Consider the following 51,776-nt stretch of genomic DNA (forward strand, 5'->3'; position numbering starts at 1 on the left):
CAATCTCTATTGATGCCGCAAAGTATTTTACCTGACCAATAACATTGCCATCTAAAGTAACAATCCACCTATCAGAAATTCCTACTTCATTCATGTTTGTTCCTACTGGCAATTGAGACCATTGTGAACTAATAACAATATTTCCATCTAATACTATTTTGTTTCTTCCTTCTCCGAATGTATCTGCAACTCCTTCTATATCAATATAAAATCCTCCAACATTGTACAAAATTTGCACTTTTGGCTCAGATAAACTATGGACATCTTCACTTATCTCTGATATAGCATAAATAGATTCTTCAGGTAAAAGAACTTTTGCAATTGTATCAACCATGATGGGATTATGAGTTGAGCATCGTATCCTGCCTATGCCTTCCTGTTTAAGACTATATTTAGCAAGCCAATTTATAATACTGAATCCTGCCTTTCTACCTGTTGCACCAGAAATATCCAAGCTTTCTACTGATACTAAGTTTTCAGAATATCTATAATCCCAAGATATATCCCCTGCGTTATTACCATCTATATAAATATTAAAAGTATAAGAGTACATCGTGGGCACATCTGAACGTCTAAGCTCAATCCATTCTCCTGTTTCTATATTACGTATTCTTACATTTACCAGCGCATCTTCGGCAGGTAAAGAGCCGTCATAAAGGTATTCTTCGATAAGATTGCCTCCTGAATCTCGAACAGAAGTTATTCGCCTGAAACCTTGATCAAATTCATAATAGGTAGCTGCTCCATATGAATCATATTCAATATCTGTAGTCTTTATTCTTCTTGCCTGAGCAGGATAAGATATGATTAAAGCAACACTTGCTATAAATAGAACAACTTCTCTAAAATGCTTTATCTTCATATTTCTACAGCCAACACCCCTTTCTATAAATATGCCACATCTTTAGATGCGTTACAAATAGAAGGACAAATGAGATATGCCAATCTATCCTTTAAAACAAAAGACCTCTGGAAATACGATCCAGTCGGGCTATAAGCTGTTCAACCTCACTGACAAACGGCGAAACCAAAATAAGACTGCCTTCTGAAGGCACCTCCCTACCTACAACAGATTCCATATCTATAATTATTTCCGATGCAATATCCCAGCTAATATGATGCTCATCTAAAAAACCATTTATTATCTTTAATATTTCTAACCCTTCGGAATAAGAATTACCATAGCACCTATTAGAAAAAACAAACGACAGACCCAGAGCTGTTCTATCTATGACCACTTGATTATCTACATGGTCAAGAAGGGGTATTAAAGCATTCAACACCTCAATTGCATATCTATACCGTTCAACAATATGCTCAGAATCATAATCTGCATCGTGAGGAATATTGTCTTCATTAAACAGAACTTCTTCAATTAGTTTATCTGCGACTATCTTCGCTGATTTAAAAGACAGGTTTTCTGATAGCTTAACAATGCGTTCAATAATATTTAGATTTGCCGAACTATGAATTATGGTTTTACATAACCACAAAACACCATTTTCGATTGTTACATTAGATACACTATGAGATCTTCTCAGCGTATAAGATTGAGAATCAAACAAACAAGGTTTGGCTAAAAAAAACATCATCAAAACAACCAAACTTAGTGCTTTAAACTTCATCTTTATATTTCTACAACCAACACCTCTTTTTATAAATATACCACATATTTAAACGTTACAAATAAAAAACAAGATTGCATATTAGAAAAAGCATAAGGCGGCTATTATATACCTATAAACTGCAACTCAACAGATCTCTGACGAGACCTATTATCACACTCTACAAATATGATCTGCTGCCAGATCCCAAGGGTTAATTTTCCCTCTCTAAACGGTATAGAGAGGGATGGGCCTATGAGAGAGGCCCTAAGGTGGGAGAACCCGTTTCCATCGCCCCAAGTGGCATTATGGGCGTATTTTCCCTTTTTTGGGACCAATTTCTCAAGTAATTGAGGTAAGTCATGGATTAAGCCCGATTCATACTCTATAACAGTCAAAAAAGCGGTAGAACCGGGTATAAAGCAGGTTACGACGCCTTTTTTCATCTTTAGTTTAGATAAGACTGATTGAATATCTGAAGTTATATCAATTATATCCCCATCTCCTGCTGTAGAGAGACTTAACTGCTCTCCTTCAATCCTAATACTGCTATCTGCCATCACTACTCAACCTCTTCCCTTTTTTAACTATCTTTTTAGAGATACTCTTCTTCTTACCTTTAAAATTTAATTGCGCTACCTTGTTCTGTCTGTTATCCATCTTTCTCATAGAATCAACCTAGAGGACAAGAGAACTTCCTGCCACCTAATAGGTGTAAGTGAATATGGAATACTTCCTGGCCTGCATCTTTATTGTTGTTAAAAACAAGCCTAAATCCTGATTCAGCTACACCTTCGCTCTGAGCAAGCTCTTTAGCAATAAAAACCATCTTACCAATTAAGCCTGAGTCTTCTTTGCTAATATCAGATATTCTATCAATATGCCTTTTTGGTATAATCAATATATGCGTTGGAGCCTTAGGGTGAATATCACGAAACGCTACTATCTCATCATCTTGATAGACTAACTCGGCAGGAATCTCACTATTAACTATCTTACAAAATATACACTCCATAAAACCCCCCTAAATACCTTTTATCTCTACTCCAAGAGTATCTGTATCTAAAATCGCAACGGTAGAATCTCCTGTTAACCAACCTGCTGCTTCACCAGGGTTGATAAACAACGCAGCCTCCCCCCTTCTTACCTCTACATTATGAGTATGACCAAAGAGCACTATATCTGCCTCCTCACCCTTATAACTTTGAATATTATGGACCACAATAATCGTCTTATTACCAAGAGTTAGCACTAAAGGCGCCTCTTTTATTTTGTCTCCTGATATTTTCTTAAGACCAACTTTTTCTCCGTCACAGTTTCCAAATACCCCAGTCCAATCACAGTTAAGGCCAGAGAATGAAATTAAACTAAAAGGTGCAATATAATCACCGCAATGAATAACAAAACCAACTTCTTCTTTATTAAATAGATTGACTGCGGCCTTTACCTTGGCTATATTATCATGAGTATCTGATATTATACCTATCTTCATAACATGTTTAATTTTAACAGAATTGATCCTATTTGCAATTTATAATTATTTATGATAAAAAGTTAAGGCAATGGATAAAATAAATGAACTCTGGAATATAGTTAAACGACTAAGAGGCGAGAAAGGATGCCCTTGGGATAAAGAGCAGAATGAAAAGACTCTCCTACCCTACTTGATAGAAGAAGTATATGAAGTAGCTAAAGCAGTTGAAGAAGATGATAAAAAAGGGCTGCTTGAAGAGTTAGGAGACCTCTTGTTTACAGTATTATCTTATCTTCATATCGCAGAAGAGAAAAAATATTTCTTGAAAGATGAAGTCATAGATAGAATCTCTAAAAAGATGATTGAACGTCATCCCCATGTCTTCTCAAATAAAGACCTTAAAACATCTGATGATGTTTTAGCTCATTGGTATGACCTAAAGAATAAAGAGGCTAAGAAAAAAGATAAATCTATCCTTGATAATGTTCCTAAAAACATATCTTCTCTTGTAAGAGCAAAACTTATTCAAGCGAGAGCATCAAGGGTAGGCTTTGATTGGAAAGAACCAAAAGAAGCATTCAAAAAAGTAAAAGAAGAGATACTTGAAGTCGAGGAGCACCTCGATAAAGAGAATGAAAAAGATAGATTATCTGAAGAGTTTGGAGATCTCTTTTTTGCCCTTGTCAATGTCTGTAGAATCTTAAAAATAGATCCTGAAATAAAGCTACGTGATGCAATAGATAAATTCACTAAGCGCTTTAACTATATTGAAGAGAAGATGAAAGAGAGAGACAAATCTCTTTATGATGCTACTTTAGCTGAGATGGAAGAGCTCTGGATAGAGAGCAAGAGCAAAGCTTAACCATCAAGCAATCTTAGGATAGCTCGAAATTAAAACTTCCACTCATCCCCTTTTAAAAAATCATTACCTTGATTAAAGAGCTTGTTTAGCATATCAAGCATATTGCGCTTCATCTTTCTTTTAAATTTAGACATCTCCTCAGGATGATTAGACTGGATATGTCCAAGAACATTATTCTGTATATTGCTTAATAAATCGACTAAGTCATCTGCTTTAACTATGATCTTCTGACCGCAATGACACTCGATTGCAATTTTATATCTTTTTAATCCCTCCCGCATCTCATTCTCCTTAAGTTGTATTAAGTATACCCGATTAAAACCTAAATCACAAATTTCTAATCAAAAATAAAATAAAAATAAAGACCAATATCCCGGCAACTATCTTTAGCCAGCTTGCCCTCTTACCTACCGACACACTGCTTCCACAATAAAGACAGAGGAAAGAGTCTTTAGGTATCATATTTCTGCAGTGGGGGCACTCTATCGGATCATCAAAATCTAAATCTTCAGCTACCTCTTCATGTTCAACAAAGTCTAAATATTCATCATCCATCTTTAGTTCCTGCTAAAACAGCCTTTTTAACAGCCTCCTCAACAGTTTCACAATGAATCAGCTCGCCTCTCTTCCTCTCGCCCTCACCTTGAGCTATATGCCAGCTCTTTACTGCAAAGAGAGGCTTCTTTGATATTAAAGCATGACTTATCTCATTCAATGTTCCATATGAGCCATCTATTGCAATGACACTATCAGCATTCATGATAACAAGAGCATTTCTTATCTCGCCTAACCCTGTAAGTATTGCAAAATCTATATATTTATTAGCTCTATCCTTATCTCTTCCAGGTAATACCCCTACTGTTAAACCGCCAGCTTCTTTAGCGCCCATAGAAGCTGCCTCCATAACACCGCCTAAACCACCTGTTACCAAAATCGCATTATTCTTAGCAATTAAACGCCCACACTCTTTAGCCATCTCCAAAATCTCAGCAGTCGCTTTGGAGCCACCGATAACAGCTATTCTCTGTCTATTCTTTATATCACTATCTACCATAACCAACTCTCTTTAAAGCAAGACTATCTTTTCTCCATTTATCATTGATCTTAACCTTTAATTCGAGATAGACCCTTTTACTTAAAAAGGCTTCAATCTCTTCTCTGGCATCAATCCCTACCTCTTTAAGCATACTTCCCTTCTTACCTATTAATATAGCCTTCTGCCCGCTCTTCTCAACATATATAGCCACCTCTATAACAACTAAATCTTCTTTCTTCTCTAAGAACTCTTCTACCGATACCGCAATAGAAAAAGGTAGCTCCTGATAAGTACGAGAGAGAATCTTTTCCCTTATAATCTCTGCAACATGAAACCTGGTTGATTTATCGCTAAGCTGATCCTTAGGATAATGGAATGGGCCTTCAGATATATTCTTAGTTATTAATTCTAAGAGCCTATCTGTATTAATACTTTTGGTTGCGCTAATAGGCACATACTCATCAAACTTATTCCATTTTGATAACTCATCTATCATAAATAGTATATCCGGCTTCTTAACCAGATCAACCTTATTTAAAACAACAAACTTTGGCTTCTTTATAGGTCTTATCATCTCAAATATACGCTCATCCTCTTTATCTATACCCTTCTTGGCGTCTATCATAACAACTATAATATCTGCATCATCTAATGATGATTCAGCCTCTCTAATCATATATTTATCCAATAAAAACTTCGACTTATGCATACCAGGGGTATCTAAAAAGATTATTTGAAAATTATCTCTTGTTAAAATAGCTGCTATCTTGTCTCTTGTAGTCTTGGGGGTCGATGAAACAATCGACACCTTCTCCCCCATAAACATATTTATCAAGGTAGATTTACCAACATTAGGCCTGCCTATAACAGCAACAAAACCTGAATATGTAGTTTTATTATCAGCTGATCTTTGCTCCATCTTCAACTTTCCTCTCTGTAGTTAATATAGTTATACCATCTGAGTCTCTAGCTGCAAGAAGCATACCGCAAGACTCAACCCCTCTTATCAGAGCCGGTTCAATGTTCAAAATGACAACTACCTGCTTACCTATTAAAACATCTTTTTCATAATAAGGCTTAATTCCAGCAACAATCTGCCTCTCTCCGTCTCCTAAAGAGACTTTTAAAACATAGAGCCTATCTGCATCGGGATGATCCTGAACATCTTTAATAGTCCCAGCACCTAATTCCATATCTTTAAACTGATTAAAACTGATCACCTCAAACTCCTCCTTCTAACTATCCATCTAAATATCTATCTGAAACAACTTCAATCCCTTCTCTTTTAAAAAGGGCTACCGTAACCCCGTCTCCATTTTTTAAGGTATCTGAAAAACTTCCGTCATAGATCAAACCTACTCCGCAAGAAGGGCTATGAGACTTCATTATCGCATATTTAACATTATTATTCTTTGCTATTTTTAGAGCCTCTCTAGCTCCTTCAATAAATAGATCTGTCAGATCATGCCCCTCTAGGTCTATAACCTTAGATGCTCCATTTAGAACAGCACCTCCATCTCCATCTGAAGCTATCTCTGAGGCAACTCTTGGAATACCAAGACCAGCTAAAACCTCAGGGCAAACATCTATTACTCTACAACCCCGACAAAGACCTTTTGCAGTATGATTTAACCTGCTCTTTCCATCATAGCAGCATTTTTTACCGACAAGGCAGGAGCTTACTAATATAACATCAATTCCAAGAAGGATCGGACTTTTTCTTCTTTTTGACATATGTTGCTATCTTAGAACGGTCTGATTTTTTAAGATTGCTAAAAAATATGGCTACACTATAGTTGTCAATATCATCGGCTGGATATTCCGGTTCTGTTCTCACTATTATACCATCACAGGTAATTTTATGAGATTTCTTTTTACCCATCATGGGAATAAACATAACAATCTTGAGCTTTGTCATAACAGGAATAAACTTGTCAATCTGACAGTATGCCCCACCGCTACTGACATTGATCGTCTCTGTTATAAAGTCAGCATCAGTATAAAAAAGCTTGAGCGGTAATACCGCATCCAAACGATAATGTTTCCGTCTATCTTCCTGCATGTTCATATAATATCAAATTTTGACCTTAAACACAATACTACTCTATCTTAATAAATCTTGCCCCCTGGAAGAGTTGAACTCCCATTCCAGGCTTCGGAGGCCTGTGCTTTGTCCTCTTAAGCTAAGGGGGCATAAAAAGACTAACTTAGAACTTTAAGCTCTATATCTTTACTAAGGTTCTTTTTAAAAATATTCAAATCTTGCTCTGAGCCAACTATATCTCCATAATGCATTGGAATAACTGTCTTAGCCTTAACTCTCTCTGCAGCGCAAGCCGCCTCTCTTCCATCCATAGTATATGTGCCTCCTATAGGAAGAAGAGCTATATCTACATTTAGATCATCCATCTCAGGTATTAAATCTGTATCTCCTGCATGGTATATTAAAAGGCCGCCTATCTCTATCAAATAACCTAACCAAGAGCTTGATTTAGGATGGTTCTCTTTATCTACATTATATGCAGGAATCGCTCTAATCTTAAATCCAGCAACATCCTTATAGTCATAAGGAGCCATTGTAATAATATTGGCATCCTCAAAAGAAGAGCTCTTAATATTTTTTGGCAATACTACAGAAGTACCATTCTTGATTAGCTTCAAGATATCCTCTTCTGAGAAATGATCAAAGTGGGGATGGGTTATGAGTACCAGGTCTGCAGGCTTTAGATCCTTAACACGCCAAGGATCTATATAAATAACCTTACCTTCATACTCTATCCTAAAACTTGCATGAGAAAGCCACTCAATAGCATCTAAGACTTCGTTCATTCCTCTTTTTTATCTTGAACCTCTGAATCAGATACTACCTCTTCCTCTTCTTGAACCTCAACAGCTTCCTCTTTAACCTCTTCTACCTCTTCTTTCTTAGGTTCTTCTATTGTCTCAACAGTCTCTTCTTTAACAATGTCAGATTTAGGCTCTTCTTCTATCTCTACCTTTTCAGGCTCAGGCTTAGATTCCTCAACAACCTCTTCTTTTTTCTCTTTCTCTTTAACCTCTTTGGTTTCTTCTTTTACTTCAATCACCTCTGCCTCTACCTCTTCTTTAGCTTCATCTATTTCAATTGCAGCCTCATCACCAGCTACTTCATTGAGACCTTCAGATTTAACCTCAACCTCTTCTACTTTAGAGACTACCTCTTCAGCAGCTTTCTGAGCCTCTTCCTGTTTTGCTTTTTCACGCTCTTCTCTTGCCTTCTCTACCCCTTCTCTTACTTTATCTTTAGATATAGACCAACAACGCTTAGAGCAAAAATAGAAACTATCTCTATAGTACCATTTTTTAAGGCTCAACCTCTTCTTGCAACCTTTACAATTAGTAGGCCTGCCCTGTCCTTCTTTTACTTTTCCCATATTATTCTCCCCATTCCGATTGAATTTTAGCTGTTTTATTTTTTACCTCATTAAGCATATCCTGCACCTCAGAGAGATGCCTACCTCTCTTTATAGCTTTGACCTTTGAAGCATCAGACCTACTATAAGCAATATACTTAAGACCAATATTAACCTTGGATGTCTTTGGACCTGTGCTTTGAACAAAAACATCATAGACAATCTTTCTCTCTTTAGACCCGACAAAGTCAGCAATTAATCCCTGAAAGAAACTCATATCTATAGTTTTAAACCCGGTAAGAGTACCTTGCAGCCTATTAGAGTGAGTAACTATTACCTTATTATCCTCAAAAACATCTCTCAAAACATAGAAAGTGAGATCGCTATCTGCAAGAATATCAGCCGTTATAACCTCGCCTTCCAAATTTTTAACCCATATAATTTCCTGTATGCTTCTACCTTCGACTTCAGCTGGAATATCAAAGAAAGACTTTTTATAAGAATCTTTAACTATAGGCTGATCCTCGGTAGTCTCCTCCCTATCATCTTCTGCTCTTAACGCCTCTTGGGGAGATATAGTTGCACCAAAAGGATATATCGTAATAATATCACCGCTTTTAAGGTAGGCTTCACTCATCATCTCCCTTACCTCACAGGCTGATACATTGTCTTTCACTTTAACAACCTGTATCTTACCTATCTCAGCCCCATCTTTTACAACAACAAACTCCATTCCAGACTCCATGCCATTTATTACGCCCTTATCTATCACTATAAAACTATAATGACTATCATACTTAAGAATTTTTACTGCTATCAAATCCTCTCCAAAAGAAGAAGGAGTTAAAAGCAGGCTTAAAAAGATACCACTAATTACAATTACTCTCTTCATATTAACGGATATTATATCATTCCCATGCCCATTTTCAAGCACCGAGTTTCATTCCTGGCTCCACTCTATGTCCCAAAAGAAAATCTCTGGCAACCATCCTCCTCTTACCCTCAAGTTGTAGATCAAAAATATCAAGGTTTCCCAGGCCGCACTTAACACTAAAATAATCATGCTCAACTCTAACTATCTCAGCCAGATCAGCATCTACATACTCTTTAAAATCCACCCTAGCCTTACATATCTTAAGTAACTTGAAATCTAGGTAGCTAAAACCACCCGGCCAAGGCAATAGACCTCGAACCTTATTATAAATATCAATCGCCTTAGCGCTCCAATCTATCAGACCATCCCCCCTCTTTAGCTTCGGAGCATAGCTTGACTCTCCTTTCTGGGGATAAAGCTTAACAGCTCCTTTGTTTAAGCAGCTTAAAACATCTTCCAAGAGCTTAACAGAATTATTGGCTAATATATCTTCAAGAGAAGACGCATTCATATCCTCAGTAATAGTTATTCTCTTCTTAGCAATTATATCTCCAGCATCAAGCCTTTCGTTCATCTTAAACAGAGTAACGCCTGTCTCTCTCTCCCCACTTACAATTGCCCAGTTAACAGGAGCAGCGCCCCTATATTTTGGCAAGAGTGAACCATGGATATTTAAAGGCATGGTAGAGGCCAGTCCTAAAATCTCTTTTGAGATAATACTGCCATAGGATGCGACTACAAAAACATCTGGAGAGAGACTACCTATCTTTAAAATAGACTCTTTTGAGTTTACATCAGAAGGCTTAAGCACCTTGCCTTTAAAATCACGTGTAGCTATAAAATTTCCCACTTCTGTAGGCTGACAATGCATGCCTCTATTTGCTTTTCTATCCGGCTGAGTAATAACAGCCTTCAAGCAAAGATCATCCCTGTTTAAAATAAGCTTTAAGGCGGGGATTGCAAATTTACCTGATCCAAAAAAAACAATATTCATATTTCTTTATTTAAAACAGATTTTAAATGCTTCTTACGTTCTCTGTAGGAGAGCTTTTGAATTAATAGCTTCCCATTTAAGTGGTCTATCTCGTGCTGGATAATTCTAGCCATAAAACCCTCTGTTTTAATTTTAAACTTTTTACCATCAACATCCAAAGCCTCTACAGTAACTTTATCATACCTCTTAATAAAAGCATTGAACCCAGGAACAGAGAGGCAGCCCTCCTGGTCTGTCTGAGCCCCGCTTCTATTTAGAATCCTGGGATTTATGAAGACATAAACTTCCTCTCTCTTCAATCGTGGAGATGCAACAAATATTCTTAAATTCTGGCCAATCTGATTTGCCGATAAACCCACTCCATGAGTTTTAAGCATGACATCTATCATAAGCCTTATGAGTTTAAGAACATCTTCATCTACTACCTTAACAGGTCTAGTTTTCCTTCTTAAGACAATCTCAGGATACTTAAGAACCTCTCTATTAAAATCTCTAGAGCTCATAAGGGTTCACGTCAACTATTACATTAACACCATCTAAACATCTATTGTAACCAATAATGTTATACAAGAGTCTGGATGTTTGTTCAACATTTTTAGTTTTAGAGATCAAATTCCAACGGTAAACATCTTTCTTCTTTTTAACAGGACTAGGCGCAGGACCCAAAACATCCACTACGCTGCCTAAGGACTCTATTAACTTAGCCTTGACCTTCTCTGCAGCACTTTTGACTTTTCTCTCATCCTTATGACGAAATTCTATCTTAATTAATTCAGAGAAAGGCGGAAAACCGATCTCCTCTCTTCTCTTTATTTCTTGAGCATAAAAACTCTCATAATCATGATCTACGCTTGTTTTAATAGTAAAATGCTCAGGATTATAGGTCTGAATTACAACCGAACCTCTATTATCACCTCGTCCGGACCGCCCGGCAACTTGTGTAATAAGAGAGAACGTCTTCTCTCCAGATCTAAAATCGAGTATATTTAACGACAGATCAGCTAATATAACACCAACTAGTTCAACGTGAGGAAAATCATGTCCTTTAGCTACTATTTGAGTGCCTACTAAGATGTCGATCTTCCTCTCTCTAAACCGGCTGATAATGTCATCTAACTTGCCTTTTTCGGCTAGAGAATCTGAATCGAGCCGCTCTGCTCTAGCAGAAGGAAAGAGCTTGTGCAGCTCAGAGACAACCCTTTGAGTACCTATACCTCGTAAACTCAAATATTTATTGCGACACTGAGGGCATAACTCAGGAAGATCACTCCTATAGTTGCAGTAGTGACATATGAGATCCTTAGTTTTCATGTGATAGGTTAACGTTATATCGCACCTCCTGCACTTTACAACATAACCGCAATTCTGGCAGTAGATAAAAGTGGAAAAACCTCGCCTGTTCAGAAAGAGTATTGCCTGCATATCCCTGCTTAAAACCTCCTCCAGCTTACTCTTTAGAGGGGGCGTAAATATCATGTCGGCCATACTTTTCTTTTTCACTGTCTTTAAATCTACGACACCGACCAAAGGAAGGCTCTGCTCCTTAACCCGCTCAGGGAGCCTAAGCAGGATATGCTCTCCTCTCTGAGCTTTATAGTAAGACTCAAGAGCTGGGGTTGCTGAGCCTAAAATAAGAGGACAGCCATTGATCTGGGCCCTCTTTAATGCCACTTCCCTAGCATGATAACGCGGAGTCTCATTCTGCTTATAACTTGAATCATGCTCTTCATCTATGACTATAAGTCCAATATTTTCAAGCGGGGCAAAAACAGCAGATCTAGTACCAATAGAGACTCTATTTGTTTCATCCTTTAATTTTTCCCACTCTTTAAAACGCTGAGCCTCTGTTAAACGGCTATGGAGCACGGATATCTTGTCCCCTAAACATTTTTTGAATCTAGATATAGTCTGAGGAGTTAAGGCAATCTCCGGAACAAGTACTATGGCAGACTGACCCCTCTTTAAAACCTCTTCAATTACTCTGATATAAACCTCAGTCTTACCTGAACCAGTAACACCGTGGAGAAGAAAACTGCTAAAAGAACCGAGGGTTCTATTTATCGTTTTTAAAACTTCTTCCTGGTCTTTTGTTAAAACAGTAGGTCTTATAAAACTATCGTCAGCCAAAGAGAGATAATCTTTTCTCGGCCCATAACTCTCTCTGCCTTTTCTTAAGATAGAAGGTACTATTGCCTCAATAGCCTCCCCCCAACTACTGTAATAATAAGACGAGATCCACTTGCTCAGCTGAAGCATCTCTTCATTAAGAAGAGGCTTGTCGTCAAGTAACTCAAGAATGTCTTTTAATCCAGGAAAACTCTTACCATCTTCATTGATACCTACAACATAGCCCACCTTAATGCTATTTCTAAAAGGAGCTTTTACGCGGGACCCTATCTCCACCTTGGATATACCAGAAGGCAGAGAATAAGAGAAGACTCTGTCTACAGCTAGCCCAAAAACGACATTTATAAGCATCTTGTCTATTGTTTTAAGTTAAGAATATTTTTCGATTGAAATATCTCTTATTTATTTCCCAGCTACAGTACTTGGAACCGGCAAGTTAAGCTCAGCTAAGACCTTCTTCATATCATCCCAGGTCAACTTCTTTGCTTTGGGATTCATAAGAAGGTATGCCGGATGGAATGTCGGGATAACAGGTATGCCTCTAAACTCAAGGGTCCTACCCCGTTCTTTCGTGATAGAGAAATTCTTCCCAAAAAAAGTAATCCCTGCAACCCGCCCTAAAACAACTATCATCTCTGGAGCTATGATATCCAGCTGCATAAAAAGATAGTGAATACACTCCTCAACCTCATGAGGATGAGGATCTCTATTCCCAGGAGGCCTGCATTTAAGTATATTTGCTATATATACATCCTCCCTCTTAAGACCCATGGCATTTATAATCTTCGTCAACAATTGGCCGGATCTGCCAATGAATGGACGAGCCTGCATATCTTCATCAGCTCCGGGAGCCTCCCCAATAAAGAGTAGGCGTGCATCGGAGCTGCCCTCACCGAAGACAATATTATTCCTGCTTAAATGGAGCGCACACTTTTTGCACTTCTCTATCTTTCCGCGAAGACCATCTAGGTAATAACTCTTACTTTTAGGCATAACAAAATCCTTTTTCATTTTAAGATTATACTTTTAACGGCATCATGTAGATCTTTAGCCACAAAATCTGCTCCAGCATTAACATCAAAAACGTTATCTATCTTAGTCTTACCACTTAAAACAAGGATCGAACTTATTCCAAAATTACTAGCACTCTCTACGTCTCTTTTGGTATCACCTATATAAAATAGGTTTGCTCTCCCTATACCGCTATAGTTATCCATAACCTCTTCAAACATCTTTGTCTTAGGCTTCCTACATTCACAATTATCAGAATCCTGATGCAAGCAATACTTTATATCTTTCAGCTTTACTCCGTATTTATGCAGCTCATCTTCTAAAGCAGAGGTAATACTATTGAGTATCTCTTCTGAATAAAACCCTTTGCTGACCCCAGCCTGATTTGATATTAAATAGACGTCATAACCGTTCTCTATCAAAAGCTTTAAGGCTTCAGCTACACGGGGAAGAACCTCAAACTGTTCAACGCTTCTTACGTAGTCAGATCCAAAATCTGACGGCTCTCTATTGATAACTCCATCACGATCAAGAAATATAGGTCTCATACTTTAAAAAAGATCTCTATTTCTTTTTACCCATTCAACGAGATAGTTTAAACCCTGATCCAATTTTATAGCTGGAGCCCAGTTAAGCTCATTCTTCACCTTGGTAATATCAGAGATATATACCTTCTGATCGGAGGGCCGCCAATCTGAAAAATATTTCTCTATCTTAAATGAGAGGAGATCTTCAAGTAGAGTGAGGTACTCAAGAAGCGAGGTGGTGTTCTCAGGGCCGCCACCGATATTATAAAGCCCGGATTTTTTACCTGAAACATGGAAAGCATTAAAAGCTCTTACTAAATCATCCACAAAGAGAACATCTCTAACCTGTTTTCCGTCTCCGTAGATAGTTATCTTCTTACCCATAACAGCAGCTATAAGAAACCAGGCTAACCAACCCTGGTCTTCAAAGCCAAACTGGCGCCTTCCATAGATACAGCTCATTCTAAAGACAGAGCCCCTAATATTGTAAGTATCTATGTACTCCTGGAGGTAGATATCTCCTACGTATTTACTCGCGCCATATGGAGTATGCGGAACAAGATCTATACCGGTAGATTCAGAGATTCCCTCTATCTCTTTAAAAGAGTATCTCTTCTTAGTTTCAACTAATTCATAATTAGATACATTTTCACCATAGACCTTATTTGTGGAGCAGAATATAAAAGAGGCTCCGGGGGCATACTTCCTTGTCGCCTCCAGCATGTTAAAGGTCCCTACTGCATTAATATTAAAATCTTCAGCCGGATTCTGCACTGAATACCCAACACCCGGCTGGGCTGCAGCATGTATTATAAGCTCAAAATCGTTTTTCTTAAAAACCTCTTCCAATCCATCTCTGTCTCTAATATCAAGATAGACCCTTTCAATATTCTTAAAATCAGAGAGATATTCCCAGTTGTATTCAACTGACTTTTTATCGCTTCCAAAAAGTTTTGAACGCATAAGATTGTCTATCCCCACAACCTCATCACCTTCTCCAGCATAGAATTCAGCGCAATGAGAACCGACCATCCCGGCAGCACCTGTAATCAACACCTTCATGTCTCCTAAGCACTCCTTCCTTTAAGAAGTTTAACCAACTCTATTAAAGCTTCTCCTTCTTTTTTAAAAACCTTAATATTAGAGATAGCCTTCTTAGTGCAATCATTCATCTTCTTCCTGGACTCCTTCTCACCTATTGCAGATATGTAATTTGGACTCACATCGTTTCTAAGAGAGAATTTGCCAGTCTTTGACGTTGCGCCCTCAAGAGCCAAGAGATCATCGCTTATTTGAAATACCATGCCGAAAGATTCAGCATAGTTTACTAACGCAGTAACTTGATCTTGCTTGAAGCCGCAGAGCAATGCAGCCACCTTGGAAGAGAGAATAAAAAGAGAGGAAGTTTTTCTCCTGTGAATCTCCTCTATCTCTCTCTTGTTTACACTCTTACCAGAGAAAGAGAGATCTAAAAACTGCCCCAGCATTACACCCTCCTTACCTATCTCTTCAAAAACATCTTGATTTATCTCTAAGAGTCTCTCCCTGTCTTCCAATGATTTTATAAGATCTTCTGTTATTAGCTTGAGCCCGTCAAGCATAAGAATATTGGCTGTTAAGATAGCGGTCGACTCCCCATAGACTTTATGCAAAGCTGGTTTACCGCGTCTAATCAAAGCATCATCCATAGAAGGTAGATCATCGAGTATAAGAGTACTGGAGTGAATCATTTCGATTCCAGCTGCTGCATTGAGTACCCTTTCAAGACCTACTCCGGCTAAATCGGCTATAGCAAGCATAATGATAGGCCTTATCCTCTTGCCGCCTTCAAACATGGAGAACCACAATGCCTCATGAATCTTCTCAGGCTGATCATGAATTGGAAAAACATACTTAATGTACTCATCGACAAGCTCTTTTCTCTGCTTTAAATATACCTTGATATTCATATAGTCACCTCGCACCTTTTATAGATATTCAACAAGAGCTTCAACACAAGGCCTCACCTCTAAGCCCGTAGCTCTTTCAAATTTATCAACACTTAAAACCGAATATTCCGGACGTTTTACAGTTATAGATATCTCGCTCAGCTTAAAAGGCTTTATAAAAATACTCTCTAAATTACAGATCTCTGCAACCTTAAGAGCTAACTCATACCTGCTCAGTTCTCCTTTATTTGCGAGGTGGTAGATCCCGTAAGCTATACCGCTGCCCCCTTCACCAACCATTACCTTTGATAAAAACTCCTTTAGGCAGCGCGCAAAATCAAGAGCATAAGTAGGAGAAATAAACTGGTTATCTGCTACATCAACCCCTAAAGAAGACTTCAGCCTGCTGCAGATATCTCTTAGTGGGTCATTGTTATCCCCATAGAGTAAGCCTGTTCTTAGAGTGTAGTATTTTTCTGAAAAATAGCTTACAAAATGCTCTCCTGCATATTTAGTCTCCCCATAAATAGTCTCAGGGTGGGGCTCATCTTCTTCTGTATAAGGAGAGTGCTTATCGCCATTGAAAACATAGTCTGTACTTATATAAACAAAGGTTGCGTCAGATTTAGAACTATGGTATGCGAGATTCAAGGTTCCGATTGCATTAACACTATGGGCTATACCAGGATTATTATGGCAAAAATCAACGTCAGATATAGCTGCGGCATGTATGACAATTTCAGGGCTATGAGAGTCAAAAATCCTCTCAACTGCCGACTCGTCAGTTATATCACAATCTACCCCTAGAACCTCTTTCTGGTGTGATATCAGAACAAGCTCGTAATCATCTTTTAACTCTGAGACTAAATAACCACCCAATAAACCGCTTGCCCCCGTAAGCAAAACCTTCATATCTTTAACGCCTCCCAGCTATATTCGATATCATCTAAGTCAACTATTTCTTCGTCAGGATCTTCTTTTTGATAGAGAGAGTCTGTCAGGTTAAAAATATAAGCCTCCCTAGAGCCTAAACATTGCAAGCCATGGTAGACTCCAGGCGGTATTCTAATAAGAGAAGAGTTAACTCCGCTAAGAATAAAATCCTCTATAGCTCCATATGTCCTAGAGCCCTCTCTGTTGTCTTTAAGTACAAGCTTAACACTGCCTTGGACACAGCAGATATTATCGGCCTGATTATAGTGCAGATGCCAACCTTTTATAACACCTGGATTGATAGTGCTTAGATAGGCCTGGCCGAACTTATCAAAAATATCATCATCGCTTCTTAAAATCTCAATCAATCTTCCCTTCTCATTCTTAAACCAATTCAACCTCTTGATATCAACGCCATCTATCATAGGTTTTTCTTGCCTCCAACAGGTTTACCCAATGCGGAACTGCCGAAAGGAAGATACAAGAAACCATAGCGATCAAGTTCTAAATGTTTATAGAGGTTTCTTCCATCAACGATAAAAGCAAGATTCATAATCTCTTTTAATTTTTTGAAATCAACATCTTTAAAATCATCCCACTCTGTTGTAAGTAGAATGCAATCTGCACCTTTAGCCGCTTCATACTTATCAGCGACATAGCTTATTCTACCTTTAAATACTTCCCTTAGATTCTCCAGCGCTTGAGGGTCAACAACTGCAACTCTAGCACCTTCTTTAAGTAAAGCCTCTATAATGTCTATTGCCGGAGCACCTCTTACATCATCTGTCTGAGGCTTAAAAGATACCCCCCAGAGAACAATTTTCTTATCTTTTAGTATCCAAAGTCCTTCCTTTATTTTTTTTAAGACAAGTTGACGTTGTTCTTCATTTATTTTTCTCACTTCTTTAAGTAGATTAAAATCATAGCCCAACACTTCAGAGATATGGATAAATGCATCGACATCTTTAGGAAAACAGCTGCCGCCATAGCCAATGCCGGCCTTTAAGAACCTATCTCCTATTCTCTTGTCCATACCCATGCCTTCTGCAATTTTATCAATATCTGCTCCAACCATCTCAGATATCCTAGATACCGCATTTATAAAAGAGATCTTAAGAGCCAGGAATGAATTAGAGGCATGCTTGATAAGCTCGGCGCTCTTAATGTCGGTAACAATAATAGGTGCTGCCAGCGAACTATAGAGACAGAACAGCAGGTCTCTGGCCTTTTGGCTATCTACCCCGATAACTATTCTATCGGGATGCAGAAAATCAGCCACCGCTGAACCCTCTCTTAAAAATTCTGGGTTCGATGCAACATCAAAATCAACTTCACCTTTGATATAGAGCTGCATGGCCTGCCTTACCTTTTCACCTGTCTCAACTGGTACAGTCGATTTTTCAACTATCAAACGGTAAGAGTCCATATTAACTGCAATCTCTCTGGCAACGTTTTCAACATAACTTAAATCAGCTTCACCATTAGATTTAGGTGGGGTGCCTACGGCTATAAATATTATCAGACCATGGTCAACCGCCTCTTTAAGTGAACTGCTGAATCTAAGACGGCCTTCCTCTTGATTTTTTAGAAGTAACTCTTCCAGTCCCGGCTCATATATCGGAATCTTACCTTTTTCAATCTCTGCTATCTTGAGCCTATCTACATCCATACAGAGAACATTGTGACCCAGCTCAGCTAAAGCTACACCTGTAACCAGACCTACATAGCCAGAACCTATAACTGATACATCAAGCTTATCTTTTAGTTTCATAGCTTAATCCTGTTTTTGAAATTAGACTAATATTATACCAAAAAATCAAAGAATAACAACATCTTCAGGCTTCTCCCAGAATCTCTGAAAGAAAAACCACTGCTCAGGATAATCTCTAAGATACCCCTCTATAGCCCTGTTGATATCAGCTATAATTCTATGCATCTCATTAAGGGTAAAACTCTCATAGGTAAACGGTCCTTTGATTATGCTTTTATAACCCAAGCCGTCTCTAACTGTAACTATAATAAGAATAGGGACTTGAGCACGTAAAGAGATTAAAAAGGGGGCTTTTGGAAAATAACAATCCCTACCAAAAAGCCTGCCTTTTATAGAGTTTCCAGTAAAATCACGGTCGCTTAGAAGACCAACAATACTGCCCTCCTTGAGTCTCTTAAGACAGACATTAAAGGAGTTCTTAAAAGGAAGTTCTTCAATTCCAAGCCTCTTTCTCTGCCGCTTGAAGAACCTATCTACATATTCTATAGAATGATCCAGCGCAACAGCCGCAACAGAATAATCAAGATAAGATAAATGTCCTCCGGAAAATTCCCAATTACCAAGGTGCATACCTAATCCTAAAACACCATTAGAGGAAGCTTTGAAAGATTCATCTACTACCTCTCTTCCCTCAATCTTTAAATAATTCTTAAAAAATTCTTTACCTCTAGATCTAACTCTCATAAAATCAACCAAATAGAATGAGAAATTCTTGAAAAGCCTTCTAGTGGAAGCTTCTTTAAAGCTAGGACCCATAACAACTTTGAGATTATCGCGTACTACAGCCACTTTTTTTCTGGCAAAAAGATAGTATAAGAGAGAGAGCATCTGAGCAAGCTCTATAGCAAATGAACGCGGCAAAAGTTTAAGTAGATTTATAAAAAAAAGATAGAAAATCTTTATAACGATCCTAGACATATCCTATCAGATTGAGTATCTCCCTTGAGATCTTTAAAGAAGAGTCCGGAAATCCCGACCCCCGAGCTGAATCCGACATAATAGAGAGCTTATTGCTCACCTGAAGCAGTTCTTCAACAAGAATACCTATATCTGCTATCCGATCACATCTTATTGCCGCACCGCTCTTGAGCAAAAACTCTGTATTGCTTATCTCCTGGCCAGGTATCGGATTAAATATTATCATCGGCAGCCCTTTAGCTAAAGCTTCGGCAGTGGTTATTCCTCCGGGCTTTGATATTAATATATCAGCAACAGACATAATCCAATCCATATGCTCAACGTAATCAAAGACCTTAAATGGTTTAAACCTATTTAACCGTCTTGATTTTATCTTAAGATAGCGATGCAGCTTCTTATTCACGCCGCAGATAGCAACTATCTGAAATCTCTTTTGCGTTTTAGCGAGAGAGTAAACAACCTGTTTTATTCTCCCTAAACCTCTACCTCCACCCATAACAACTACAACCGGTAAATCTGGCTCTAAACCCAGCTCTTTGAAAACTTTATCTCTATCCACTGACCTCATAAATCGAGGCGAAATCGGTATTCCATAGACCTTAACACGCTCTTCTTTTATGCCATTTTTGACCATCTGATCTTTTGTAGATTCATCAGATACAATATAAGAGTCTACACTGTCATAATACCAGAAAGAATGGGTCACATAATCTGTGGTTACACCTACAATAGGTATATCTATCTTCTTATATTTCTTTAAATCTGCAACCATGCCGCAAGGAAATGCCTGAGTACAGACAACAACATCCGGATTAAACTCCGAAAAAAGATTAATAAGCTTTCTAGAGCTATATTTGTGGATCATCTTTTTAAGGTTTCGAGAACGCCTAACTACATCAGGGTTATCATAAAGATATCCCCAGACCTCAGGGCTCCTTCTTATAATCTGCATATAGGTAGTGTGTGTAATTTTATTGAGCACGGGATTGGTATAACTAAAAGCATTGACGCAATTGACCTCTATGCTGCTATCTAATTCAATTATGGCTTCCTGCAATGCCAATGCAGCATGATGATGGCCTGACTTATTGGTCATATAGAGAATAAGAATACGACGAGGGCTCAACTCTCTCTACTCCTTAAGAAACTGTTCAATTCTATTTAAAGCCTCTTTAAGCTTATCGAATTCAGCGGTATAGCATATTCTTATATAACACTTATTATTCTCCGGCCTTCCAAAAGCAACTCCGGGAACAACAGCAACGCTCTTCTCTTTAATCAGCTCATAGGAAAATTTTTTACCATCAAAGTTCTTATCTAAAAGAGAAGCATATACATAGAAAGCTCCATCTGGATAAGGAAAACTGAATCCAAGTTCAATTAACCTCTCCATAACATAATTTCTTCTTCTTAAATACTCTCTCTTCATCTCCCTTAAGGCATTATCCCCTTTTAAGAGAGCCTCAGAAGCTGCTATCTGAGACATTATAGGAGCACAGAGCATGGTATATTGATGAATCTTAGACATAGCCGCAATCACCTCAGGAGGACCGCAGGCATAACCTATACGCCAACCTGTCATAGCATAGGCCTTAGAAAACCCGTTTATGTACACAGTTCTTTCTTTCATACCAGGAAGAGTCGAAAAAGGAATATGCTTAAAATCATATGTCAAATCTCCATAAATCTCATCGGATAAAACTACTAAGTTATACTTCTTAACAATCTGAGCAAGCTCTTTTAGTTCTGACCCCCTGTAGCTCACCCCTGTAGGATTAGCAGGATAATTTAAGACCAACAATTTTGTTTTTTTAGTAATAGAATCCTTTAGCAGTTGAGGTGTTAACTTAAAACCATGCCCAGTTGTATCTATATATTTAGGTTTTGCTCCGACAAGCTTTGCAACCTGCAGATAAGAGACATAGCATGGTTCAGGAACAAGAACCTCATCTCCCGGATTAATAAGAGCTCTTAAGGCCAGGTCATATCCTTCGGATGTCCCGACAGTAATTAAGATCTCGTCTTCATGGTCATAAGAGAGCTTATACTTCTTTTTAAGATGGTTTGAAATATCAAGCCTCAAAGATTCCATCCCTTGATTAGAGGTATAGGAGGTATATCCTTTCTCAAGAGCATAGATAGCTGCCTCTGATATATTCCAAGGCGTTACAAAATCAGGCTCGCCTACTCCTAAAGATATTATATCGTCCATTCCAAGAACAAGATCAAAAAACTCCCTTATCCCCGAAGGTGGAATAGATTTCAATTTTTTGGATATATCTATACTCATAAAGTAATATTCTTTCTATGGTTACCGCCTTTAGACTCAAATATTACACCTTCCTCTTTATACTTCTTGAGGAAGAAATGAGTAACAGTTCCTTTTACTCCTTCTAGCGGCGCAAGCTTCTCGGCAATAAACTGAGATACCTTTTGGATATCCTCACCCTCAAGCATCAAAAGAAGCTCATAAGTTCCAGAGACAAGATAGCAGGTCTTAACCTCGGGAAACCTGTATATTCTCTCTGCGATATAGTCAAAACCCAGATTCCTCTTGGGGGCCACTTTAACTTCAACGATGGCCCTCACAGGCTTAAGGCCCTTTACTTTATCCTCATTTATTATAGCCTTATATCCAAGTATTACCTTGCCTCTCTCCAGTTTTTCAATATCACTCTTAACTGAAGAGGCTTTACGCTTGAGCACCTTTGCAATGTCTTCCGAAGACAACTTGGAATTCTTCTTAAGTAAATTTAAAATTTCATTCATCTTTCACCTCGCTTTTTTCTAAAACAGCTATCAAGTCACCCGGATTAACCACACTACCTTCAGGATATTTTAATGCAATAATCTTACCTGAGCAAGGTGCTGTGATATTAAAAGTAGTCTTCTCTGTTGCAAGCTCAAGTAGATCTTCTCCTTCAACTACTCTGTCTCCTTCCTGGCGATGCCAGAATATAACAGTAAAACTGTCTACACCTTCAGTATTAGGAACTTTAATCTCAATATTTTCCATCCAAAACTCCTTTGATTTTAAAATTCCTGATTATTATATCAATAGAGCCGGGATTAATACAAGATAATTAGGACTTAGTTATTTTGATAAAATCTTCTTTGCAACTCTTACTGCTTCAATCGCATCTTTTGCATAGGAAGCTTTAAGGCTTTTTGCATAACCATCTGTTACAACAGCGCCTCCAAGCATAAACTTAACTTTGAGTTTTTCCTTGCGAACCAACATCAGAACCTTCTCCATGTTAACCATAGTAGTAGTCATTAAAGCGGATAAACCTACAATATCGGGCTTATACCTCTTTATCTCTCTCACTATGATTTTAGCTGAAACATCCTTACCTAGATCAATTACGCTAAAACCATAATTACCCATTATAAGGGCTACTATGTTCTTACCGATATCATGAATATCCCCCTCAACGGTTGCAATCATAACCAAAGCTCTTCTCTTACTATTGTCCTCCTTAAGGTAGGGCTCTAAGATGGAGAAAGCTTTTTTAACAACCTCAGCGCTGGATATCAGTTGAGGTAAGAAGCATTCTTTGTTATCAAATCTTTCACCTACAGTACTAATTGAAGGAATCATAATCTTATTCACAATATCTATAGCTGCTACACCTTTGGCTAAAGCAGATTTTATCAATTCGAGAATTAAATCTCTATCCCCTTCAATAATAGACCTGGATATTTTATCTTTGATAAAGTCAACAGAATCTAGCTCAATATTTATTGGTCTAACAGGATGTTGGGCAGCAATAGAATTAGAGAAACGTTTTATAAAATCTCTGCCGCCTCTATCTTTAACCAAGAGAAGACTTTTAGCATATTTACTCTTACGGCTATTCTTGATCTTATAAGAATCTAGGATAGCAAGATTTAAACCTTTCTCTTCTGCTAAAGAGAGGAAAGTCTTATTTATAATATCTCGTCTAGGAAGCCCGAATGATATATTGGATAACCCTATAATCGTATTCATCTTTAACTCTTTACTTATATACTCAATGGTTTTAAGCAGCTCAACTCCTGCTTCAGGCTCTGCTGATACAGCTAAAGTAATGCCGTCAACCACAATGCTCTCTTTTTTAATTCCAAAATCTTTTACTTTTTTGATTAACCTATCTATCGTCTCTCTTCTTTTTCGAAAAGACCTAGGGATACCGACTGAAGTCAAGGGTAAGAGTATAAACATAGCTCCATACTTTTTAATAACAGGCAGGAGCTTTTTCAACTTTTCGCTCTCACCGGATATAGAATTAACCATAGCGCGTCCCGGATAGAACCGCAAAGCTGCCTCAATCACATCCGGATCCAAAGAGTCAATCAGAAGAGGAAGTTTTGAGCTAACTGCTAAAACCGATATTGCACTAAGCATAGTCTCTCCCTCATTAGCACCTAGAACAGATACATTTAAATCCAGCAGTTTTGCTCCGCTAAGCTCTTGTTCTCTGGCAAGATTTCTTATCAGAGAATAATTTTTATCTAAAATTGACTTCTGCAGCCTCTTCTTACCGCTAGGATTGATCTTCTCTCCAACAGCTATCAGAGAGGAATTTTTATCGAAAACTAAGCTAGAGGCTGCAGAGCTTAAAGTACTATATCGCAGCAACTTCTTAGAGGCTGGCTTTAGGCCTTTTAGCTCTCTCTTTAAAGCTGCTATATGTCGAGATGTTGTTCCGCAGCACCCCCCTATAATACTGACCCCGGATAAGATCAAATCCTTTCCGGCTTTAGCAAACCTGTCTTCTGACATATCGAAGACAGTCTCACCGGCTATGACTTTAGGCATCCCGGCATTGGGCTTTGCAACAAGAGGGAGATTAGTATAATCCTTCATCTTCAAAATAACACTTTTCATATCTAAAGGACCGCTGGAACAATTAGCACCTACAGCAGAAGCTCCTAAGCTCTCTAAAGTAATAAGAGCGCTTAGAGGATCAGTTCCGTTCAATGTCCGGCCAGACTTTTCATAGCTCATCGTAACGATAGTAAACTTATCGCTCATTTCACGCACAGCTATTAACGCCGCCCGTGCTTCCTGAATATCCATCATCGTCTCTATTACAAATAGGTCAACATCTGCTTCAAGTAACCCTTTGACCTGTTCTTTGAATATATCAACAGCTTGGTTAAAATCAAGCTCTCCAAACGGTTTAACAAATTTACCTGTAGAGCTAATATCACCTGCAACAAGAACCCTACCAGAGCCGGCAACATCTTTTGCAATAAGAGCGAGTTTCTTATTCAACCCTACGATATCAATCTTTTTGTCTCCAAGCTTTATTCGATTGGCTCCGAAAGTAGCACTATATATGACATCAGACCCTGCCTCTATATAGCTCTTATGCAGTTTACGTAGAGCATCTCTATTCTCCAAACACCAGATCTCAGGCAAGACCCCCGAAGGCATACCCATATCATATAAAGATGTGCCGCAGGCACCATCAAGGATAAGCGCTCTTCTTTTTAAGATGCTCTCTATCTTCATATCAATCTAACCAATATCCTCTATAGCGGTAACTGCAGTTACCGATTTCTCCGGTATCAACTGAAAATAATCATTGATCTTTATTTTAAGCCTCTTGAGCTTCATCAAGCGATAGATCTCGTTCTGATGTTCTATTTTAAAATCACTGTAGCCGCAAGAGATACGCCTCATAATAAGACGTTTCTTCTCTCTTAGGAGTTCTCTATTTAAAAATCTCTGTATCCATTCTAAGGATAGCTCTACTGATTCCGATGCCAGAGCATCTAAGACAACCGCTTTAGTCATATTATCATCTTGAGCAATTTTAATTTCATCCATTATGCTCTCTCCGGCAGTTGCAGCCATAAATAGAGCCTCTCTATAATTACCTATAAGAGAAGAGAGAAGCTTACTCTTTACACTAAGGCCGTTTTCAAATTCAACTACCGAGCTGCTGTTTCTCTTAACCGGGAGCCTCAAGTAGGCCCCTTTAAGTTCCATCTTAGAACGTCCCTCTTGAATATAACCATCAAACTCTTCAATCTGATGAGAGGCTATATTCATCTCAGGCTTAGAGCCCAACCTTCTATAGACAATCTCCCGTGGAGTATCTATGCTTATAGGATCAAAATATTGTAATTTCTGCATAGTATCTATTATAAACAGTTTAGGCTAAAAATAATAGCCTCTCTTAAATACCGATACCTCTAACGTAGACTTTTCCGCAATGGCGCCTCCCCTCTCCAGATACCATACCTCTCTTGATATCTTTAAAAGTAACTGTCCAGTCTGCTTTAATTGCCGCAGTCCCTACAATTCCAGAGTCGGAATCCAGCCCTGAAGGAATATCTACAGAGAGAACTTTTATCTTAGATTTATTTATTAATTCAATAACGCTCTTCTGCGGTTCTCTGATCTCTCCCTTAATACCTATCCCCATCAATGCATCTATTAAAATATCAGCTCTTGCAATCTCAAGACTTAAGGGCTTAATATCAGATACGTTCTCTATATTGCTCGCTCTTAGCCCTAAACCCTCAAGAACTCTTAGCTGCACCAATGTTTCATTTTTGACTTTATTCGTGTTGGCTACCAAAAACAGTTTCACTCTTAGGCCATTAATATGCAGATGCCTAGCTGCAACTAGACCATCTCCACCGTTATAGCCTGCCCCAGAGACTACGACAACAGAACCTAATCCCTTTATTTTTTTTAACAGAATCTCTGCAGCACCCCTCCCGGCATTCTCCATAAGAGCAGCTCTAGGTACTCCAAGCTCATATATTGCGCGATTATCAATCCGCTGCGCCTCTTTAAGCGATATTACCTTCATAAAACCTCCACCTTATCAATTAACCCCGAAGATATCCAGATATCATAATCCCCTTCTCCTTGCGATATAAATACAGCTTCAATATTATCCTGACTCTCAACAGACTCTCTGCCTTTATCAAAACCCATCACAAAGAGAGCTGTTGCCCAACCATCTGCGTCAATAGCTCTAGGGGCTACAACAGTAACACTCAAAATATCTCCTTTTACTGGAAACCCGCTTCTAGGGTCTATAATGTGAGAGAACCGCTCGCCTTTATAATCGAGAAACCTTTCATAATTTCCAGAGGTCGCAACAGCAGAATCTTTAATATCTATTTTAGCAATCACGCTCTTAGGTTCTTTGGGATCCTGAACGCCTATTTTCCAGCCACCTCTACTTAGCCCATCTCCTAAGCAGTAAATATCACCTCCTATCTCAACGAGAGCACTTCTAATCCCATCAGATTTAAGTAAATCTACGATAGAGTCTATTGCATAGCCCTTGGCTATTCCCCCGAGATCGATACTTACCTTATTATTCTTAAACCTTATTGCACTGTTAACTGAAATATCAATATTCTCCCAGCCTAAATAAGATAAGACTTGCTGAACCTCTCTCTCTTTAGGTAAAGACGGTTTTCTGCTTTTAAAACCCCACAGTTCCATTAATGGCCCAATCGTAGGATCAAAACAACCCCCGGATTCACGGGCTATATTAATAGCATCTCTAATAACAGTAACCATCTCATCTGATACCTTAAAATAGCCCTCTCTCCCATAATTATTCAGAGAAGAGAGCTCGCTATCTTCGCTATAATAGCTAAACTTGCCTTCTAATCTCTTAAGTTCCTGGGCAATAGCATCAAAAAGGCGGCTATCTCTATCATCCTCGATCTTAACCATGTAATAAGTAGACATAACAGAACCACGCTGAAATAAAACTTCAGCTCTGGCCGCTAAAGAAAAAACTAAAGAGGCTATACTGATGAACAATAACACTCTGGTATAGTATTTTAATTCTGAATATTTCAATTGAATCTAAATAGAGTTGAGGATCTTTTCTACATCTACATATCTACCGATCATCTCTTTGACCAACTTAATCTTCTCGTAGTCAGTTGATCTTAACTTTACATTTAAATCATATATAGCAGATGCAACAGTATAAGTATCATCCTCTGAGGCAAGGAGCGGTATTCCCACTCTCTCTATCTTGTTCAAAACCTTCTTGCTCGGCAAAATACCTCCAGTCAACAAGATCCCCGCAATACTGTAGTCATTTGTATCGGGAATAGAACAAGATCTAATCGCAGCCATAGCTATATCCTCTCTGTCCCCCGGGGTTATTATTAAGGTATTTCTTCCTATATATCTAAATGCATCATGAGGCTCCATAGCCGCTATTATGATCTTCTCTACAACATTTCCTTTTTTTTCTCTAGAGGAGATAAAACCGAGATCCATCTCATCGGATATCTGCTCCATTGTAGGCGCAGATAGTATTGGATTATAAGGGATGGTGCCTAATTCATCAACCCCCAGCCTATTAAGCCCTCTACTTACAAGAGAGGAGATCTTCTCGTACTTCTCCTTTAAAACTTTATTCACAACAGCACCAATAACATCTGCCCCTTCCTTGTCAAAGAGAGCTTTATTAAGGACGATTTCGTCTATAGGCTTGCCTACTCCTCCAGACGATACTATCACAACCTTTGCATCCAAGATCTTGGCAACCCTGGCATTGGAATGGTCAAAGACAGAGCCCACCCCCGCATGGCCGGTACCCTCGATAATCACAAGATCGGAAGAATCTGCAATCTTATTGTAAGACTCAACTATCTTAGACGTAATATCAGCAGGGTAAGGATTTTCTATGTATCTTTCGGTAAACCCTCTCTCAACCGCAATTGGATTAAGAATCTTCAAAGGAAACTCAAACTTAAACACCTTCTCTATCAGAACAGAGTCTTCATCTACTTGATAACCTTCTTCAAAAAGATATCTCTGCCCTATCGGCTTTATAAATCCTATTCTTTTAAAGTGGTTCTTGAGGTTAAGAAGTAGCCCTAAGGCAACTGTAGTCTTACCCCCATTCTGATTTGTAGCAGCAATAAATATCTTCTTCATTGAAATCAAATATTAGAAAGAGGGCGCTCTATCAATCTTTTAAATCTTTATTTTTATAGCACGCCGATGCTTTTGTCTCTATCCCACCCCTAAGATTAAAGATAGCCTCTATTTTTAGCTCAACAGGATTCAAGATTTTAACCAGATCTTCCATGATTTTATTAACTACATGTTCATGGAATATTTTAACCTGCCTAAATGCTAGGAGATAATACTTAAAAGACTTAAGCTCTATACATAGCTTGCCTGGTACATATATCAAGCTTATTCTTGCAAAGTCCGGAAGACCTGAAAAGGGACAGAGACAACTAAATTCATCCGTTGAATGCTCCATCTCTATTATATTCTTAGGATATTCATAAGGAAAAGTCACTAAGATCGAAGACTCCACTACAGAGATATCAAAGGTCTCGCCTATCGCTTTAAGTGCTTTCTGTTCTATGTCAGAAGAATCTCTATTCTCATAAACCATATCTTAGATCTAAACAGCCCTAAGGCTTAAAAGTACGGTACTTACGGATTATACTCTTATCTACCTTCATCTTGCCTTCAACCCCACCCATTGGAATAAGAAGCGTAATGGTATCAGTATCTCTCTCTACCAAAACTCCATTTAAGGTATAGCCGTTTTTAAAAATCACTTCACAGGGATAGCTAAGCACTACCTCGCTCTGCTCTATTTTCTTTGAAGCAATAAAACTCTTCACTCCTATTTTAAAAGGCTTGAAAACAATAAGGCTGATTAAAGAAATCCATGCTCCCCAGAAGAGAATCTTCTTCCCCAAAATAAGAATTCGATAGATGTTTATCTTTGCAATATCCGCTACAGCGCCTTTGGCCAACTTTTTAGAGCAATACATGGCCATATCGGCTTTGTGAACAAGCGACTCTATATCTACAGCATCCTGAGGATAAGATGCAACACCATAGCTGACACTAATCTTTAATAATTTTGTTTTAAATAGGAAAGGACGTTTCTTCAGATTTCTATTACAAAGCCTAAATAAGATCGAAGCATACTTCTTATCCTGCTCAGGAAAGACTACGACAAACTCATCTCCCCCGTAACGAAAGAGCACACCCCTATCTTCAAATGTAAGCTTTATAGTCGAAGAGACATACCTTAAAACACTATCCCCAAACATATGACCGTATTTATCGTTTATAACCTTAAAATGGTTTAAATCTATAAGTCCTACTGTAAAATTCTTCTCTGATTCAGTAAGAGAATCAACATAGGGTTGAAATTCATCTCTAGTATAAAACTTTGTTAAATGATCTTCTTTCATAAGCGTCATAAAAATAACCTCATCTTTTTGAACTATTATATACAGAAAATGAAGAAATTAAAATACTTAATTCAAAAAGAAATATCAAAGGCAGGGCAAGAATGACCTGAGTAAAAACATCCGGAGGAGTCAAGATCGCAGCCAGAATAAAGCTGGCTAGATATATATATTTCCTACTCTTCTTTAATGTTCCAACCTCCACCAATCCGGATCTAATAGAAAAAAGAACAGCAAGCGGGATTATAAAGATGATTCCAAAAGACAAAAGCAGCATAAAAAGAAAGGAGATGTAATTGCTGACAGTTATCATTGCACTTATATTCCCTGCCTCAAAATTAAGCAAAAAATTAAGAAAACCGGGCAAAAACAACAGGTAGCCAAGCACTACCCCTAGATAGAAAAAAAGAACTATAAAGAATATATAGGCAAAAGATGACCTTAAACTGCTCTTTTTAAGAGCCGGCTTTAGATATAAGTACAGTTGAGAGAGAAGAAAAGAAAAAGCCGCAAATGCTCCCAGAGATAGGGCTATCTTTATTCTGGCAATAAAAAGCTCTGCCGGATGAATATAGATCAAACTGGTTATCGGTTTTTGAATGAACAACAAGAGATCGTTTACAAAAAAATAGCTGATGACTACAGAGAAAAAATAAAAGATGAGAACATATATAAACCGTCTCCTGAATTCTTCAAGATGATCAAAGACAGTCAAGCTTGTCCTCTCAACTTATAGTATCATCCGATTCTTCTTCACTCTTATCGGAGTCAATACACTCAGACTCTTTTCTAAACTCTCTAAGAGTTTTGGCAAGAGCTCTTCCTATCTCAGGCAGCCTCTTAGCTCCAAAGAGAAGCAGTACAATCAAAAGGATTACTAGTATCTCGGCTATACCCATTCGAAACATCCCTCACCTCCTAAGATTTAGACAACCCTCTTTTCTTTTTGATTATATCACGAAAGGCTAGAATAGACAGGACAAAGATCAGATAAATAAAGATGGCTCCTGCTATGCTTATTTGAGGCATATCTAAAGACGCAAAAGGAAGAGCAGCTAGATTATCCAAAATCTTAAAGAGATAATAGAATACCGGAAAACCACTCTGAACTAGGACCCGAGAGAGAGAAGGAATCAAAGGGTATAGTATAAGTACAAAGAAAGCTGAGCTTATAAGATAGGAGAACACGATGATAAAAGCAGTATTCACAACTAGCGCAATCAAGGAGATTCTATTGAAGTAATACCAAATAAGAGGAAGGACAAATATGTAGGCCCCGAAAGTAACCTTGAAGTAGCTAATCGCCTTTCCTTTAAATCCAGATCTTAGCTGATCATTAAAAGCATACAGCATGATAAAGATCCCTGATATAGCAGTAAATGAAAGCTGAAAGCTAAGACCAAATAACTCTTGAGGTTGTAAGAGAAGCATTATAAAGGCAGCCGACATCAAGAGATTAAAAGGATTTACCTTATACCCCCGGAACCAGAAATAAAGATATATTAAAGCCATAAGAGTAGCCCGCGTAACAGGAGGCCTACATCCGCTTAAGAACATATAGGAGATGAGTATTACTGCTAAGAGAAGAGCCTTAAGCCTTCCATAGATACCTAGTAGTTTAACCACAAAGCCAAAAAAGAATAACAATAATCCAACGTGGAGTCCGCTTATTGCAAGAATATGAACAACTCCAATCTCTTGAAATACTTTACGCAAATTTTTGACACTACTGCCAGCCTCTCCAGCTACTGTTGCTTTTATAAAAGGTGCATACTCTCTAGGGTAGAGTTCATCTACTGCTATCAATGTGTACTTTTTAATTTTATAGATATACCTTTTGAATGAAAAATACTCTTTTAGCTTAACAGTTTTATCCGCAAGAAAATAGCTGCCCCCTCTAATACTTCTAAAAGTACCGGTTAGGGATAGTAGATCTCCGGGTTCTATTAAAGGGCTATAGTTAGAATAAACCTCTATAGGGATAGCAGTACCAGTCTCTCTGCCGTTGATGTTTTGCAAAGATAGAGTAAACCTTAACCTCTGATCTCTCTTTAATGGAATCGACGTAACAGCTCCCTCGACACTAGTCTCTTTCAAATACTTTAAACTAGATATAGAATCCCCTCTTAACTCTTTTATTTCAATATTAACAGCGCCTAAAAAAATAAAGACTAAGGATATAAGTGAGAGGAAAACTCTGCTCTTGATAAAAAACAACGAAGCTAACAATAGTAGAATTGAAAGAATAAAAAGAGTGCAGATATTTAAATCAAAAAAGTAAGCAGCTATAATACCTGTGATATAGCTTATTAAAATAAAAAACAGATTTAACGAAAAAGGAGGCATCTTATAATTTAAGATAGGGTCTCATCTTCTCTAGTTTCTTCTCTCCCACCCCTTTGACATTTTTCAACTCTTCAATGCTTTTGAATCCTCCGCTATTGTAGCGATACTCTATTATTCTCTGAGCATAGCTCGGCCCTATGCCGGGAATCTGAATAAGTTCAGCATATGAAGCAGCGTTTAAATCTAAGGGGAATACTGTCTCTGATTTAGCTCTGTCTGAAATCAGGTTATATCTAAACTCTCCAACACCTACAAAAGAGACAAAAAGATAGATTAAAAAAGAGAATGCCAAAAAGAATAAAAGATATTTTCCTTCCCTGCTCAAACTAATCTTCACACAATAATATTAATTATCTGCTTTCCAATCACAATAAATTTCTTTACCTCTTTGCCCGCTAAACGCTCTTTTAGTTTTTCATCTTTAAGCACGATTCCTCTAATCTCTTCTTCTCCTGCATCATTTGAAACAGATATCTTACCTCGCAGCTTACCGTTTACCTGAACAGGAATCTCTATAATCTCCTGAAGGAGTGCTGCCTCTTTATATTCAGGCCAGATAGCCTCTCTAATCAGAGGAGACTTCCCTCCAATCTCTTTCCATAGCTCCTCGGTTATATGCGGTGCAAAAGGCGACAATAATATGATTAGTTTTTCAAGAACCTCAACTAAGAGCTCTTTACTTATGGCCCGGGCTGTAACATCCGATTGAGTCTGGTTTACCAGCTCCATAATAGAACTTATTGCAGTGTTAAACTTAAAACCGCCCTCCATATCCTCTGTTATCTTCTTGATTGTCAGATTCAATACCCTGTTAAGATCTCTTTCTCTCTCCTTATTTATATCAGAAGGGATATATTCATCTAATCTTTGATATAGACGCCAAAATCTATTTAAGAATCTATACGCTCCTTCAACCCCTTTATCTGACCACTCAGCATCCTTCTCGGGGGGCCCGATAAAAAGAATATAGAGTCTCATTGTATCCACACCGTATTTTTCTATCAGTTTATCAGGGGCTACAACATTACCTTTAGACTTAGACATCTTGGCACCGTCCTTTACAATCATACCTTGAGTAAAGAGTCTCTTAAAAGGCTCTTTGAAATCAATAAAACCTAAATCAAACAGCACTTTGGTAATAAATCTAGCATATATAAGATGCATCGTAGCATGCTCTATCCCTCCTATATACTGATCAACAGGAAGCCAGTGATTAACCAACTCAGCATCAAAGGCTTTCTCTCTGTCTTTAGGACTTATATAGCGCAAGAAATACCAGGATGAGTCAACAAATGTATCCATCGTATCAACCTCACGCCTTCCTTCCCCTCCACATTTAGGGCATTCTGTTTTAACAAAATCAGAGCAGAGCTTTAGAGGTGACTCACCAGTCGGCTTAAACTCAACATCTTCGGGTAAAAGCACCGGTAGATCCTCCTCTGGTACAGGAACTATACCGCATAGGTCACAATATACTATTGGAATAGGAGCTCCCCAGTAACGCTGCCGCGATATCAGCCAATCTCTTAACTTATACTGCACCTGCCGCCTTCCAACCCCTCTCTCTTCCATATGCTCGGCAATCTTAATCTTTGCCTCAACTGATAAAATTCCGTTAAAGCCAGAAGAGTCAACTAAAACCCCTTCATTCTCATAAGCCTCGTTCATCTGATCTAAGCAAAGAGAGCTTTGAGGATCATCAACAACTACACGCATAGGTAAATCGTATTTCTTAGCAAATTCAAAATCTCTCTGATCGTGAGCCGGAACAGCCATGACAGAACCTGTGCCATACTCCATTAGAACATAATTAGCACAAAAGACAGGAATCTTCTCATCAGTCATAGGGTTTATTGCATATTTACCAGTAAAGATGCCTTCTTTCTCTAGGCCGGCAATATCTTTTGACTTTCTTACCGTTTTTTTTATCCTCTCTATAAAATCAACAACACCATTATCAACTTCACCCTTTCCAATCCATCTTTCTATGGCATGGTGTTCAGGAGCAAGCACTAAATAAGTTGCACCGAAGATAGTATCCACACGCGTTGTAAAACAACTCAGCTTCTCGCTTTCTCCGACTATAGGAAAATCTATCTCAACACCGTGTGATTTACCGATCCAATTTCTCTGCATAGTCTTAACTCTCTGCGGCCACTCTTCTAATTCATTAAGGTCACCTAAGAGCCTTTCGACATAATCTGTGATCTTAAAAAACCATTGTTCCATCTCTCTCTCCTGAACCGAAGAATCACATCTTTCGCAATTACCATCCAAGACCTGCTCATTTGCAAGCACAGTCTTACAAGAAGGACAATAATTAACAGCGGCTTTCTTCTTATAAGCCAGACCTTTATCATAAAGCTTCAAGAATATCCATTGAGTCCACTGATAATAATCAGACTTACAAGATGTGACCTCTCTCTCCCAATCATAACCTATGCCCCAGTTTTTAAGTTGAGAAGTAATCCTGTCTATGTTAGACAGAGTCCACTTCTTAGGGTGGATCTTATGTTTTATGGCCTGATTTTCAGCCGGAAGACCAAACGCATCCCAGCCTATAGGTGCTAATACAGATAAACCCTGGATGCTCTTATATCGCCCTACAACATCACCTATGACATAATTCCTGGCATGTCCTACATGAAGCTCGCTCGACGGATAAGGAAACATAACTAGGCAATAATATTTATCTCTACTCCTGCCTGCAGTATCTACATTAAATACTCTTTGATCCTGCCAATACTGCTGCCATCTCTCTTCAAACCTCTGAGGCTGATAATCCTCCATTAAATTCTCCCTTCTCTTGATGCCGGCGTATAGATTTCAAAGAAACCTGCAGGCATTTCGTTTCAGATATTTTACCTTATTTAAGTTTTTGATGTCATCTTTTTCTTTACCCTTAGGTGTCTCAAGTATAATTGGTAATCTCTTGAGCTTGGGGTGATTAATAAAATTACTAATGCCTTTGCTCTTAATAAAGCCCTCGCCTATATGTGCATGGCGATCTCGTTTAGAACAGCAGGGAGTATTAGAGTCATTTAGATGCAGCAGTTTAATGCTATCTACCCCAACCTTTTTATCAAACTCCATTAAAAAAGCATCCAGCTCTCTACTATTACCTAAATCTACTCCTGAAGCAAAAAGATGAGCGCTATCAAGACATATTCCAAGCTTTCCTTTCTTCCCCTTTAAAAGATCTTTAAAATCATCTATCTCCCAGCCCAGCTTATCACCTTCTCCGGCTGTATTTTCAAGTAATATCAAAGGTTTAAAATTAATCCTTTTAAAGATAGCGATTAAAGATTCCCGCATAATGTTTAAACCTTTCACCTTGTCCGGATTTGAACCAAAATGTAAAACATAATATTCAGCAGCTACCTGAGATAAAAGCTTAAGGTCTTCTACTATCGCAGAGATCGACTTATCTCTTATTCTTTCATCTGAAGATGCAATATTTAAAAGATAGCTTCCGTGTATAACTAACGGGTCTATCCCATACTCTTTACGTCTTTCGATAAACTTTTTAACCTCATTTGAGTCCAATACCTTTTTAGCATAACCTCTGGGGTTACGGATAAATACCTGCATTGCATTAGAGTCAAGGCTCTTGGCTTGATCTAGAGCCTTAAGAAGACCTTTTGATATTGAGAGATGAACCCCTATGGCTAACATTGAAAAGAGTTGCTAGTTGCTGGAATAAGTTGCTTTTAAAACTTCCTGGGTTAAAATAATATCTAAAATCTTTTTTAAATTCCTTACGTTCTGATACTTCTGCTCTAAGCCTAAAAAAATGCTCTTCATCTTCGGAGGCCTTTTAGATAGATCTTTATGTACGATAGAAGATATCTTTATTCTCAAATCTTCAACTATATACCTGCTCTGGATCTTATTTTTAGAAGACGCTCCCTTCTTTCTAATTTTAACTAAGTTTACCCCTTCTTTTTTCTGCTTAACTATATATATCTTATCAATATCGATAAAAAACTTATTTACCTTAAAGTCCCCTTTGATGAAAGATAGCGGTTCAAATTCAAATTCAACCAAGTCTATCTCGATAAATCTCTTCTCTCTAAAATCTTTAGGGTTTAACAGCATCACCCCGCCTAAACGGATGTAGCCTTTATGAATCTTAGAGTCGACATTCTCTATGCTAATTCTAGCATTAGTCTTAATACGAACTGCTACGTTTAAAGCAACTTTTAGGAAAGTATCCTGAAAGAAAAATGCCAAAACCCCTAAAATAATAATGAGTAGAAACAGTTTTTTTAAAATCCAGCCTAAAAAACCCATAATTTAAAGAGGTGATCAAGCATCCTGATATTGGTATTTATAGTACTTACGATACAGTCCATCTTTTTTAATCAACTCATCATGCTTCCCTTCTTCCGCTATCCGGCCATCCTCTATAACTATTATTCTATCAGCCCTTCTTGCAGTTGAGATACGGTGGGCTATCAAGAATACGGTCCTGCCCTCTATTAGTCTCTGTATAGCCTCCTGAACCTTAAGCTCTGATTCTGCATCAAGCTGGGCTGTTGCTTCATCCATTATAAGAATAGGAGGGTTCTTCAAAATAGCTCTGGCTATTGCCAATCTCTGCTTCTCGCCACCTGATAGATTAGTTCCTCTCTCACCTACCATTGCATTGTACTTTTGGGGAATTTTTTGAATAAAATCATCTGCGTTTGCCGCAATCGCAGCCTCTTTTACTTCGTCTAAACTTTTATTTTTAACACCGTAAGATATGTTGTTTGCTATTGTGTCGTTAAACATAATGGGTTCCTGAGTAACAAGACCGATATGCTTTCTAAGTGAATCTATTGTTACGCTCTTTACATCAACACCATCTATTAGAACAGCTCCTTCACTTGAATCATAGAACCTAAGTAATAGATTTACAAGGGTCGATTTGCCAACACCGCTTGGCCCAACAAGGCATACAATCTCACCCATCTTAACCTTAAGATCTATACCCTTTAAAACCTCTTCTCCTTCTTTGTAGCTAAAGCGTACATTTTTATATTCAACATCTCTTTTAGGTATCTCAAGTGTTGATGCACCATGGACTTCACGAACAGATGGCTCTTGATCCAAAAGCTCAAATATTCTCTCTCCTGCTGCAAGCGCAACTTGGTTAAAATTATATACCTTGATAAGGCGCTTTATCGGCTTCATTAACATTGCCATCCCTGCCAAAAACAGCATGAATACACCAAAAGACATCTCCCCCGCTATAACCCCTCTTCCCCCTACAATAAGAACCACGACACCTGCAAAAGCAGCTACAATCTCTGATGCCGGATTTATCACAAGAGTTCTACGCATGGTCTTAAGCATGAGCTTGTAGAAATCTTGATTTAGCAGTTTAAATCTAGATATCTCTTCTCCTTCCATGGAGAATGCTTTTACTATGTTCATTGCTGTAAAGGTCTCCTGCATTCTAGAGTTTAAGTCGCCCATCTTGGCTTGAGTCTGCTTAGATATCTTACGTAATCTCTTTCCAATCTTTATGAGCGGAAAACCGACTATCGGCATAACAACAAGAACCATTAAGGCCAGCTTAAAATGTATAGTTAAAACAATGCTTGCAAATAACAGCAGCTGAAAAGAATAGTATACACCCTCAGCTAAACCTTCAGTAAGAACATGGCGCATTACATAGACATCATATGTCATCCTGGACACCAAATCACCAACTCTACTCTTAGAGAAGAAGTCCATAGACATATATTGAATTTTCTCAAATATCTTTGCCCTTATATCCCTTATGACCCTCTGCCCGGCAATCTCCATAAAAATAGATTGAAAATAGAAAGTAATACCCTTTAAACATACAAGGACCAACAATGTTATGGCCAGCATGGTAAGCAGCTTCATCTGCGGTATACTATTAACCTTGGCTATCAACTGATTTATAAAATCGGGAATATTATCCTGCGGCAAAACTATAGGCTTATTTGTTAAAACCTTATCGGCTAAAGGAGCAAGCATGCTTAGAGATGCTCCATCTGTTAAGGTAGAGATGATCATAAGTACAACAGCAGATGCAATCACACCTAAGTAAGGCTTGGCCATTTTTATAATTTTAAAGTATAACTTCATGGCTTAAGATTATAGCATATTATCGGGATAATTCTTGATAAATTCTCTCTCTTATCAGTAAACTCACCCTCGCTCTTATGTAAACTCCTCCCGGCATCTCTTTTTTATCAATTATACTATCTTGATTAATAAAACTAAGAACTCCCATCTTATCTTCTGGTAAAAATAGACTTAAATAAGCCTCATGAGATGAAAACTCTTCACTTATTCTCTCAATAAGAGAATCCAGGCCGTCTTTATTTAAAGCAGATATTAAAATAGAATCGGGGTATTTCAAGCTTAGATCTTCTCGATTTAAATTGCTCAGACTATCTATTTTATTTAAGACTGTTAAAATATTTTTATCCTTAACATCAAGTTCATCTAAAACCTTATAAACAGAGTCTCTCTTTTTAGCAGAGAGCGGATCTGATATATCCAGTAGATGTAAAATTAGATCGGCTTCTACTATCTCTTCAAGTGTTGCTTTAAAAGCATCTATAAGATGGTGCGGTAAATCGTTTAAAAATCCTACCGTATCTGCAAATAACACCTTCTGCTTGCCAGGGAGAACATAAACACGGGAGACAGGATCAAGCGTTGTAAACATACTATTAGATGAAACCTGCTTTGAGCATGTTAAAGCATTTAAGAGGGTAGTCTTTCCTGCATTTGTATAGCCAATGAGTGCTATCAGAGGTATCTCGTTCCTCTCTCTTTTTTTGCGTAAAGATGCTCTTCTTTTCTTGACCTCTCCTAAATCCTTATTTAAATATTCTATCCTTCTCCTTATTCTTCGCCTATCGACTTCAAGTTTCTTCTCGCCCGGACCCCTTGTTCCAATACCGCCACCTAATCTTGATAGCATGACACCCTTACCGCGAAGACGCGGCGAGAGATAGTTAAGCTGGGCCAATTCAACCTGAAGCTTCCCTTCAGAGCTCCTTGCATGACGCGAAAAGATATCGAGTATAAGTTGAGTTCTATCTATTATTTTAACACCGAGACCATCTTCTATATTCTGCTGCTGTGTAGCCGATAGATCTTCAGATATTATCACAACATCTGAATCTAATTCTTTAACCTCACAAGCTATCTCCTCTATCTTGCCTTTACCTATAAAACAATGCGGATTTACTTTTTTTACTCTAACAACATCTTCGCCTTGGATATTACAGCCTGTCGATAAGACAAGTTCTCTCATCTCATCTGCCTTCTCATTAAGACTCCAGGAGCCTTTTTTATCTATATCAACAATAATTATATAAGCATTCTCTTTCATCTATTTTTTAAATCGTTAAAAATAAAATCAGCTATACTAAAAGATGAATCAAAATCTGAGAGATTTATCCACTTTATACGCTGATCTCTCCTTAACCAGGAGAGCTGCCTCTTAGCAAAACGACGGCTATTACGTTTAATGAGCCGTATGGCCTCATCCAAACCATACTCGCCATTGATATGACCTATAATCTCTTTGTAGCCTGCACCTTGATATGCTGTTAAACTTATTCTATCCATTAAACCGCATACTTCATCGACCAACCCTCTAGATATCATACCATCAACCCTTTGATCTATTCTTCTATATATTCTCAGCCTCTTATCGCATAAAGCATATATGGATATCTCATATTTTGATGAGATTCCTTCTCTTTTTGTCTTTAACGCAGATATTCTCTCTCCGGTTAAATAATATACCTCAAGAGCTCGAACTATCCTCCTTAAGTCATTTTGATGAATCTTAGCAGCAGCTTCAGAGTCAAGCTCCTTAAGTTCACCATAAAGCTTCTCCAGCCCCTCATCTTCTGACCTCTTTATAAGCCTCTCTCTTATCTCATGATTGCAAGAAGGACCTTTAAAGATACCGTCTAGTAGAGAATAGAGATACATAACAGAGCCGCCTACAATAAAAGGAATATTACCTCTAGATATAACCTGAGTTATAACCTCTGATGCTCTACTCACATACTCCGCAGCATCAAAGCTCTGACTATAATCTACTATATCAATCATATGGTGTGGAATCTTAGCCTGAATATCCTTTCTGGGTTTAGATGTTCCAATATCCATACCTTTATAGACCGCCATAGAGTCAACAGAGACCACCTCTACTCTGTCAATTAACTTAAAAAGCTCAAGTGAAACTTCTGTCTTCCCTATACCGGTGGGACCTGTTAATACAATTATTGAATTTTTATCCATAAATCTTAATGCTTTTAAAGGTTAAGGAGAATTAATCAAGGGTAGATCACGCCGCTATATCCTAAAGAGACCAACTTCTTAAATTGAGATTCAACCTGATCTCTGCTATCGAACCTACCTACGCGAACCCTATAATAAAGCTTACCTTTATGAACTATCTTTTTAATATAGGTATTGAAATTTTTAAGGGCCACTTTTTTTGAAAGATTATAAGCATTGTCATAGTTCAAAAAAGAACCTATCTGGATTGTAAAATAAAACTCATTATCATCTAATATTCTTCGAGCATAGCTGCAGGAAAGAGAGTTGGGGTAGCGATTAACTAAAAGATTGAAATTTCCTCTGGCATCTTCCCAACGCCCCTGCTTCCTGAGGCACAACCCATACTTATACATTGCGTTGGATATTATCTCGCTTCTTGAGAACCTCTCCATGAAAGTATTATAGAGAATATCGGCATCGTCAAACTTACCGCTTAAAAAGAACGTATCAGCTTGCCCCAGAAGTGCATATTCGCTCCACTTTCCGCCAAATCTTGAAAGCTTATCGCAATAAATCCTGGCATCCTCAAAACTGGAACGCTTAGTTAAAAGCAGGGATTTAAGGTAAAGATATTCCGGGGAGGACTCTCCGCTCTTAAGATATTTATCGACTATACGCTCTGATACATTATATCTCTCTTTAAGAAAATAGACCCAGGCATCGTTAAAATCTTCGGCAAAAGAGAACACAGACAATAAGCTGACTAGTACAGCAGCCGCAAAAAAAACACTAATTATTTTAAATCTCTTATTCAATTATCTCTCCAATTAAACTATTATCAGTTATCCGGGTTATTTTAACATTTTTTAGACTTCCAACCAAACCCTTTCCTTCAACTCCAACAGAATAGTTTTCACAAGACCTGCCTAAGTTATAGCCTCTTTTATCCTCAGATTCAAAAAGAACCTCGCAAGACCTGCCCACTAAACCTCTCTTCTTTTTTGAAGCTATCTCTCTTTGGACCTGAAGCAAAATATTATTTCTATCTCTCTTATCCTGATCTGAAACACTATCTATAAAATCAGCGGCCTTAGTTTCAGGCCTAGAAGAATACTTAAATATAAATGCAGAATCAAAACCTATCCTCTTTAAAGCAGAGAGCGTTTTTTTGAAATCTCCTCTCTCTTCACCCGGAAAACCAACAATAATATCCGTTGTAATCGCTCCTTGAGGATTAAACTTTCTATAGCATTTAACCAGATTAAAATAACTAGAAATAGTATAGCTTCTATTCATAAGCTTTAAGATCTTGTTGCTTCCGGATTGAAGAGGAAGATGTAAGTGATTACAGAGGCTCTTTAAGTCTCTCATCGCCTTAAAAAGCTCGACATCTGCATCTTTTGGATGTGAAGTCATAAAGCGGACTCTCTCTATTCCGGTCTTATCTATCCCCTCCAATAACTTTACAAAGCCGTCATTCTCATAGGAGTTGACATTTTGTCCAAGAAGAGTTATCTCTTTACAGCCTCTGTCTTTTAAAGAACTGACTTCATCTACTATCTCCTCTATAGGCCTAGAGCGCTCTCTACCCCTTGTGTGAGGCACAATACAGTAGGTACAGAAATTATTACAACCCTCCATAATAGAGACAAAGGCACTTAAGGCTCTCTTCCTATAATCCCCCTCCTTATGGAAGCACTTTAGGCCGCTCTGTCTACCTACTGCTTTAATTCTATCACTCTTTAAAACCCTATCTATATTTTCAATTAATTCACCCTCCTGAGAAGGCCCAAAGACCCCGTCAAGATGGCTATATCTCTTAAGAAGCTCTTCACCGTAGACCTCTGCAGTACATCCAGTTAGAACAATCTTAAAATTCTTCTCTTTTTTAAGCTTCCTTAAACTCCCTAAAAAAGATATCGCTCTATGTTCAGCATGATAGCGCACAGAACAAGTATTTATTATAATGAGATTAGCATCCTCTATTACCTCTGTCAGAGTCCACTCAGATGTAATAAGTTGCCCAAGCATCCACTCAGAATCTCTTTCATTCATCTGGCATCCAAAAGTTTTCAGAAACACTTTTTTGCACATAACTACTTATTCCTCAATGTTTTACGCATACTAAGTACCGGTGTCAACAACTGTAAAGCAATAAATATATTCACACTAGAAATCATATCTATCTCATTGTAATTTAAATGGTTATATAAAATTACTGGCATCCCTATCGTTCATCTACTCTATACCTATTTTATACTATTTCGCCACTTTATTATCTTCTTTATGTCAAAAACTGTAAAGACCGGATAATTACGACAATCCCGGCGCGGCTTAACTAAGCCCTTTGTTATCCAGTAATATAATCCCTGCCGGGAAACTCTGATAATCTTTGCTACCTGAGTGAGATTATAGCACTTAACTTCTCTTTTTTTAGCCCTGCGAATAATTTTCTTATCCAGATGATTTATTATCTGGTCTACCTCTTTCTCTTCCTGCTTCTTCTTATTCCATAAATATTCAAAATACTTCTGGTCAGCCTCAAATATTATCTCAAGCGCCATCTGCCATCTTAATTGCTCCTCGCTACCATAAGGATAAATTTTAACTATTTTACCGTCTTTATTATAAAGAACCAGATCCTTTTTTAAAACCGTTCATCTCCATAGCCACCTCCTTTTTTTTACTTATGTCAATCCTAGTAGCCTATATAACTATTTGACATATATTAAAAGATACCATACAGAATTTGAAAATGCCTTATTTTACAAATACTTATATATATTTTACTCGTTTTATAAAAATTAGGGAAATTATTTGAATTGGCTTTTCAGTCCCGCGCTCTACCCTGTCTATCAGTAGATAGGCGTGAGCTATCTCGGCATAAATAACTGTTATAAGATAAAAAGGAAATAGAAATGCGTCAATATTTAAAATCAGATTCCCCACGAGAAACACGTTCCCACTCATGTAGTGATACGAGCTCAAAGCTTCTATGGAATGATTTTATTCTTCTAAAGCTTTTTCGATGCGTCTTATAAGTTCTTCTGACTTTATGGACTTAGCAATGAACTCTCTTCCTCCAATCATTCCCTTGCTATCTCTCACCTCTTTTTCACTTACAATAACAGTAAAAAAAATTATAGCAATATCGTTTATAGCAGGATCTTTTAATAAACATTCAGCCACCTCAGGACCACTCATTAAGGGCATAAGCACATCCAAAAGTATTAAATCCGGATGTTTTTCCTTAGCTAATTTGATCCCCTGGGTTCCTCCCGCTGAAGTTAAAACTTCAAATTTACCCGTTTTCTCCAACCTCAACTTCGTAAGCTGGCAAAGATCATCTTCATCATCAATTATGAGTATTTTCTTCACTATCTCTCGCATCCTTTTTAAAAAAGAAAAAGTTAATAATCACAGTTATTCCTGTTCCAACTTAGCTATCTATTGTTATCAAACCTCCCATTCTTTAGAAGGGCTATGTACCTTAAATTCAAACTCATTTTCTGTTCCATCTTTTTACACCTTTTAAATTCTTTTTAAAATCTCTTAACTATATACAAGCAAATTACATGCCACAATATATTGAGAAAATAGGTAGTATAACCGATTGCAAATGAATGTCTTATCAAATAATATCTGCAATACTTGGTCAAAGCTCTTAGGTGCATGTAAACATTAGTTGCAACTGGGCTACCCCTGCTGGACGAGTTTTGCAACTGGTTATTGCACTTAAAGCCAGCTAAAAGAATTTAAAAAAACATGATTTTACAAACATCATCTATTAGTAAAATACCGATCAAGAAATAGTTTAAATAGAATTCAAACGACAATCTAAAAAGATTCTAAACTCATAAATTATAAAAATAGATAAAAAATAAAATCTCTAAAATATATTTTTTTAATTTATATCTTATTTAAAAATTCAACTAATTTTGCTTAATAACCAATTACATGTTATATCTTTAATAGAACTTTAAAACAAATAATAATTTTAAAAAAACATTTTGAAGATGCATAAAAATACTACTATTATATTAATAATATTTATTCTACTTCTTCTGTGTAGCGAAAATATTCACGCTCGTAGAATACGCTTTTTTACCTCAGAAAACACCATATATATTGACGATGATCCGCCTGAAGAGGACAGTGAAGATGCCATTGGTTTAATAGAAACTGTTTTCGGAGATCTTCTTCCCCACGAAGTCTATCAAGAAATATGCGACGACAGATACTATCCATTAATAGCCTACGATCAAGAAAGTGGAAATATAGCAGGGGCTTTATTCTTCGTGGCTGATGAAAGTGGATATAATTCAGACATGATAGAAGGAGTTCAAATTGCTGAGGAAAAAATGGAATTAATTAAAAATGTACAATACGTAGATATTTGGATAGCAATAAATCCAAGTTACAGAGGTAGAGGTATTGCAAAAAAGCTATATGCAATGTTAGGAGAAATTCTAAACCAAGAATATGGAATTAATAAATTTCTGGATTTAGCCGTTACAGATGCGGTTGGTTTCAGAGAAAAATTTTCCCCAATAGTTGTAGGCGAAGACGGGCAAAGATATCTCACCCTCAATACAATACCTCAAAAATAAATCTTCTTTTTCAGAGCATTCTGACACTGAGCACTTCTCTATATATTCTAATTTTAAATTTTAAAAAGCTACCTCGTAAGGACTCGAACTTTATGTGATATAATATAACTGTTTTACCATGCCTTTATTCAAGCCTCAAGAAATCCTTCCATAGCCTCCCTAACCAACTCGCTTATATTCCTGCCGGTTTTTTCTGCTATCTCCCTTAGTTTTGCATCCTGCTCTTTTCTTATGGTGCGAGGCAGTGTCTTAAGGCCTACTGGCGAGAGTTTCCTAAAAGGCTCATATGTTATAGGCCTCTTTTCTCTATATATTGCAAGTAGGCCTCAATTGTAGGCCTCAAAACCTTTGATTTTGTCTTGCCCTGCTTTTTTGCTAAATTCTCAAGCTTTTTAGCCAATTTTGGGATTAGGCCAACATAGACAGTAACATAATTTCTTCTTGAGGAAATTTTCTTAACCAATTGTTTTTTATAGGATAATGCAGCGTGAAGCTCTAAACATAAACTTTCCCTTGCATCGCGCAGGCGGAACATGTATTTTACCACCGCGCAAAAACAAAAGCTAATCCCCAGCAAAAAATTTGCTTTGAATTTCCTCTGCTTCCTTATCTGTTTTATCTGATAGTTCAAGAGCAAGGTAAATAACCCTCATCAAAGAATCTAACTGCATAGAATCATCCTTATGTTCAATTTTCACATTTACTTTAGAAATCTTAAATTTTGGGCTTCTCTTCTTCTTTTTCATTTCTCAAAATTATCCTATTTTCAACACAGCCCTCTCACTCCAAAACACTTATCTTCCTCAACAGCTCTAAAATCATCCTTACGTACTTGGACATTCGGCCAACCGAAGGTACGGATATAGACTTTCATAGGCAAGTATTACAATAGAAAGTATTTAAACTGAATGGACGGGAGTAATTAAGCATTGTATCACTTTAATTAAAATCAAGCTTACACTTTTAAAGCGTGCTTTATAAACCACCCCAATTCCAGGCATAGATTGTTCCGTTACTGTCGATATAATATTTACGAATAGCATCATATCCCATAGCAGTTATCCTACCTGGTGGGTCAACACGTCTATATTTATAAACAAAAATAGTTCCGCCTTTACCATCAGGCTCTGTATAAGCAGGCGACCCATAACTGCTGATTAGTTCACTTCTTGATCTACCCTCCCAGGAACGCATCTCCTTGGTGACTGCAAAGGGAGTTGTCGCACAGCCCAAAGCAGAAAACAGAAGAAAAAGAAAAATTAAAATCCTCATCTGTTTCATTTACATACCTCCATCTTAGCGAAAAATATATTCAACACCATCAAACTTATCTCTAACCCGAAGATTTATTCCTTCACAACTAATGAAAATATATGCAAAATTAGCCGGATTTACTTTAGATACCTCAGAATTTGCTCCATTTTGACCAATTTCCCTGGCTTCACCTTCCCAGGAACTATTCAAATATATAACACCATTCTCAACCGTAGCCATTCCACTGTAAGATATACTTCTAACAAGATCACCGTTATTACTATAAGAGGCAAAAGTAAAGCTAAACTTCTTGTCATAACCTATATACATTATCATACTGGTAGCAATTCCATTTATTGTCGTATCATAGACCCATTCACGATTATCTATTTGATTAAAAATATCATCGTCACTAATAGCAGCTGCATTTGATGCGACTAAAAGCAATAGACTTAAAACACAAAAACCTACTAACCGCTTCATTTCACACCTCCTTATTGTTAACTTATTTACCAACATAAGCTGTTCCAATTTTTGTTTTTACTTTTTTAAAATCATCAGATAAAGCTTGTTTCAGATCATCGGTAAGCTTGGTATAACTAGTAATCTCGCTGCCATTCTCAGCTATTGTAACATAGACTTCATCGTTTTTATTAGGATAATAATATATATCACCGCCAACTCCTGGGCCATGCTCAAACCATCTTTTATTCACTGATTCACACCGACCCATAAAAATTTTAGGCGGCGCAATTTCGCCAAAAGATTTAATAAGCGTAAACGTTATTTGCTTATCATCAACAGAGTTATAGTGGTCTACTACTTTAATATCCTTAACTACAGCGATTGCCTTTATCTTAGACTTATCTACTCTCTCTTCATAAACTTTAGGTGGCAGCACAGCAAAAGCACTAACCGATAAAAAGTATAGAGCTCCAACTATTACACTAGTTAATTCTAACCCTCTTTTAATTTTCATTTTATTTTATCTATTTATCGTCTTTACTATCTTCTTTTTTAGCCTCACCTACTGCCGTCTTCTCTTCGTATGCAGTAGGGACTGTTGGTTGTAAATCTTTTTTTTCTTCCTTATAAGTTGTCTTTGGCGGATTGATAAGCTCGCCAGTCTCAATATCATGAAAACTTTGAGTATTTTCAGATCTATAATATTCTCCCGTCCACAGAGATTCCGATATTCCAGTAGCAAAAGCTAGCTTCTTTTTATCTTTTAAAAGCAACTTTGCCCAACTATTTATATAGTTCACTAAAATTTTAGTATCATTTTCTAACTTACCGTGTTCAAACAGCAAAACATAAGCTTCCTTTTCACGATCCATCCCAATTAGAGCATTGGCCTCTAAGATAGCAGCTATATCAGACATTTCTTTGACGAGCTCCTCGTCTTCTGTCTTACTGATAACCTCACGCATTCCCTTTACCGCTTTCAATGCCAAATAAGATTGACCGGCAATATTAGCGTTGTGAGCGTAATCAAACCAGAAATCAAAGCTATCTTTTTTATGGGGATACACAGCAATAAGAATCTCACTCACTAAAGAGAAAGGCAATTCTGCTTCTACGGAAAATCTTAACCAATAATTATTCATATACAAGTAATTAGGATCGTCTTTCAATGCTTTGTCAAAGAGCCCTCTACTTAAATCACCCATTCCAGCTTTTTCACCTTCAATGAAACGTGTCACTAAAGCATCGAGATCTCGGTTTATCATCACATCTTTAACCCCTCGCCACTTAAGCTTAACTGGCAAAAATAGTCCCCAAATTCCATCAATATACTCTATCTGTGATGTTGCTAATTCATATTCTTCGCCTAACTCTATTCCCTGATAAAACAACCTTAACTCTTCCAGCTTCATGTTCAGGCCACTTCTTATAACATTGTCATTCATATATAATTCAGCCAGTCTAAAAAACCCCCAACTAGACTCATATTCTGCGTGCTTCTGGCTCCAATAAAAACATTTTTCATAATCTACAATGCTTTTATCGCCTATATATCCATTAAAATAAAAAGCCGCAAGTTGTTGTATCGCTGAGAGATTACCCTGTTTAGCTGATTTTTCAAAAAGATCCATTGCTCCTTTCAAATCTTTACTCTGAAGAAAAACCCCCATAAAAAATTGTGCACCAGGATGCTCCTGATCAGCAGCCTTCTTTATCCAAACATCAGACTCAACTCTGTCCTCCTCAACCCCTCTTCCTACACTATACATAACCCCAAGAATAAATTGTGCTCTAGGATTGCCTCTATTAGCTAGCTTTCTTATCCCCCCCAATGCACTGGAGAAATATTTCTGAGCCGCAAGTTCATCTTTTAGGTCATATTCATATATAACACCTAAATGATAGAGACCAATGGGGTCTTTTGCATTTTCAGCCAAAGCTAACTTTATCCACTTATGCCCTTCTTCTCTATCAGCTTTAACACACCTACCATTTAGATAAGCCTCTCCCAACAATATCTGATAATCAGGATCACCTGCCTGGGCCTTTGCTTTTATTTCCTCAAAATTCTCTGATGTAATTCGCCATTTAAAATTCACAGATGACTTTGATCCTTTTTTAGCTGCTTGGGCTATATTCATACCTCCTAGAACAATAGCAAATACACTGATACAACAAAACCACTGTAAGACAATAACACGTGAAATTTTCATTTAAATCCTCCTTTATTAATTGCAGAAAATACTCTTTTACAGATATCTACAATGATATTATGTTAATAACAAATGGTAAAATAGTCAATGTAAGAGCTGTGCTTATTCTGACTTTATAAGGGGGTCATTATCAATAGATACCGCGGGTGCAAATTTCTGATAAAAATCCCTTATCATGCAAAATGATGATAAGCACTTCGGTATGAGAGACACAACTGCTGGGTAGAAATTCATCCTACCTAAATACCTATACCTTCATGCAGTTAGACAGTAGTTTTTGTTTTATCAAATTCCTTAGAAACCTTCCAGCGCATCTCTCCAAGGACACCCTGAGAAATATTGGATAGATGGTCGCCTATCTTTTCGAGATTGTCAACAAAATCTAAAAACACAATACCGGACTTAAGGTTACAATTACCCTCGTTTAACCGATTAACATGCGATTTTTTAAGTTCTACCTGAAACCTGTTTATGCATTCTTCTCGCGCAAGAACATTCTCTGCTATCTCAGCATTATTTTTCTCTAAAGCCATCCCTGTCTCTATCATCATGCTGTGAAGTTCGTTCCACATCAAGTTTAATTCTTTTATCGCTTCATCTGTAAAAGGCAGTTTTTTTTCTATTTTGCGCTCTGCGAGGTTTACTATATTCTCTGAATGGTCACCTATTCTCTCAACATCGTTTACACTATGGATTAGGACCGGTAATTTTTCAGATTCCTCCTGAGTAAGACTTCTCTGAGAAAGCTCCACAAGATACTGAGTTATTTCAGATTGAAGATTATCAACCGTCTGCTCTAGTTCAGAGATCTGTTTTATCATGTTTAAATTATCCTCAAAAAAACTTTTTACAGCTATTGAAACGGAATCAGAAGCTATATCTAACATACGAACAGTCTCCTTTTGAGCCTGCTCCAATGCTATGGGAGGAGTATTTAATAAATGCTTCTCTAGATATTGAGGGCCTGCTTCAATTGCACCTTTTTTTTTCGGGACTAGCCGTATACAGATTTTTTCCAATACACCAACAAACGGCAAGAAAACCAAGCTATTAACAACATTAAAAAGACTATGGGAAATGGCTATGTAAAACATGACATTTTTGAGGGTAATATCGCCGGGAATAATAAAATTTACAAACTTTACAAACCACCCAGTATAGACAAAAAACAACATGTACCCTACGCCGATAACATTAAATATAGTATGCGACATAGCTGTACGCCTAGCATTGACATTTGTGCCCATAGCCGCCAGCTGTGCAGTAATTGTAGTCCCAATATTATCGCCCAGTATTACCGGTATAGCTGCAGTAAAGCTTATCACACCGCTAAATGCCAGTACCTGAACAATGGCTATTGTAGCGCTTGAGCTTTGCAGCAATATAGTGAAAATAATACCGACCAAAACACCTAAAAGAGGATTACGGCTAAACGAAACGAATATATCTTTAATCTGCTGGCTTTCTTTTAGCGGCACAAAAGCATCTTTCATAAATCCCAATCCAACAAATAAAATACCGAACCCCATGAGGGTTTGACCCCAGAATTTGACATTTTTTGTTTTACCAAGCGTATTCATGGCAAAACCGATTGCAACAAGCGGGAGAGCATAATTGGTAATCTTAAAAACTGACATAGCGGAGACAAGCCAAGCGGTAAAAGTTGTTCCTATATTAGCACCGATCACAACACTAATAGCCTGCCTTAATACAAGAAGGCCTGCATTTACAAAACCTACCACCATTACAGTTGTAGCACTGGAAGATTGGATAAAACAGGTAATCACGGCACCGACAAGTAGTCCCATTATAGGAAGCCTTGTGGCTACATGCAGGATAGTCTTGAGACGTTCACCGGCTATCTTCTTTAGGCCTTCAGACATTGTTTTCATGCCAAAGAAGAAAAATGCAAGACCGCCAATTAAAGAGAATATAAATTCTACTGTCATTACTTATGCTTCCTACTCAATACTTCTGCGCATATTATAATACACTATCATAGTCAACGCTCTGTGAAACTATATCATTTTTCCATAGAAACCAATACTATATTTTAAAAGCTGCCATTATAGAGATCCAACCGAAAGCTTATTTTATGCATTTTTATGCATATCAATAACCAATATTCCGCCAACACCAACATTTTCGGGTTTATGCTCATTTATTGTAACCACATATGCCTGCCTTGGAAACTTATATGCTTTTTCCATAGCATCTGTAATTTCTTTAACCAATACCTTTTTTACATTTAGATCTTCAATTTTTGCTCCATCAATGGTAGCGTTTGGCACAATAACACCTCCTAATAATTCTCCATATTCTTGTTAGTGAGATAGGCTACCATGTTTAAAATCTCATAGAACACATTTTACGAGTAAAAACACCTCTTGCATACCCTATTTTCTTTTCCATCTTCATAATAGCCTTATCTACACATATCCTATCGCTCTTCCTGTAAATAAATCTTATCACCCCCTAGAACTAGAGATCATCTAGACCTCACTATTAAATCTTGTTAAGTTCATAGCTGTGAAGATAGAGGCAGTATATTAAGAATGCTGCAGATAGCGAGCGGTCAACGAAAGAAAACTACATGTAAAGCAGCCAAGAGACATGCTATGGCAAATAATCCTCTAATATCTCATGCTGGTATGGAGCAAGGAGAAGATTGAATTCATCCCGCTCTGCTTCTGAAATTCTCCCATAACGGCTATAAACCATATAGGCTAATTCAAGAAGCCTATATTTATCACCCCCCAAAACAGCTCGTAAAGATTCAGCATGTTCTTCAAAAAATTGATTCGAATTACCGGAATCATTATAGCAGCTGGGACCATCTAGGTCGATTCTAATCCACTGCTTAGGTAGAGTATGCCCTGAAGATCCTATCTGATCATATAATTCCCAGGCTGAATCAGGTACATGATAAGGTACTTCCAATATTATGTTTTTAGACATTC

Annotated in this window: 62 protein-coding genes and 1 tRNA gene; 2 read left to right on the plus strand and 61 right to left on the minus strand. The window is 37.7% G+C overall.

Annotated features, from left to right (window positions below; genetic code table 11):
* The 5 genes from P9X27_05480 to P9X27_05500 form a co-directional block, all read right to left on the minus strand.
* Positions 1 to 862 (minus strand): hypothetical protein (locus P9X27_05480; protein MDP8253829.1); only part of this gene is annotated, 862 nt, incomplete at its 3' end.
* Between the two features lie 91 nt (positions 863 to 953).
* The gene (locus P9X27_05485) at positions 954 to 1,625 is read right to left on the minus strand and encodes a hypothetical protein (GenBank protein MDP8253830.1); all 672 of its coding nucleotides are present in this window, start codon (positions 1,623 to 1,625) and stop codon (positions 954 to 956) included.
* Positions 1,626 to 1,729: 104 nt separating this feature from the next.
* Positions 1,730 to 2,164: a secondary thiamine-phosphate synthase enzyme YjbQ gene (locus P9X27_05490; protein ID MDP8253831.1), complete on the minus strand. Its 435-nt coding sequence runs from the start codon at positions 2,162 to 2,164 to the stop codon at positions 1,730 to 1,732.
* Between the two features lie 113 nt (positions 2,165 to 2,277).
* The gene (locus P9X27_05495) at positions 2,278 to 2,619 is read right to left on the minus strand and encodes a histidine triad nucleotide-binding protein (protein ID MDP8253832.1); all 342 of its coding nucleotides are present in this window, start codon (positions 2,617 to 2,619) and stop codon (positions 2,278 to 2,280) included.
* Positions 2,620 to 2,628: 9 nt separating this feature from the next.
* A complete protein-coding gene (locus P9X27_05500; GenBank protein MDP8253833.1) occupies positions 2,629 to 3,096 on the minus strand; it encodes a metallophosphoesterase in 468 nt (155 codons plus the stop codon).
* Between the two features lie 70 nt (positions 3,097 to 3,166).
* Here P9X27_05500 and mazG point away from each other — a divergent pair, with 70 nt between their 5' ends.
* Positions 3,167 to 3,940 (plus strand): nucleoside triphosphate pyrophosphohydrolase, encoded by a 774-nt coding sequence (gene mazG / locus P9X27_05505; GenBank protein ID MDP8253834.1) that lies wholly within the window; start codon positions 3,167 to 3,169, stop codon positions 3,938 to 3,940.
* Between the two features lie 29 nt (positions 3,941 to 3,969).
* Here mazG and P9X27_05510 read toward each other — a convergent pair whose 3' ends face one another.
* The 47 genes from P9X27_05510 to P9X27_05740 form a co-directional block, all read right to left on the minus strand.
* The gene (locus tag P9X27_05510) at positions 3,970 to 4,221 is read right to left on the minus strand and encodes a hypothetical protein (GenBank protein ID MDP8253835.1); all 252 of its coding nucleotides are present in this window, start codon (positions 4,219 to 4,221) and stop codon (positions 3,970 to 3,972) included.
* Positions 4,222 to 4,267: 46 nt separating this feature from the next.
* A complete protein-coding gene (locus P9X27_05515) occupies positions 4,268 to 4,495 on the minus strand; it encodes a zinc ribbon domain-containing protein (GenBank protein MDP8253836.1) in 228 nt (75 codons plus the stop codon).
* On the minus strand, positions 4,488 to 4,994 hold the full coding sequence (locus tag P9X27_05520; GenBank protein MDP8253837.1) for a TIGR00725 family protein: 507 nt from the start codon (positions 4,992 to 4,994) through the stop codon (positions 4,488 to 4,490). The genes P9X27_05515 and P9X27_05520 overlap by 8 nt, the downstream gene beginning before the upstream one ends.
* Entirely contained in the window at positions 4,984 to 5,895 is a 912-nt protein-coding gene (era, locus tag P9X27_05525) for a GTPase Era (GenBank protein ID MDP8253838.1), read from the minus strand. The genes P9X27_05520 and era overlap by 11 nt, the downstream gene beginning before the upstream one ends.
* Positions 5,876 to 6,196 (minus strand): methionine--tRNA ligase subunit beta, encoded by a 321-nt coding sequence (locus P9X27_05530; GenBank protein MDP8253839.1) that lies wholly within the window; start codon positions 6,194 to 6,196, stop codon positions 5,876 to 5,878. Before P9X27_05530 ends, era begins: the two co-directional genes overlap by 20 nt.
* A gap of 19 nt (positions 6,197 to 6,215) precedes the next feature.
* Entirely contained in the window at positions 6,216 to 6,710 is a 495-nt protein-coding gene (locus P9X27_05535) for a DUF523 domain-containing protein (GenBank protein MDP8253840.1), read from the minus strand.
* Positions 6,670 to 7,044, minus strand: a complete 375-nt coding sequence (locus P9X27_05540) for a PilZ domain-containing protein (GenBank protein MDP8253841.1) — start codon at positions 7,042 to 7,044, stop codon at positions 6,670 to 6,672. Before P9X27_05540 ends, P9X27_05535 begins: the two co-directional genes overlap by 41 nt.
* Positions 7,045 to 7,096: 52 nt before the next feature.
* A tRNA-Arg gene (locus P9X27_05545) sits at positions 7,097 to 7,169 on the minus strand.
* A gap of 9 nt (positions 7,170 to 7,178) precedes the next feature.
* Positions 7,179 to 7,805 (minus strand): MBL fold metallo-hydrolase, encoded by a 627-nt coding sequence (locus P9X27_05550; GenBank protein ID MDP8253842.1) that lies wholly within the window; start codon positions 7,803 to 7,805, stop codon positions 7,179 to 7,181.
* A complete protein-coding gene (locus P9X27_05555; protein ID MDP8253843.1) occupies positions 7,802 to 8,389 on the minus strand; it encodes a hypothetical protein in 588 nt (195 codons plus the stop codon). The genes P9X27_05550 and P9X27_05555 overlap by 4 nt, the downstream gene beginning before the upstream one ends.
* Before the next feature lies 1 nt (position 8,390).
* A complete protein-coding gene (locus tag P9X27_05560; GenBank protein ID MDP8253844.1) occupies positions 8,391 to 9,260 on the minus strand; it encodes a hypothetical protein in 870 nt (289 codons plus the stop codon).
* Between the two features lie 34 nt (positions 9,261 to 9,294).
* Positions 9,295 to 10,236: a methionyl-tRNA formyltransferase gene (fmt, locus tag P9X27_05565; protein ID MDP8253845.1), complete on the minus strand. Its 942-nt coding sequence runs from the start codon at positions 10,234 to 10,236 to the stop codon at positions 9,295 to 9,297.
* Positions 10,233 to 10,739 (minus strand): peptide deformylase, encoded by a 507-nt coding sequence (gene def, locus P9X27_05570; GenBank protein ID MDP8253846.1) that lies wholly within the window; start codon positions 10,737 to 10,739, stop codon positions 10,233 to 10,235. Before def ends, fmt begins: the two co-directional genes overlap by 4 nt.
* Positions 10,729 to 12,714, minus strand: coding sequence for a primosomal protein N' (gene priA / locus P9X27_05575; protein MDP8253847.1), 1,986 nt, complete (start codon positions 12,712 to 12,714; stop codon positions 10,729 to 10,731). Before priA ends, def begins: the two co-directional genes overlap by 11 nt.
* A 51-nt stretch (positions 12,715 to 12,765) precedes the next feature.
* Positions 12,766 to 13,356, minus strand: a complete 591-nt coding sequence (locus P9X27_05580; protein ID MDP8253848.1) for a uracil-DNA glycosylase — start codon at positions 13,354 to 13,356, stop codon at positions 12,766 to 12,768.
* 14 nt (positions 13,357 to 13,370) lie between these two features.
* On the minus strand, positions 13,371 to 13,922 hold the full coding sequence (locus P9X27_05585) for an HAD-IIIA family hydrolase (GenBank protein ID MDP8253849.1): 552 nt from the start codon (positions 13,920 to 13,922) through the stop codon (positions 13,371 to 13,373).
* A 3-nt stretch (positions 13,923 to 13,925) separates the two neighbouring features.
* On the minus strand, positions 13,926 to 14,963 hold the full coding sequence (locus tag P9X27_05590; GenBank protein ID MDP8253850.1) for a GDP-mannose 4,6-dehydratase: 1,038 nt from the start codon (positions 14,961 to 14,963) through the stop codon (positions 13,926 to 13,928).
* Between the two features lie 5 nt (positions 14,964 to 14,968).
* Positions 14,969 to 15,850, minus strand: a complete 882-nt coding sequence (locus tag P9X27_05595) for a polyprenyl synthetase family protein (protein ID MDP8253851.1) — start codon at positions 15,848 to 15,850, stop codon at positions 14,969 to 14,971.
* Positions 15,851 to 15,868: 18 nt separating this feature from the next.
* Positions 15,869 to 16,741, minus strand: a complete 873-nt coding sequence (locus P9X27_05600) for an NAD(P)-dependent oxidoreductase (protein ID MDP8253852.1) — start codon at positions 16,739 to 16,741, stop codon at positions 15,869 to 15,871.
* The gene (locus tag P9X27_05605) at positions 16,738 to 17,187 is read right to left on the minus strand and encodes a dTDP-4-dehydrorhamnose 3,5-epimerase family protein (GenBank protein MDP8253853.1); all 450 of its coding nucleotides are present in this window, start codon (positions 17,185 to 17,187) and stop codon (positions 16,738 to 16,740) included. Before P9X27_05605 ends, P9X27_05600 begins: the two co-directional genes overlap by 4 nt.
* Positions 17,184 to 18,533 carry a UDP-glucose/GDP-mannose dehydrogenase family protein gene (locus P9X27_05610; GenBank protein MDP8253854.1) on the minus strand — a complete coding sequence of 450 codons (1,350 nt, stop codon included), beginning with the start codon at positions 18,531 to 18,533 and terminating at the stop codon, positions 17,184 to 17,186. Before P9X27_05610 ends, P9X27_05605 begins: the two co-directional genes overlap by 4 nt.
* Positions 18,534 to 18,578: 45 nt before the next feature.
* A complete protein-coding gene (locus tag P9X27_05615; protein MDP8253855.1) occupies positions 18,579 to 19,451 on the minus strand; it encodes a lysophospholipid acyltransferase family protein in 873 nt (290 codons plus the stop codon).
* Entirely contained in the window at positions 19,444 to 20,577 is a 1,134-nt protein-coding gene (locus P9X27_05620) for a glycosyltransferase (GenBank protein MDP8253856.1), read from the minus strand. Before P9X27_05620 ends, P9X27_05615 begins: the two co-directional genes overlap by 8 nt.
* Before the next feature lie 6 nt (positions 20,578 to 20,583).
* Positions 20,584 to 21,741: an aminotransferase class I/II-fold pyridoxal phosphate-dependent enzyme gene (locus tag P9X27_05625; protein MDP8253857.1), complete on the minus strand. Its 1,158-nt coding sequence runs from the start codon at positions 21,739 to 21,741 to the stop codon at positions 20,584 to 20,586.
* Complete coding sequence (locus P9X27_05630) at positions 21,738 to 22,220, minus strand: Lrp/AsnC family transcriptional regulator (protein MDP8253858.1); 483 nt, start codon at positions 22,218 to 22,220, stop codon at positions 21,738 to 21,740. Before P9X27_05630 ends, P9X27_05625 begins: the two co-directional genes overlap by 4 nt.
* Complete coding sequence (locus tag P9X27_05635; protein MDP8253859.1) at positions 22,213 to 22,467, minus strand: lipoyl domain-containing protein; 255 nt, start codon at positions 22,465 to 22,467, stop codon at positions 22,213 to 22,215. The genes P9X27_05630 and P9X27_05635 overlap by 8 nt, the downstream gene beginning before the upstream one ends.
* A gap of 78 nt (positions 22,468 to 22,545) precedes the next feature.
* The gene (locus tag P9X27_05640; GenBank protein ID MDP8253860.1) at positions 22,546 to 24,951 is read right to left on the minus strand and encodes a homocysteine S-methyltransferase family protein; all 2,406 of its coding nucleotides are present in this window, start codon (positions 24,949 to 24,951) and stop codon (positions 22,546 to 22,548) included.
* A gap of 6 nt (positions 24,952 to 24,957) precedes the next feature.
* On the minus strand, positions 24,958 to 25,578 hold the full coding sequence (locus tag P9X27_05645; protein MDP8253861.1) for a hypothetical protein: 621 nt from the start codon (positions 25,576 to 25,578) through the stop codon (positions 24,958 to 24,960).
* Between the two features lie 43 nt (positions 25,579 to 25,621).
* On the minus strand, positions 25,622 to 26,263 hold the full coding sequence (locus P9X27_05650) for an NAD(P)H-hydrate epimerase (protein MDP8253862.1): 642 nt from the start codon (positions 26,261 to 26,263) through the stop codon (positions 25,622 to 25,624).
* Positions 26,260 to 27,276 carry an FAD:protein FMN transferase gene (locus P9X27_05655; protein MDP8253863.1) on the minus strand — a complete coding sequence of 339 codons (1,017 nt, stop codon included), beginning with the start codon at positions 27,274 to 27,276 and terminating at the stop codon, positions 26,260 to 26,262. The genes P9X27_05650 and P9X27_05655 overlap by 4 nt, the downstream gene beginning before the upstream one ends.
* 6 nt (positions 27,277 to 27,282) lie before the next feature.
* The gene (locus tag P9X27_05660; protein MDP8253864.1) at positions 27,283 to 28,371 is read right to left on the minus strand and encodes an AAA family ATPase; all 1,089 of its coding nucleotides are present in this window, start codon (positions 28,369 to 28,371) and stop codon (positions 27,283 to 27,285) included.
* A 31-nt stretch (positions 28,372 to 28,402) separates the two neighbouring features.
* On the minus strand, positions 28,403 to 28,843 hold the full coding sequence (gene queF, locus P9X27_05665) for a preQ(1) synthase (protein ID MDP8253865.1): 441 nt from the start codon (positions 28,841 to 28,843) through the stop codon (positions 28,403 to 28,405).
* A gap of 19 nt (positions 28,844 to 28,862) precedes the next feature.
* Complete coding sequence (locus P9X27_05670; protein MDP8253866.1) at positions 28,863 to 29,669, minus strand: GGDEF domain-containing protein; 807 nt, start codon at positions 29,667 to 29,669, stop codon at positions 28,863 to 28,865.
* Between the two features lie 10 nt (positions 29,670 to 29,679).
* Positions 29,680 to 30,372, minus strand: coding sequence for a twin-arginine translocase subunit TatC (gene tatC, locus P9X27_05675; GenBank protein MDP8253867.1), 693 nt, complete (start codon positions 30,370 to 30,372; stop codon positions 29,680 to 29,682).
* 10 nt (positions 30,373 to 30,382) lie between these two features.
* On the minus strand, positions 30,383 to 30,565 hold the full coding sequence (tatA, locus tag P9X27_05680) for a twin-arginine translocase TatA/TatE family subunit (GenBank protein MDP8253868.1): 183 nt from the start codon (positions 30,563 to 30,565) through the stop codon (positions 30,383 to 30,385).
* Positions 30,566 to 30,575: 10 nt separating this feature from the next.
* Positions 30,576 to 32,003, minus strand: coding sequence for a ComEC/Rec2 family competence protein (locus tag P9X27_05685; GenBank protein MDP8253869.1), 1,428 nt, complete (start codon positions 32,001 to 32,003; stop codon positions 30,576 to 30,578).
* Between the two features lies 1 nt (position 32,004).
* Positions 32,005 to 32,340, minus strand: coding sequence for a helix-hairpin-helix domain-containing protein (locus P9X27_05690; protein ID MDP8253870.1), 336 nt, complete (start codon positions 32,338 to 32,340; stop codon positions 32,005 to 32,007).
* On the minus strand, positions 32,337 to 34,793 hold the full coding sequence (gene leuS / locus P9X27_05695) for a leucine--tRNA ligase (protein ID MDP8253871.1): 2,457 nt from the start codon (positions 34,791 to 34,793) through the stop codon (positions 32,337 to 32,339). Before leuS ends, P9X27_05690 begins: the two co-directional genes overlap by 4 nt.
* Positions 34,794 to 34,829: 36 nt before the next feature.
* The gene (locus P9X27_05700) at positions 34,830 to 35,678 is read right to left on the minus strand and encodes a deoxyribonuclease IV (GenBank protein MDP8253872.1); all 849 of its coding nucleotides are present in this window, start codon (positions 35,676 to 35,678) and stop codon (positions 34,830 to 34,832) included.
* A gap of 12 nt (positions 35,679 to 35,690) precedes the next feature.
* On the minus strand, positions 35,691 to 36,296 hold the full coding sequence (locus P9X27_05705; GenBank protein MDP8253873.1) for a hypothetical protein: 606 nt from the start codon (positions 36,294 to 36,296) through the stop codon (positions 35,691 to 35,693).
* Between the two features lie 15 nt (positions 36,297 to 36,311).
* Positions 36,312 to 38,108, minus strand: coding sequence for an ABC transporter ATP-binding protein (locus tag P9X27_05710; GenBank protein MDP8253874.1), 1,797 nt, complete (start codon positions 38,106 to 38,108; stop codon positions 36,312 to 36,314).
* Positions 38,109 to 38,127: 19 nt separating this feature from the next.
* Entirely contained in the window at positions 38,128 to 39,369 is a 1,242-nt protein-coding gene (gene hflX / locus P9X27_05715; protein MDP8253875.1) for a GTPase HflX, read from the minus strand.
* Positions 39,366 to 40,292 carry a tRNA (adenosine(37)-N6)-dimethylallyltransferase MiaA gene (gene miaA, locus P9X27_05720; protein ID MDP8253876.1) on the minus strand — a complete coding sequence of 309 codons (927 nt, stop codon included), beginning with the start codon at positions 40,290 to 40,292 and terminating at the stop codon, positions 39,366 to 39,368. The genes hflX and miaA overlap by 4 nt, the downstream gene beginning before the upstream one ends.
* Before the next feature lie 35 nt (positions 40,293 to 40,327).
* Positions 40,328 to 41,089 (minus strand): SPOR domain-containing protein, encoded by a 762-nt coding sequence (locus tag P9X27_05725; protein ID MDP8253877.1) that lies wholly within the window; start codon positions 41,087 to 41,089, stop codon positions 40,328 to 40,330.
* Positions 41,082 to 42,368, minus strand: a complete 1,287-nt coding sequence (miaB, locus tag P9X27_05730) for a tRNA (N6-isopentenyl adenosine(37)-C2)-methylthiotransferase MiaB (GenBank protein MDP8253878.1) — start codon at positions 42,366 to 42,368, stop codon at positions 41,082 to 41,084. Before miaB ends, P9X27_05725 begins: the two co-directional genes overlap by 8 nt.
* 155 nt (positions 42,369 to 42,523) lie before the next feature.
* Positions 42,524 to 42,838 carry a MerR family transcriptional regulator gene (locus P9X27_05735; protein MDP8253879.1) on the minus strand — a complete coding sequence of 105 codons (315 nt, stop codon included), beginning with the start codon at positions 42,836 to 42,838 and terminating at the stop codon, positions 42,524 to 42,526.
* 442 nt (positions 42,839 to 43,280) lie between these two features.
* Positions 43,281 to 43,652, minus strand: a complete 372-nt coding sequence (locus P9X27_05740) for a response regulator (GenBank protein ID MDP8253880.1) — start codon at positions 43,650 to 43,652, stop codon at positions 43,281 to 43,283.
* A gap of 638 nt (positions 43,653 to 44,290) precedes the next feature.
* Between P9X27_05740 and P9X27_05745 the strand changes: the two genes are divergently transcribed.
* Positions 44,291 to 44,884: a GNAT family N-acetyltransferase gene (locus P9X27_05745; GenBank protein ID MDP8253881.1), complete on the plus strand. Its 594-nt coding sequence runs from the start codon at positions 44,291 to 44,293 to the stop codon at positions 44,882 to 44,884.
* Positions 44,885 to 45,173: 289 nt separating this feature from the next.
* On the opposite strand, the gene P9X27_05750 is transcribed toward P9X27_05745, so the two are convergent.
* The 9 genes from P9X27_05750 to P9X27_05790 all read right to left on the minus strand — a co-directional run.
* Complete coding sequence (locus P9X27_05750) at positions 45,174 to 45,431, minus strand: hypothetical protein (protein ID MDP8253882.1); 258 nt, start codon at positions 45,429 to 45,431, stop codon at positions 45,174 to 45,176.
* A 16-nt stretch (positions 45,432 to 45,447) separates the two neighbouring features.
* Positions 45,448 to 45,630: a hypothetical protein gene (locus P9X27_05755; protein MDP8253883.1), complete on the minus strand. Its 183-nt coding sequence runs from the start codon at positions 45,628 to 45,630 to the stop codon at positions 45,448 to 45,450.
* A 229-nt stretch (positions 45,631 to 45,859) separates the two neighbouring features.
* On the minus strand, positions 45,860 to 46,165 hold the full coding sequence (locus tag P9X27_05760; GenBank protein ID MDP8253884.1) for a hypothetical protein: 306 nt from the start codon (positions 46,163 to 46,165) through the stop codon (positions 45,860 to 45,862).
* A 15-nt stretch (positions 46,166 to 46,180) separates the two neighbouring features.
* Positions 46,181 to 46,621, minus strand: a complete 441-nt coding sequence (locus P9X27_05765) for a hypothetical protein (protein ID MDP8253885.1) — start codon at positions 46,619 to 46,621, stop codon at positions 46,181 to 46,183.
* A gap of 22 nt (positions 46,622 to 46,643) precedes the next feature.
* Complete coding sequence (locus tag P9X27_05770; protein ID MDP8253886.1) at positions 46,644 to 47,117, minus strand: hypothetical protein; 474 nt, start codon at positions 47,115 to 47,117, stop codon at positions 46,644 to 46,646.
* Positions 47,118 to 47,127: 10 nt separating this feature from the next.
* A complete protein-coding gene (locus P9X27_05775) occupies positions 47,128 to 48,816 on the minus strand; it encodes a tetratricopeptide repeat protein (GenBank protein ID MDP8253887.1) in 1,689 nt (562 codons plus the stop codon).
* Positions 48,817 to 49,079: 263 nt separating this feature from the next.
* Complete coding sequence (locus P9X27_05780; protein ID MDP8253888.1) at positions 49,080 to 50,765, minus strand: Na/Pi cotransporter family protein; 1,686 nt, start codon at positions 50,763 to 50,765, stop codon at positions 49,080 to 49,082.
* 144 nt (positions 50,766 to 50,909) lie between these two features.
* Positions 50,910 to 51,107, minus strand: a complete 198-nt coding sequence (locus P9X27_05785; protein ID MDP8253889.1) for a tautomerase family protein — start codon at positions 51,105 to 51,107, stop codon at positions 50,910 to 50,912.
* Positions 51,108 to 51,432: 325 nt separating this feature from the next.
* A partial coding sequence (locus P9X27_05790; GenBank protein ID MDP8253890.1) for a hypothetical protein occupies positions 51,433 to 51,776 on the minus strand: 344 nt, incomplete at its 5' end.

This window comes from Candidatus Kaelpia aquatica (assembly GCA_030765335.1).
In the GTDB taxonomy this organism is placed as follows: domain Bacteria; phylum Omnitrophota; class Gorgyraeia; order Kaelpiales; family Kaelpiaceae; genus Kaelpia; species Kaelpia aquatica.

Excerpts from the sequence above, each read along its gene's own strand:
- P9X27_05555 (MDP8253843.1), bottom strand. The coding sequence starts at position 8,389 with ATGGGAAAAGTAAAAGAAGGACAGGGCAGGCCTACTAATTGTAAAGGT.
- P9X27_05590 (MDP8253850.1), bottom strand. The coding sequence starts at position 14,963 with ATGAAGGTGTTGATTACAGGTGCTGCCGGGATGGTCGGTTCTCATTGC.
- P9X27_05515 (MDP8253836.1), bottom strand. The coding sequence starts at position 4,495 with ATGGATGATGAATATTTAGACTTTGTTGAACATGAAGAGGTAGCTGAA.
- P9X27_05745 (MDP8253881.1), top strand. The coding sequence starts at position 44,291 with ATGCATAAAAATACTACTATTATATTAATAATATTTATTCTACTTCTT.
- P9X27_05670 (MDP8253866.1), bottom strand. The coding sequence starts at position 29,669 with ATGACGCTTATGAAAGAAGATCATTTAACAAAGTTTTATACTAGAGAT.
- tatA (MDP8253868.1), bottom strand. The coding sequence starts at position 30,565 with ATGTTTCGAATGGGTATAGCCGAGATACTAGTAATCCTTTTGATTGTA.
- priA (MDP8253847.1), bottom strand. The coding sequence starts at position 12,714 with ATGCTTATAAATGTCGTTTTTGGGCTAGCTGTAGACAGAGTCTTCTCT.
- P9X27_05580 (MDP8253848.1), bottom strand. The coding sequence starts at position 13,356 with ATGCCTAAAAGTAAGAGTTATTACCTAGATGGTCTTCGCGGAAAGATA.
- P9X27_05615 (MDP8253855.1), bottom strand. The coding sequence starts at position 19,451 with ATGTCTAGGATCGTTATAAAGATTTTCTATCTTTTTTTTATAAATCTA.
- P9X27_05650 (MDP8253862.1), bottom strand. The coding sequence starts at position 26,263 with ATGAAGGTAATATCGCTTAAAGAGGCGCAGCGGATTGATAATCGCGCA.
- P9X27_05585 (MDP8253849.1), bottom strand. The coding sequence starts at position 13,922 with ATGAGACCTATATTTCTTGATCGTGATGGAGTTATCAATAGAGAGCCG.
- P9X27_05760 (MDP8253884.1), bottom strand. The coding sequence starts at position 46,165 with ATGAAACAGATGAGGATTTTAATTTTTCTTTTTCTTCTGTTTTCTGCT.
- P9X27_05630 (MDP8253858.1), bottom strand. The coding sequence starts at position 22,220 with ATGAATGAAATTTTAAATTTACTTAAGAAGAATTCCAAGTTGTCTTCG.
- era (MDP8253838.1), bottom strand. The coding sequence starts at position 5,895 with ATGGAGCAAAGATCAGCTGATAATAAAACTACATATTCAGGTTTTGTT.
- P9X27_05755 (MDP8253883.1), bottom strand. The coding sequence starts at position 45,630 with ATGAAAAAGAAGAAGAGAAGCCCAAAATTTAAGATTTCTAAAGTAAAT.
- P9X27_05540 (MDP8253841.1), bottom strand. The coding sequence starts at position 7,044 with ATGAACATGCAGGAAGATAGACGGAAACATTATCGTTTGGATGCGGTA.
- P9X27_05595 (MDP8253851.1), bottom strand. The coding sequence starts at position 15,850 with ATGAATATCAAGGTATATTTAAAGCAGAGAAAAGAGCTTGTCGATGAG.
- P9X27_05560 (MDP8253844.1), bottom strand. The coding sequence starts at position 9,260 with ATGAAGAGAGTAATTGTAATTAGTGGTATCTTTTTAAGCCTGCTTTTA.
- P9X27_05605 (MDP8253853.1), bottom strand. The coding sequence starts at position 17,187 with ATGATAGATGGCGTTGATATCAAGAGGTTGAATTGGTTTAAGAATGAG.
- P9X27_05500 (MDP8253833.1), bottom strand. The coding sequence starts at position 3,096 with ATGAAGATAGGTATAATATCAGATACTCATGATAATATAGCCAAGGTA.
- P9X27_05645 (MDP8253861.1), bottom strand. The coding sequence starts at position 25,578 with ATGCAGAAATTACAATATTTTGATCCTATAAGCATAGATACTCCACGG.
- miaB (MDP8253878.1), bottom strand. The coding sequence starts at position 42,368 with ATGTGCAAAAAAGTGTTTCTGAAAACTTTTGGATGCCAGATGAATGAA.
- hflX (MDP8253875.1), bottom strand. The coding sequence starts at position 39,369 with ATGAAAGAGAATGCTTATATAATTATTGTTGATATAGATAAAAAAGGC.
- leuS (MDP8253871.1), bottom strand. The coding sequence starts at position 34,793 with ATGGAGGATTATCAGCCTCAGAGGTTTGAAGAGAGATGGCAGCAGTAT.
- P9X27_05535 (MDP8253840.1), bottom strand. The coding sequence starts at position 6,710 with ATGTCAAAAAGAAGAAAAAGTCCGATCCTTCTTGGAATTGATGTTATA.
- P9X27_05765 (MDP8253885.1), bottom strand. The coding sequence starts at position 46,621 with ATGAAGCGGTTAGTAGGTTTTTGTGTTTTAAGTCTATTGCTTTTAGTC.
- mazG (MDP8253834.1), top strand. The coding sequence starts at position 3,167 with ATGGATAAAATAAATGAACTCTGGAATATAGTTAAACGACTAAGAGGC.
- P9X27_05710 (MDP8253874.1), bottom strand. The coding sequence starts at position 38,108 with ATGAAGTTATACTTTAAAATTATAAAAATGGCCAAGCCTTACTTAGGT.
- P9X27_05660 (MDP8253864.1), bottom strand. The coding sequence starts at position 28,371 with ATGAAGAAGATATTTATTGCTGCTACAAATCAGAATGGGGGTAAGACT.
- P9X27_05770 (MDP8253886.1), bottom strand. The coding sequence starts at position 47,117 with ATGAAAATTAAAAGAGGGTTAGAATTAACTAGTGTAATAGTTGGAGCT.
- queF (MDP8253865.1), bottom strand. The coding sequence starts at position 28,843 with ATGGTTTATGAGAATAGAGATTCTTCTGACATAGAACAGAAAGCACTT.
- def (MDP8253846.1), bottom strand. The coding sequence starts at position 10,739 with ATGAGCTCTAGAGATTTTAATAGAGAGGTTCTTAAGTATCCTGAGATT.
- P9X27_05600 (MDP8253852.1), bottom strand. The coding sequence starts at position 16,741 with ATGAAGGTTTTGCTTACGGGGGCAAGCGGTTTATTGGGTGGTTATTTA.
- P9X27_05780 (MDP8253888.1), bottom strand. The coding sequence starts at position 50,765 with ATGACAGTAGAATTTATATTCTCTTTAATTGGCGGTCTTGCATTTTTC.
- P9X27_05495 (MDP8253832.1), bottom strand. The coding sequence starts at position 2,619 with ATGGAGTGTATATTTTGTAAGATAGTTAATAGTGAGATTCCTGCCGAG.
- P9X27_05640 (MDP8253860.1), bottom strand. The coding sequence starts at position 24,951 with ATGAAGATAGAGAGCATCTTAAAAAGAAGAGCGCTTATCCTTGATGGT.
- P9X27_05700 (MDP8253872.1), bottom strand. The coding sequence starts at position 35,678 with ATGTTAGCCATAGGGGTTCATCTCTCAATATCAAAAGGTCTTCTTAAG.
- P9X27_05775 (MDP8253887.1), bottom strand. The coding sequence starts at position 48,816 with ATGAAAATTTCACGTGTTATTGTCTTACAGTGGTTTTGTTGTATCAGT.
- P9X27_05550 (MDP8253842.1), bottom strand. The coding sequence starts at position 7,805 with ATGAACGAAGTCTTAGATGCTATTGAGTGGCTTTCTCATGCAAGTTTT.
- P9X27_05625 (MDP8253857.1), bottom strand. The coding sequence starts at position 21,741 with ATGAGTATAGATATATCCAAAAAATTGAAATCTATTCCACCTTCGGGG.
- P9X27_05485 (MDP8253830.1), bottom strand. The coding sequence starts at position 1,625 with ATGAAGTTTAAAGCACTAAGTTTGGTTGTTTTGATGATGTTTTTTTTA.
- P9X27_05510 (MDP8253835.1), bottom strand. The coding sequence starts at position 4,221 with ATGCGGGAGGGATTAAAAAGATATAAAATTGCAATCGAGTGTCATTGC.
- P9X27_05610 (MDP8253854.1), bottom strand. The coding sequence starts at position 18,533 with ATGAAACTAAAAGATAAGCTTGATGTATCAGTTATAGGTTCTGGCTAT.
- miaA (MDP8253876.1), bottom strand. The coding sequence starts at position 40,292 with ATGGATAAAAATTCAATAATTGTATTAACAGGTCCCACCGGTATAGGG.
- P9X27_05705 (MDP8253873.1), bottom strand. The coding sequence starts at position 36,296 with ATGGGTTTTTTAGGCTGGATTTTAAAAAAACTGTTTCTACTCATTATT.
- fmt (MDP8253845.1), bottom strand. The coding sequence starts at position 10,236 with ATGAATATTGTTTTTTTTGGATCAGGTAAATTTGCAATCCCCGCCTTA.
- P9X27_05490 (MDP8253831.1), bottom strand. The coding sequence starts at position 2,164 with ATGGCAGATAGCAGTATTAGGATTGAAGGAGAGCAGTTAAGTCTCTCT.
- P9X27_05635 (MDP8253859.1), bottom strand. The coding sequence starts at position 22,467 with ATGGAAAATATTGAGATTAAAGTTCCTAATACTGAAGGTGTAGACAGT.
- P9X27_05520 (MDP8253837.1), bottom strand. The coding sequence starts at position 4,994 with ATGGTAGATAGTGATATAAAGAATAGACAGAGAATAGCTGTTATCGGT.
- P9X27_05735 (MDP8253879.1), bottom strand. The coding sequence starts at position 42,838 with ATGGCGCTTGAGATAATATTTGAGGCTGACCAGAAGTATTTTGAATAT.
- P9X27_05685 (MDP8253869.1), bottom strand. The coding sequence starts at position 32,003 with ATGCCTCCTTTTTCGTTAAATCTGTTTTTTATTTTAATAAGCTATATC.